This is a genomic window from Ectothiorhodospira sp. 9100 (assembly GCF_022227565.1).
Classification (GTDB): Bacteria; Pseudomonadota; Gammaproteobacteria; order Ectothiorhodospirales; family Ectothiorhodospiraceae; genus Ectothiorhodospira; species Ectothiorhodospira marina.
In genome coordinates this window covers 1-56,522 of the sequence record NZ_JAJNAN010000003.1, presented here as the reverse complement: position 1 = coordinate 56,522, position 56,522 = coordinate 1, and the positions used below count along the sequence as shown (strand labels likewise).

Sequence of the window (56,522 nt, the reverse complement as noted above, 5' to 3'; positions counted from 1 at the left end):
TCGGCGTCGCGCCTACCTCCCCCTCATCCCTGGCCCTTCTCCCCGCGGGGGAGAAGGGAGCAAAAAAGGGGGGGGGTGTCCCCGCTTTGAAGCCCCTCTCCCCCGTGGGGAGAGGGGTTGGGGTGAGGGGGCGCTCACACATACCGGACGGCGACGATCTCGTAGTGCTTTTCCCCCGCCGGGGCATTGAAGGTGATCTCGTCACCCTCCTCCTTACCGATCAGGGCGCGGGCAATGGGTGAATTCACGGAGATTCGGCCCGCCTTGATATCCGCCTCATCGTCCCCGACGATCTGGTATTTGACCTCCTGATCCGTATCCAGATCCAGCAGTTCCACCGTGGCACCAAAGACCACCTTGCCACCCGCGTTCAGCGTGGTCACATCGATGATCTGGGCATTGGAAAGCTTGCCCTCCAGTTCCTTGATGCGCCCCTCGATGAACCCCTGCTGCTCCCGGGCGGCATGATACTCGGCATTCTCCTTGAGATCGCCGTGCGCCCGAGCTTCGGAAATGGCGGCGATCACCCGGGGGCGATCCTCGCTCTTGAGCTTTTGCAGCTCTGCCTTGAGCAGTTCGGCCCCGCGGACCGTCAGCGGCGTCTTGCTCATGCCAGGTTCTCCTTATGCATGTCCTGCAGGCAGTACACATTCTCACTGTCCAGGAAGGACAAGGCCTCAACGGTGGCAAAGGCACCCGCCAGCGTGGTGGTGTAGCTCACCTTGTGTTGCAGCGCCTCGCGGCGAATCGTGTAGGAATCGGCAATGGCCTGCCTGCCCTCGGTGGTATTGATGATCAGACTGATCTCGTCGTTCTTGATCATGTCGACGATATGCGGCCGCCCTTCAGTTACCTTATTGATGCGCTTGCAGGCGATGCCGGCGTCCTCGAGAACCTGCGCCGTCCCCCGGGTGGCGATCAACTCGAAGCCCTTGTCGGCCAATTGACGCACCACATCGGCAATACCGTCCTTGTCAGCATCGCGCACGCTGATGAAGGCCTTGCCTGATGTGGGCAGGGTCACACCCGCGCCCAGCTGACTCTTGGCGAAGGCCTCGGGGAAGCTACGACCCACACCCATCACCTCACCAGTGGACTTCATTTCGGGGCCCAGGATGGGGTCCACGCCAGGGAACTTGATGAACGGGAACACCGCCTCCTTCACGGAGAAATACTTGGGCCGGATCACATCGGTCACGCCCTGTTCAGCCAGGCTACGACCCGCCATGCAGCGCGCGGCGATCTTGGCCAGGGGCATGCCGATGGCCTTGGAGACGAAGGGCACGGTGCGTGAGGCCCGCGGATTCACCTCCAGCACGAAGATCTTGTTGCCGCCCTGAACGGCGAACTGGGTGTTCATCAGCCCCACCACATTCAGGCCCACGGCCATCTTGCGCACCTGCTCGGCAATCTCGTCCTGCAACTCCATGCTCAGGCTGTACGGGGGCAAGGAGCAGGCGGAATCACCGGAGTGCACGCCGGCCTGTTCGATATGCTGCATGATGCCGCCGATGACCACTTCCTTGCCGTCGCTGATGGCGTCCACGTCCACCTCGACGGCATCATCCAGGAAGCGGTCCAGCAGCACCGGGGCATCATTGGACACCTGCACAGCATCGCGCATGTAGCGGCGCAGGTCAGTCTCGTTGTAGACAATCTCCATGGCCCGACCGCCCAGCACATACGAGGGGCGCACCACCACCGGGAAGCCGATGGCCTCGGCGTGGCGCACAGCCTCTTCCACGCTGCGGGCGGTGCGGTTGGGCGGCTGAATCAGATCCAGTTCATTGATCAGGTTCTGGAAACGCTCCCGGTCCTCGGCCAGGTCGATGGAGTCCGGAGTGGTGCCGATCACGGGCGCGCCGGCGGCCTCCAGATCCCGGGCCAGCTTCAGCGGGGTCTGGCCACCGAACTGGATGATGATCCCCTTGGGCTGCTCCAGATGCACGATCTCCAGCACATCCTCCAGGGTGAGGGGCTCGAAGAACAGGCGGTCGGAGGTATCGTAATCAGTGGACACGGTCTCCGGGTTGCAATTGACCATGATGGTCTCATAGCCATCCTCACGCATGGCCAGGGCCGCGTGCACACAGCAATAGTCGAACTCGATACCCTGGCCGATGCGGTTGGGGCCGCCCCCGAGCACCATGATCTTTTCCCGACCCGAGGGCTCGGCCTCGCATTCCTCCTCGTAGGTGGAATACATGTAGGCCGTGGTGGAGGCAAACTCGGCGGCACAGGTATCCACCCGCTTGTAGACCGGATGGACCTTGAGGCCGTGGCGGTACTCACGCACGGTGCGCTCGGTCTCGTTCAGCAGGGTGGCCAGACGGCGGTCAGAGAAGCCGTACTGCTTGAGGCGGAACATCTCCAGGGCATCGACGCTCTTGAGCGAGCGATCCTTGAGGGACTGCTCGATCGCCACCAGTTCCTGGATCTGCTCCAGGAACCAGGGGTCGATCCAGGTCATCTCCACCAACTGTTCCACGCTGTAGCCCAAACGGAAGGCGTCGGCGGCATACCAGATCCGTTCCGGGCCGGGATCGGCCAGGCGGGCGCGCACCTGAGCGTCAGCGTCCTCGCTACCCAGGTCCACCTTGCCATTGAGGCCATCGTTGCCCGTCTCCAGGCTGCGCAGCGCCTTCTGGAAGGACTCCTGAAAAGTCCGACCGATGGCCATGGCCTCACCCACCGACTTCATCTGCGTGGTCAGCCTGGCCTCGGCACTGGGGAATTTCTCGAAGGTGAACCGCGGGATCTTGGTGACCACGTAGTCGATGGAGGGCTCAAACGACGCCGGCGTGACACCACCGGTGATCTCGTTGCGCAACTCATCCAGGGTAAAGCCCACGGCCAGTTTGGCCGCCACCTTGGCGATGGGGAAACCCGTGGCCTTGGAGGCCAGGGCCGAGGAGCGGGATACCCGGGGGTTCATCTCGATGACCACCAGGCGGCCATTTTCCGGGTTCACGGCAAACTGCACGTTGGACCCACCGGTTTCCACACCGATCTTGCGCAGCACCGCCACGGAGGCGTCGCGCATGATCTGGTATTCCTTGTCGGTGAGGGTCTGGGCCGGCGCCACGGTGATGGAGTCACCGGTATGCACCCCCATGGGGTCCAGGTTTTCGATGGAGCAGATGATGATGCAGTTGTCCGCCTTGTCGCGGACCACCTCCATCTCGAACTCCTTCCACCCCAGAACGGACTCCTCCACCTGCACCTCGTTCACCGGAGAGAGATCCAGGCCGCGCTTGACGATGTCTTCGTATTCCTCGCGGTTGTAGGCGATGCCGCCACCGCTGCCCCCCATGGTGAACGAGGGCCGAATGATGATGGGATAGCCGATCTGGGGCTGAACCCTCTGGGCCTCCTCCCAACTGTTGACCATGTGGGCCACCGGACTGTCCAGCCCGATCTCGCTCATGGCCTCGCGGAAGCGTTGCCGGTCCTCGGCCATGTCGATGGCATCCTCGGAAGCCCCGATGAGTTTGACCCCATGCTTGTCCAGTACGCCATGTTTGGCCAGGTCCAGGGCACAGTTCAGGGCCGTCTGCCCCCCCATGGTGGGCAGGACCGCATCCGGCTTCTCGCGGGCAATGATGCGCGACACGGTCTTCCATTCCACCGGCTCGATGTACACCGCATCGGCCATCTCCGGGTCCGTCATGATGGTGGCCGGGTTGGAGTTCACCAGGATCACCCGGTAGCCCTCCTCGCGCAGGGCCTTGCAGGCCTGGGCACCGGAATAGTCGAACTCGCAGGCCTGGCCGATGACGATGGGGCCGGCACCGAGGATCAGGATGCTCTTCAGATCGGTTCTCTTGGGCATGGAATGTCTTACCGTGGGCAACGCGGCGCGCCAGGCGCGCCGGTGGGCGAATGGGGTCTGGCGGAGCCGGAGACCACCGGCGTCCTCAGGACGCGCGGGATCTCATCATGTCAATGAACCGGTCGAATTCCGGGGCCACGTCGGTGGGCCCCGGCGAGGCCTCCGGGTGTCCCTGAAAACTGCGTGCCGGACGATCGGTAAGCTCAATACCCTGCAGGGTGCCATCGAACAGGGAGCGGTGCGTGGGTCGCACGTTGTCCGGCAGGTTGGCATCGTCCAGGGCAAAACCGTGGTTCTGGCTGGAGATCATCACCCGTTGGCTGTCCAGATCCTGGACCGGATGATTGGCGCCATGGTGGCCGAATTTCATCTTCAGGGAGCGAGCGCCCGTGGCCAATCCCAGCAGCTGATGGCCCAGGCAGATGCCGAAGACAGGGACCTCCTTGTGGTCCAGCACCTCCCGGATGGCCGCAATGGCGTAATCGCACGGCTCCGGGTCACCGGGACCGTTGGAAAGCAGCACGCCATCAGGCTTGAGAGCCAGCACTTCGGCTGCCGGGGTCCTGGCGGGCACCACGGTGATGCGGCACCCGCGATCCACCAGCATGCGCAGAATGTTGCGCTTGGTACCAAAATCATAGGCCACCACGTGGTAGGGCTGATCCTCGGGGGCCTTGCGATGTCCCTCTCCCAGCACCCAGGTACCCTCGTCCCAGGTGTAGCTCTCCTGGGTGGTGACTTCCTTGGCCAGATCCATGCCCTTGAGCCCGGCAAAGCCCCGGGCAGCCTCGATGGCCTTCTGCGCATCCACCGCACCCGCCATGATGCATCCGTTCTGGGCACCCTTTTCACGCAGCAGACGGGTCAGACGCCGGGTATCCACGCCACTGATGGCCACGACACCGTGACGGGCCAGGTAATCCGGCAGACTCTCTGTGGCCCGCCAATTGGACATACGCGCAGGCACATGGCGCACGATCAACCCGGCTGCCTGGGGCGCGGCGGATTCCTCGTCCTCCGGGTTGACCCCGGTGTTGCCGATGTGCGGATAGGTGAGCGTGACCAACTGACGCGAATAGGAAGGATCGGTGAGGATCTCCTGATAGCCGGTCATGGCGGTGTTGAACACCACCTCGCCCACGGTGAGACCTTCAGCACCCACGGCATAACCGTGAAAGAGGCTGCCATCTTCCAATGCCAACAAGGCGGGTGTGGTTTTCAAGCTGACCTCCGACACGCATACAGACGGGGCGGGACGAGACCAGCCCGACCAGCCCGGATGGGATTAGACAGAAACGTAAGGATGACGAAATAGTAGCGGATCCGGCCTGGGGGTGTCCAATGCCACCCCGCGGCGCCAGGCCCTGACATCAGCGCAGACCCAGCACGTCCTGCATGTCGTAAAGCCCGGCCGGGCGCCCCGCCAGCCAAGTGGCGGCACGGGCAGCCCCCTTGGCGAAGGTCATGCGGCTGGAGGCCTTGTGGGTGATCTCCACCCGCTCCCCCAGGCCGGCAAACATGACCGTATGCTCGCCGACGATATCACCGGCTCGAATGGTCTCGAAGCCGATGGTTTGACAATCCCGCTCCCCGGTGACGCCTTCACGACCATAGACGGCGCAGTCCTTGAGATCACGCCCCAGGGCCGAGGCCACCACCTCCCCCATGCGCAGGGCCGTGCCGGAGGGGGCGTCCACCTTGTGGCGGTGATGGGCCTCCACCACTTCCACATCCACCTCATCCCCCAGCACCCGGGCGGCCATGTCCAGCAATTGCAGGCACAGGTTGACGCCCACGCTCATGTTGGGCGCGAAGACCACCGGGATGTCCCGGGCCGCCTCGCTGATCCGCGCCTTCTGCTCATCGGTGAAGCCGGTGGTACCAATGATGATCCCCCGTCCTGCCTGACGGCAGATCTCCAGATGGGCCAGGGTGCCTTCTGGCCGCGTGAAGTCGATGAGCAGGTCGAAATCTTCGGTCAGTGCAGCCAGATCCGACGCCAGGGCCACCCCCAGGCGCCCCTGACCCGCCAGTTCTCCGGCATCGCTCCCCAGCAGGCTGCTCTCAGGCTGTTCCGTGGCCACGGTCAGTTCCAGACCCGGCGCCTGGCCCACGGCCTCGATCAGGGTCCGGCCCATGCGACCACCGGCACCGACGATGGCGATACGTGCAGGGGTCATGACTTTCTCCAGAATTTCAGATCTTCAAAAAAGCCCTTCACGCCATCCAGCCAGCCCTCGTGTTGCGGGCTATGGCGCTCGCCGCCGGCCTTCATGCTGACCTCGAACTGCTGCAGCAGTTCCTTCTGCTCCTTGGTGAGATTGATGGGGGTTTCCAGCTTCACGCTGCAGATCATGTCGCCCTCGGCGCCGCCATGCACCGAACGCACCCCCTTGCCCCGCAGCCGGAACAGCCGCCCGGTCTGAGTTTCCGGTGGAACCTTCAGGGCGACCCGACCCTTGAGGGTGGGGATCTCCAGTTCGCCACCCAGGGTGGCGGTGGCAAAGCTGATGGGCACCTCGCAGTACAAGTCGCTGCCCTTACGGGTAAATATCTGGTGGGGCTTCACATGCACCTGCACATAAAGATCCCCGGACGGGCCGCCATTGATACCGGCCTCGCCCTCACCCGACAGGCGGATGCGGTCGCCACTGTCCACGCCGGGTGGCACGGTCACCGTCAGCGTGCGGCGCTCTTCCACACGACCCTGTCCACGACAGGTACCACAGGGCTTGGGAATGATCTTGCCGGTCCCCCGGCAACGGGGGCAGGTCTGCTGCACGGAGAAAAACCCCTGCTGCATGCGGACGCGGCCCATGCCGCCGCAGGTGTCACAGGTCTCCGGCGTGGTGCCGGGCGCGGCGCCACTGCCATTGCAGGCCTGACAGGTGGACAGGGTGGGCACGCGAATCTTCACGTCCGTACCGAACACCGCCTCCTCGAGGGTCATCTCCAGGTTGTACTGGAGATCGGATCCGCGGAAGGCGCCACTGCCACCACCGCCCCGGGCGCTGGTACCAAAGATATCGCCAAAGATGTCCTCGAAGATATCGCTGAAGCTGCCACCACCAGCCCCACCGCCACCTCCGCCACCTCCGCCACCGCGGACCCCATCCACGCCGGCGTGACCGAACTGGTCATAGGCAGCCCGCTTGCGGGCATCGGAGAGCACCTCGTAGGCCTCACGGGCCTCCTTGAAACGGTCCTCCGCCTGCTTGTCACCGGGATTGCGATCCGGGTGATATTTCATGGCCATCCGCCGGAAGGCCTTTTTGAGCGCGTCCTCGCTGGCGTTCTTCGCCACCCCCAGGACTTCGTAATAGTCGCGTTTTGCCATGATTACCGTGGGTCACTCAGAAACGGTAAAGCCCGCAGGCCGCCTTCCTCCCCGGGTGGAGACAAAGATGGCCAGCGGACCTTGATTGCCTGACACGGGACCGCCAAAGCGGCGGCCCCCTGCGCGGGTTTACTTCTTCTTGTCGTCCACTTCCTCGAACTCGGCGTCCACCACGTCATCCTGGGCGGACTGCTGTCCCTGGCCACCGGATGGCTCACCGGCACCGCCGGTGGCACCCTCAGCGCCCCCCTGGCCGGCCTGCTGAGCATACATGCGTTCAGCCAGTTTACCGGAGACCTCGGTCAACTTCTGCGTCTTGGCCTCGATATCCTCCTTGTTATCGCCCTTCATGGCCTCACGCAGCTCACCCAGGGCCGATTCGATACTGCTCTTCTCATCGGCCTCTACCTGCTCACCCATGTCGGAGAGGGTCTTCTCCACCGAGTGGATCAGGTTGTCGGCCTGGTTGCGCACGCCCACCAGTTCGTGGAAGCGCTTGTCCTCCTCGGCGTGGGCCTCTGCATCCTTGACCATCTTGTCAATCTCATCCTCACTCAGACCGGAAGAGGCCTTGATGACGATGGACTGCTCGCGGCCGGTGGCCTTGTCCTTGGCGGACACGTTGAGGATGCCGTTGGCATCGATGTCGAAGGTGACCTCGATCTGCGGCACACCGCGCGGCGCAGGCGGGATGTCCGTGAGATCGAAGCGTCCCAGGGACTTGTTGGCGCCAGCCTGCTCACGCTCACCCTGCAACACGTGCACGGTGACCGCTGTCTGGTTGTCCTCGGCGGTGGAAAACACCTGATTCGCCTTGGTGGGGATGGTGGTGTTCTTCTCGATGAGCTTGGTCATCACCCCGCCCAGGGTTTCGATGCCCAGGGACAATGGCGTCACGTCCAGCAGCAGCACGTCCTTGACGTCGCCACCCAGCACGCCCCCCTGGATGGCGGCGCCCACGGCCACGGCCTCGTCCGGGTTCACATCGCGACGCGGCTCCTTACCGAAGAAGTCCTTCACCGCCTCCTGGACCTTGGGCATGCGGGTCTGACCGCCCACGAGGATGACATCATCCACTTCGGATACCGACAGACCGGCATCCTTCAGCGCCACCTTGCAGGGCTCGATGGTGCGCTTGATGAGTTCTTCCACCAGGGATTCCATCTTCGCCCGGGACACCTTGATGTTGAGGTGCTTGGGCCCGGTGTTGTCCGCCGTGATATAGGGCAGGTTCACGTCGGTCTGCTGGCTGGAGGACAATTCGATCTTGGCCTTCTCGGCGGCTTCCTTGAGACGCTGCATGGCCAGCGGGTCGCCCTTGAGATCGATACCCTGCTCCTTCTTGAACTCGGAGGCCAGGTAATCGATCAGGCGGGTATCAAAGTCCTCACCGCCCAGGAAGGTGTCACCGTTGGTGGCCAGCACCTCGAACTGATGCTCACCGTCCACCTCGGCAATCTCGATAATGGAGATGTCAAAGGTGCCACCGCCCAGGTCGTACACGGCCACCTTGCTATCACCGCGACTCTTGTCCAGGCCATAGGCCAGGGCCGCCGCAGTGGGCTCATTGATGATGCGCTTCACTTCCAGACCGGCGATCTTGCCCGCATCCTTGGTGGCCTGGCGCTGGGAATCGTTGAAGTAGGCCGGCACCGTGATCACCGCCTCGGTGACCGGCTCGCCCAGATAGTCCTCGGCGGTCTTCTTCATCTTCTGCAGCACGCGTGCGGAGATCTCGGGCGGGGCCATCTTCTTGCCGCGCACTTCCACCCAGGCGTCATTGTTGTCCGCCTTCATGATCTTGTAGGGCACCATGTTGATGTCCTTTTGCACCTCGGGCTCCTCGAAACGCCGCCCGATCAGACGCTTGACCGCAAACAGGGTGTTGGTGGGGTTGGTCACCGCCTGGCGCTTGGCGGATTGTCCCACCAGCACCTCGCCGTCTTCGGCGAAGGCCACAATGGAGGGTGTGGTGCGCCCACCTTCAGAATTCTCAATGACCTTGGCTTTTCCACCTTCCATCAAGGCGACGCAGGAATTGGTGGTTCCCAGGTCGATACCAATTGTTTTACCCATGGTGATTCTCCAGATTTCAAATGACTTTCAAGACGGTATTCGTCAGGACTACCCGGAAGGTGGGGGCACTCCCGGGCTTTTCAACCCCTGACGCTTTCATTGTGCGATGGCTTCATTACCCGGCATTCGGATCCTGCGACGCGGGTGGCTCCGAGGCCGGGGCCCGGCTGACGATCACCATGGCGGGGCGCAGCAAACGGTCATTGAGGATGTAGCCTTTCTGCATCACCGTGATCACCGTATTGGGTTCCAGCTCGGCGTTCTCCTGCATGGACATGGCCTGATGCTGCTCCGGGTCGAAGCGCTCACCCTCGGGATTCAATTCCTGAACCCCGTGCTTGGACATGGCCTGCACGAGCATCTTCAAGGTCAACTCGGTGCCCTCGCGGATCTTGTTCACATCCGCCTCGCCCTGGGCCGCGTCCAGCCCCATTTCCAGGCTGTCGCGCACCGGCAGCAGTTCGCCAGCGAACTTCTCCAGGGCGTACTTGTGGGCCTGCTCCACATCGCGCTTCATGCGCTTGCGCAGGTTTTCCAGCTCCGCCTGGCTGCGCACCAGTTTGTCCCAGTACTCCCGGGCTTCGTTCTGGGATTCTTCCAACTGCTTGAGCAGCGTGGCTGGATTGAATTCCGTCTGCTGTTCCTGCGTGGGCGCAGTGTCCTCGGCGGCCTGCGCATCTTCTTTGTGTTCGTCGTTCGCCATGAAAACTCCGCTCGGCTATTACGTGACTGGTGTGTTGCCACCAATGTGGGATTCAATTCCGGGAATTCAAGGCCGCGCCCAATAACTTCGCGGTGATGTCCACCACCGGAATGATGCGCTCGTAGGCCATGCGGGTGGGACCGATCACGCCCAGCACCCCCACCACCTGCCCCCCCACGTTGTAGGGGGCCGTGACCACACTGCAGTCATCCAGCACCTTGTGGCCCGACTCCTGGCCAATGAAGATCTGCACTCCCTGGGCGCTGATACAGGTATCCAGCAGGGTGAGCAGGTCCCGTTTCTCGGTGAAGGCCTCGAACAGGCTGCGCAGCTTGTCCACGCTGGACAGTTCGGCGTAGTCCATCAGGTGAATCTGCCCCGTGAACACCACCTGGTCATCCTGTTCCTGGTCGCTGAAGACCTGCTCACCCAGCTCGATGGCGGCCAGCATCATCGTGTTCATGTGTTCACGCACCGCCTTCATCTCCCGCAGCACCTGCTCGCGGGCCTGGCGCAGATCCAGTCCCGCCAGATGTTCATTGAGATAGTTGGCCATCTGCTGCAACTCGCTGTGGGAATATTCCCGGTCCAGCTGCAGGATGCGGTTTTGCACCTCGTTCTTGTTCATCACCAGAATGGCAAGCACCTGGCGACCGGACAGCTTGAGAAACTCGATCTGCATGAGGGCAGCATGATCCCGCCGTGGCACCCGCACCATGCCGGCCATCTGCGTCACGGCGGAGAGCAGGTCCGAGGCGGACTCCACCAGCGATTTGGTGTCCAGCTCCGGATTCAGACGCTCCTTGAGGATGCGCACCTCATGACTATCCAGAGGCTTGACCTCCAGGAGAGAATCCACGAACAAGCGATATCCCTGGGCCGTGGGCACGCGACCGGCCGAGGTGTGCGGCGAACTGACCAGCCCCATTTCCTCCAGATCCGACATCACGTTGCGAATCGAGGCAGGACTCAGGTCCAGACCCGCAGTGCGCGCCAGGGTGCGCGACCCCACCGGCTGACCTTCGCGGACATAGCTCTCCACCAACGCCCGCAGCAGGCGGCGGGCGCGATCATTGAGAAGCTGCGAATTCGAAGTGTGGGACGTCTTCATGGGCCACCTTGGCACTCATCAGGGTAGAGTGCCAGGTCCGCATGTTACTCCTGCGCCCCCTGCTGTCAAGAAACCCCCGGCCCCCACTATTGATCGCGCATGGACCTGGGCCCATACCCTCCCGGCAGGATTTCCACCATAATCCGGCCATGAACCAGCATTTTCAAACCATTGGCATCATTGCCAAGACCGGCGACCAGCCACTCGCCGACATCCTCGATGCCCTGGTGTCACATCTTCGGCATCATCAGCGACATATCCTGCTCGACAGCAGCGCCATTCCCTGGCTGAGCGACACCGTTGGCTGCGAAACGGCCTCCCGGGAACAGATTGCTGCCCGTGCCGACCTGGCCATCATCGCCGGGGGAGATGGCACCTTTCTGGCAGCGGCCCGCACCCTGGTGGACACCGGCGTGCCCCTACTGGGCATCAACGCGGGGCGACTGGGCTTTTTGGTGGACGTCTCTCCCCACGAGATGCTGGGCCGACTGGACGAGATCCTCTCGGGGCTCTACGTGGAGGATGACCGTCACATGCTCACTGCCCGCGTCATGCGTGGCGATCAGGTGGTGGCGGAAGGGGACGCCCTGAATGACGTGGTGATGCATATCCGCGACGTGGTACGCATGATCGAATTCGACACCTGGATCAATGGACGCTTCGTGAATACCCAGCGGGCCGACGGCATGGTGGTGGCCACCCCCACCGGTTCCACCGCCTATGCACTTTCCGGAGGCGGCCCCATCCTTTCCCCTTGCCTGGAAGCCGTGGTGCTGGTCCCCATCTGCCCCCACGGCCTGAGCAACCGCCCCCTGGTGGTGCCGGCCGGCGCCCGCATCGAGATCGCCGTCAACGAGCACAGCCGCACCCGAGCCCAGGCCGCCCTGGATGGTCAGGACACCATCGACATGGAACCGCTGGACCGTATCATCATCGAGAGCAAACCGCGCAAGCTGCACCTGATCCACCCCACCGGTTACGACTATCTGCAGATCCTTCGGGTGAAGCTGGGCTGGGGTGAGCAACCCTGAGCCGGGTGCGCGGCACTACTGTATGTGATTACAATAGGACGAACCTGACAGCGGACACCCGAGGCCATGCTCACCCACATCCATATCCGTGACTTCGCCATCGTTGATGAACTCTCGCTGGACCTGTGCGATGGCATGACCGCCCTCACTGGCGAGACCGGTGCCGGTAAATCCATCCTGGTGGATGCCCTGGGCCTTGTCCTGGGGGACCGGGCCGACAGCGGCACGGTGCGACACGGGGCGCAGCGCGCCGAAGTGAGCGTCCAGATCGAGATCGGCAACGAGGCGGCAGCTTCCGCCTGGTTGGAGGAACAGGGCATGGAAAGCGGTGAATGCCTGCTGCGCCGGGTGGTCAACCGCGACGGCAAGAGCCGGGCCTGGATCAATGGCAGCCCCGCCACCCTGCAATCCCTCAAGACCCTGGGCGAGATGCTGGTGGATATCCACGGCCAGCACGCCCATCAGTCACTGCTGCGCAAGGAGGTGCAAAGACGCATCCTGGATGAATACGCCGACCATCCCAAGCGGCTGGCGGCCATGCGCCAGCACCACGCCCAGTGGCAAAAGCTGGCCCGGCGCCTGGCCGATCTGAGCGAGGACAGCCAGGCCCGGGATTCCCGCCGGGACCTGCTGCGGTTTCAGGTGGATGAACTTGAGGCACTGGCACTGGGCCCGGACGAATGGTCACAACTGGAGGAGGAACATGGCCGACTGGCGCATGCCGGGAAACTCATGGAATTGGCGGAATCCGCCTACCAGGCCCTGTATGAGCGCGATGGCAGCGCCGAGTCCCTCATCGGACACTTTACCGGAGAACTGGAACAGGGCCAGACACTGGACGCCCGCCTGGACGAACCCCGCGACCTGCTGGCCACCGCCCACATCCAGATCCGCGAAGCGGCAGACTGGCTCCGTCGCTATGCCGACGGCCTGGAGATGGACCCGGCGCGCCTGGAATTCGTGGAATCGCGCATGGCGGCCATCCAGGATCTCGCCCGCAAACACCGGGTGGAACCGCAGGCGCTTCCCCTGGTGCTGGAACAGATGCAGGCCGAATTGACCGATCTGGAAGAAGGGATGGGCAACCTGGATGAGTTGCGTCAGGCGGTCGATCAGGCCCTGGCGGAGTGCCGCAAGGTGGCCCAGGCCCTGCACCAGTCCCGTCGCAAGGCCGCCGACCGGCTTTCTCGTGCGGTCACTGAGGCGATGCAGGGTCTGGGGATGGAGGGCGGATGTTTCCAGTGCCATGTGGAGACACAGACCAAGGCCGAGCCCACCGCGCAGGGGACCGATCAGGTCAGCTTCCAGGTCAGTGCCAATCCCGGCCAGCCGGTTCAGCCCCTGGCCCGGGTGGCTTCCGGGGGAGAGCTTTCACGCATCAGTCTGGCCATCCAGATGATTGCTGCCCGCGCCCTACCCACGGCCACCCTCATCTTCGATGAGGTGGATACCGGCATCGGTGGCGCGGTGGCCGAGGTGGTGGGTCGGCAGTTGCGGGCCCTGGGGGAATACCGTCAGGTGCTGTGCGTGACCCACCTGCCCCAGGTGGCGGCACAGGCCCATCATCACCTGCAGGTCAGCAAGCACAAGGGCCGGGATCACACCGCAACGCACATCCAGCCCCTGGTGGACGACAACCGCATCAGGGAACTGGCCCGCATGCTCGGCGGCGTGGAGATCACCGATCAGACCCTGGCCCACGCAGCAGAGATGGTCGACCGGGTGGGGCCAACGAAACCGTCGTCCCATCCCTGATGCGCCCTACTCGTCTTCCCCGTCCTTGTCGCAGGGGCACGGGCTCTGGCTGCATTCACCATAAATGATCAGGGCGTGATCCTTGATGGTATAGCCCAGACGGTCGGCAATGGCCCGCTGGCGCTCCTCAATGATGGGATCCACGAATTCATCCACGCGCCCACATTTAACGCAGACGATGTGGTCATGATGACGACCACGCTCAAGTTCAAACACCGCCTGATTGCCTTCAAAGTGATGGCGAGTCACCAGACCGGCGGCCTCGAACTGGGTCAACACCCGGTACACGGTGGCCAGACCGATTTCCTCCCCGGCCTCCAGCAATTCCCGGTAGATGGCCTCCGCGCTCATGTGGTGATCTTCCTCCTTCTCCAGGATCTGCAGGATCTTGACCCTGGGCAACGTCACCTTGAGTCCGGCCTTTTTGAGGTTTTGGGTTTCCACGGGGGATTCTCCATGCGGGGCTACACCCTGGCTTGGTGTAGAATTCCGCGCTGTATGGTGTTCGGGACGGGACCCATCTTGCAATTCACGGCTTACTGGAAGCAATCATGGCAAGACTGATTCTCTATTCTATCCTCATCGCCGGCCTGCTGCAGGGTTGCGGCGGCGGGCTGTTCTCGGTTTTCGAGCCGGACGTGCAACAGGGCAATGCCCTCAACGAAGATCAGGTGGAACAACTCCAGGAGGGCATGACGCCACGCCAGGTGCGCTTCCTGCTGGGGGAACCCGTGCTCAAGGATCCCTTCCAGGGGGACCGGCGTTGGGACTACGTCTATTACCTCAACCCCGGGGATGGCCCTGTGGAACGCCGACGCCTGACAGTGTTCTTTGAACAGGGGCAAGTGAGCCAGATCAGCGATACCGGCATCTACCCATGATGCTGAAGCGGGCCGCTACTTGGCGGCCCGCTGCTTGCGTACGGCCTTGGGGTCGGCGATCAGTGGCCGATAGATTTCCACCCGGTCCCGGTCCCGCAGGGGCGCATTGAGCTTGGCCAGCTTGCCGTACACCCCCACCTTGTTGCTGGACAGGTCGATCTCCGGACACTGCTCCAGAATGCCTGATTCCCGAATGGCCTCTTCCACCGTGGCCTCTTTCGGCAGGGAGACCTCCAGCACCACCTGCTTCTCCGGCCGGGCATAGGCCACTTCCACGCGCAGACCCGATGCATTGTCAGCGGGCACCGTAGACCTCCCGAGCACGTTTCACAAAAGAATCCACCAGGCTGTTGGCCACCTGGTGGAACACCGGCCCGATCACGGTACTCATGATGCGGTTGGAGAACTCGAACTCCAGGTCCAGAGAGACCCGCGTGGCCCCCTCACTCAGGGCATCAAACCGCCAGAACCCCTCCAGGTGACGGAAGGGACCGTCCACCAGGCGCATTTCGATCATCTTGTTTCGCTGCAGACGATTGCGCGTGGTGAACGATTTGCGCACCGCCCCCTTGGCCAACTCGATGGACGCCTTGATCTCGTCCTCATCGGCTGAGAGCACCGCCGAGGAACGGCACCCGGGCAGGAAGGCCGGATACGCCTTGACGTCGTTCACCAGGTCGAACATCTCCTGAGGCGTGTGCGGCACGATGGCCTGACGACTGATGGAAGGCATGAGACTCCTCTGGCATTAGATAAGATTGACCGCTTTGAGGAACACCAGCAGGATACCGATGGGCGCCGCGAAGCGCAGCAAATAATACCACGCCCCAAAAATCACCCGGGAGCTGATGCCCAATTCATCCTCCACCGAGCGCCGGGTCATGCGCCAGCCCACGAACAGGGCGATCAGCAATCCTCCCAGGGGCAGCAGGATGTTCATGGTCAGGTATTCCAGGATCTCGAACAGCGTGCCACCAATGTAGATCATCTCCCCACCCCAGGAGACATGGAAGCCGATACCGGCGGACCACAGGTTGAAGGATAACAACGTCCCGACCCCCAGCAGCCAGGCCACGGCGCCGACGATCACCGCTGCCACCGGGCGGTCAATATCCCGGTTTTCCGAGAGCCAGGCCACCGCCGGTTCCATCAGGGAAATGGACGAGGTCCAGGCAGCCATCACCAGCAGCACGAAGAACAGGGTGCCGAAAAAGATGCCGAAGGGCATCTCCGCGAAGGCCAGGGGCAAAGTCATGAAGATCAGACCCGGCCCCGCATCGGCGGCCAGGCCACTGGCGAAGACGATGGGGAAGATGGCCAGGCCGGCCAGCAACGCGACCGCTGTGTCGGCAGCCACCACAGCGGTCGATGTCCGGGCAATGGAGGCCCGGGAACTCAGGTAGGAGCCGTAGATCATGATGGCTCCCATACCCAGGCTCAAGGTAAAGAATGACTGCCCCATGGCCAGCAGGATGGTATCCCCGGTCACCTTGCTGAAATCGGGCTGGAACAGGAAGCGCAGGGCCTCACCAAAGTGGCCCAGGGTGTAGGCATAGCCCACCATGACCAGCAATAAGACGAAGAGGGCCGGCATCAGGAGTTTCACCGCCTGCTCAAGGCCTGAACGCACCCCCCTGGCCACCACCAGCACATTCATTGCCATGAAAATGGTGTGCCAGGCCAGAAGACGCTCCGGATCGGCCACCAGGCCATCAAACAAGGCCTTTACGCCGTCCGTATCCAGCCCGGAGAAGGCGCCGCCCGCGGCACGAAACACATAAGACAGCGACCATCCGGCGATGACGCTGTAGAAGGACAGGATCATGAAACCAGCCGCCACGCCCAGCCAACCTACCATGCCCCAGAAACGACTCAATCCTTCTTCCCGCGCCAGGGTGGTCATGGTGTTGATGGGGCTTTGCCGACCCCTCCGCCCCAGGGCGATCTCCGCGACCATGATGGGCAGCCCGATGGCCAGAATGCATGCCAGGTAGATGAGCACAAAGGCCGCGCCGCCATTGTCCCCGGCAATGTACGGAAACCGCCAGATATTCCCCAGCCCCACTGCCGAGCCGGTGGCCGCCAGCACGAAGACCAGCTTGGACGACCACTGCCCGTGTATCGAGGTTTCTCTTCTCATTGTTGATCCTCCGGATTTGAGGCTCATTTTGATGAAATTCGGCTCTGGCCTCAACGTCTCACCCCGAGGAGGGCCCCCTCGTTTATAATCGCCCGCATGAGCAAGAAACAAAAAAACCAGGGGGGCGGCAGTACCATCGCCCTGAACAAGAAGGCCAGACACGACTATTTCATCGAGGATCGCCTGGAGGCGGGCCTGGTGCTTGAGGGCTGGGAGGTCAAGAGCATGCGTGCCGGACGGGCGCAGCTCAGTGAGAGCTACGTCCTGATCAAGCGCGGCGAGGCCTGGCTGTTCGGGGCCCATATCAGCCCACTCACCACGGCCTCCACCCACATCAACCCGGACCCGTCCCGCACCCGGAAGCTGCTGTTGCACGGCGCAGAACTGAGCAAGCTCATCGGTCTGGTGGAACGCCGTGGTTACACGGTCGTGCCGCTGGCCCTGTATTGGAAACGGGGTCGGGCAAAGCTGGAGATCGGCCTGGCCAAGGGCAAGAAGGCCCACGACAAGCGGGCCGTGGAAAAGGAGCGGGACTGGCAGCGGGAGAAGGCGCGGGTACTCAAGACCGGCTGAAGGCTTACCAGCGCGCTTCAACCCCCAGCTTGTCCAGCACGCGCTGGTGGGCCTCGAGCTCCTGTTCGCTGGCCCGCGGCACCGCGAGCCGGGGCCGGTCGGCGGACAGGCGGCGGATGGCCGCTTCGACAGGTCCCGTTGAAGTCGCCTCTTCCGACTCTCCCCCTAACAACAGGGTTTTCTGCCCGCCGGTCATGGCCAGGTAGACATCCGCCAGTATGCGGGCATCCAGCAGGGCCCCGTGGAGTTCGCGACCGGAATTATCGATCTGGTAACGCTTGCACAGGGCATCCAGGCTGTTGCGCTGGCCCGGGTGCATCTTCCTGGCCATCACCAGGGAGTCAGTGACCGTACAGTAATCCTCCACGCACCCCCGGTCTTTCCCCAGCAGCTTCAACTCGTGGTTGATGAACCCTACGTCGAAGGGGGCGTTGTGGATGATCAGTTCGGCGCCACGGATGAAGTCGAGGAAGTCTTCCACCACATCGGCGAAGCGAGGCTTGTCGGCCAGAAACGCATTGCTGATGCCATGGACCTCCTCGGCACCCGCATCCACCTCCCGATCCGGCTGCAGATACTGGTGATAGTGCTGCCGGGTCAGGCGGCGCTTGACCATCTCCACGCAACCGATCTCGATGATTCGGTGCCCCTGAGCCGGCTCCAGGCCGGTGGTTTCGGTGTCGAGGACGATCTGGCGTGCGGGGGTATCGTTCTGCATGGGTCTCTCGGTCAGGCTTGTACGGCGCGATGCCGCGTGCTTTACGGGCGCCGGTTCACCCGGCCAGCGCACCCGCCTTCATCTCGTCAATGGCCTGATTGGCCAATGTATCGGCCAACTCGTTTTCAGGGTGACCGGTGTGACCACGCACCCAGTGCCAGCTCACCTGATGCAACGCGCCGGCGGCATCCAGACGTTGCCAGAGATCCTGATTCTTCACCGGCTGGCCACCGGCCGTGCGCCACTGGCGTTTTTTCCAGTTGGGCATCCACTGGTTGACGCCGTTCTTCACATACTGTGAATCGGTGGTCAGGGCGACCTGGCAGGGGCGTTTGAGGGTTTCCAGGGCCTGGATGGCGGCCATCAACTCCATGCGGTTATTGGTGGTCATTGCCTCCGACCCCTTGAGATGCTTTTCCTTCCCCTTGAAGCGCAACACGGCCCCCCACCCCCCGGGACCGGGATTGCCTCGACAGGCGCCGTCGGTATAGATCTCCACCACTTCACTCACGATCACGTCTCCTGCACAAGGGTTTTGCCACACCACCGGGGACCATCCCCCGCACGGCACGCCAGCGGGGACGCATCGGGGTCATGGTGGACACCCGCTTGCGAGCCAGAATGACATAGGCGCCCCCAAGATAAGGCAGATTGCGCCCCCCCAGACCCTGGACAATGCTCAGCCGCTCCTTCAGCCCGGTGCCACCCGCGGGCGGCGTGAACCCCGCATAGGCCCGGGCAAGCACCTCGAATCCCAGCAAAGACAACCATTCCCGCGTGCGTCCGGTACTGTAACAGGGCCGGGCCCAGGGTGTGCTGCCACGACGACCGGGGAGCATCTCCCAGAGGCCCACCGGGCTCAGGGGGTTGAAGCCCACGATGATCACATTCCCCTCCGGCAACAGGGTACGCTCGACTTCCCGCATCACCTGGTGCGGGTCCTCACTCAGTTCAAGGGTGTGCATCAGCACCACCAGGTCCAGGGAATCAGCCTGCACCGGCCAGGCCTCCGGCAGGGCCGCCACATGCCCCTCACCCGAGCGATATTCCATGCAAAAGCGATGGTTGATACGGCTGCTGGCCAGCAGATCCTCACCCAGGGCCACCTGCCCCAGTTGCAGGGCATGGAAACCGAACAACTCCGGCAAAAAACGCTCCAGGTGCACCTGGAGCGCCGCCAGAAGTGCTCGCCCGGGGGGCGTCGAATACCAGCGACGCAGTGCATCCTGGCAATCGACGATGGGGATATGGGCGCGCGACATAGGGCGGAGGATAGAGACTTTCGCGGACAGTGGCCAGTCAGGGTTGAGAGGGGGAACCGGCCCCGCTATCCTAGCGCGCCTATGATAAAGATGAAAACGCTCGGTCACCGGGGGGTTGCCACCGGCATCTGCATCCTGCTCACGGGCTGTGCCGGCCTGTCCGAGCGGACGACCCCGGACCCCTCCGGGGAAGCGGCCGCGCAAGAGGCTCGCGCCACTCAGGCACCGGTCCAGCCCAGGTTTCAGCACCCCGCTGCCGAAGCGGAGGTGGAACTTCTGAAAAGCGATGCGGCGCGGGCCATCAGCGCGCAGCCGGTGACCGAAGTCGAGATTGAGGATGATCTGTGGGCCCGGGTGCGACGGGGCATGAACATGCCCGATGCCAGGGATGAGCCCCGGGTTTTGCGGTATATCGAATGGCACCAGGAACATGACCACTACCTGGAGCAGGTCACCGCCCGGGCCACCCCTTATCTGCACTACATCCTGGAGGAAATCGAGGCACGGGGACTGCCCACCGAGTTGTTGCTGCTGCCCATCGTCGAGAGCGCCTACATCCCCAGGGCCCAGTCCCCCAGTCAAGCGGCGGGCATCTGGCAATTCATCCCTTCCACTGGCCGCCACTTCGGCCTGCACAGCAACTGGTGGTATGACGGTCGCCGGGACGTCCATGCCTCCACCCAGGCAGCCCTGGACTATCTGACCCAGCTCCACGAGCGCTTCGATAATGACTGGCTGCTGGCCCTGGCCGCCTATAACGCGGGCCAGGGCACGGTGAGCCGGGCCATCGGCCGTAACGAACGGCAGGGAAAGCCCGCCGACTACTGGCATCTGGACCTGCCCCGGGAGACCCAGCACTACGTCCCTCGCCTGCTGGCCCTGCAGGCCATTGTGCGCGACCCCCAGGGCTATCAGGTGGGCCTCGCCCCAGTGCCTGATGAACCCCGCATCCAGGTGGTGGACACCCAGGGACAGATTGAGCTGGCGGTGGCAGCAGACCTGGCCGGGGTGGATCTGGAAACCCTGCAAACGCTCAACCCCGGATTCAACCGCTGGGCCACAGCCCCCGGTGGCCCGCATCACCTGTTATTGCCAGCGGACCGCGTGGCAGACTTTCACGATGGCCTGAGCCGGCTGGATGACAGTGCGCGCGTCACCTGGCAGCGCCATCGCATCCGTCCGGGCGAGAATCTAGGCCGCATCGCCGCGCGGTACAACGTCACCGTGGGCACGCTCAAGGAGGTCAACAGTCTGCAAGGCACCCTGATCCGCGCCGGTGATCACCTGCTGATTCCCTCCCCGGCCACACCGGATGCCCACCCACAGGCCACCGCCTCCGCCACCCGCGGCAACGAGCCGACCCGCCAGGTGGAATACACAGTGCAGCCCGGCGACACCCTCTGGCATGTGGCTCGACATCATGGTGTCACGGTCCGGGATCTGGCGCGCTGGAATGAATTGTCCACCGCCGACATCCTGCGCCCGGGTCAGACCCTGATCATCCGCACCGGCGGTGATACGGTCTCTGCCTGAAGGCCGACCATTCCACGGATTACCACCTTTTGCTCCATTCTCCGATGGCATCGGGAAACGGGCGGGGCTATCCTGAAGCCTCCCTGACCCAACTCACCGCGACCAGGCGGCGACAACCCGAATGACCCAGAAAGACACGCTGCAGATTGCCGGCTGTACCGACCCGGGTCGCACCCGGGCAAGAAACGAGGATGCCATCGGCGAGGACGCAGAACTGGGCCTGATGGTGCTTGCCGATGGCATGGGCGGTCATTCCGGGGGGGATGTGGCCAGCCGCATGGCCGTGGACACCATTCTTGGGGAATTGCGCCAGGCCCTGGGTCGGGTCGGGGGCAATGCCCAGGGGAAAGGCACCGACGAAACCAGCCTGCAGGTGCGCGAGGCCATCATCCAGGCCAACCGGGCCATTCATGAGGCCGCGGCCGATGATGTGCGCAACACCGGCATGGGCACCACCCTGGCGGTGGCCCTGCTGCGCCCCGGAACAATCATCCTCGCCCATGTGGGGGACTCGCGGATCTATCGCTTTCGCAACGGCCAACTGGAACAGATGACCGTTGATCACACCCTCATCCAGGAACTGGTGGATCGAGGCCTGTGCAACGCCGATCAGGCGCGAACCTCACTGAACCGTAATCTGGTCACCCGTGCCCTGGGCATCGACTCCACCGTCGCGGTGGACATTCGTCAGGAACCCGTCATGCCGGGTGACCTCTACCTGCTCTGTTCCGACGGCCTCAACGACATGCTGGAGGATGCCATCATCGAGGATATCCTGCGCCGGCATCAGACCCATCTCCAAGAGGCCACGCGAGAACTGGTGCGACACGCCAACGAGTCGGGAGGCCGAGACAATATCTCGGTCCTGATTGGGTGCATCCCGACGGCCTCGCGGCCGCAGGGTCGCTGGTATCACCGACTCCTGGGTCTGCGACGGTGAACTCATGGCCATGAAGTCACTTCCCCGACTGATCATCAGCACCGGCGACACCCTCAGGGGGACGGTGCCCCTGGGTAGCAAGCCCATCACCATCGGCCGCCGCCCGGACAATGACATCCGTCTGGACAATCTGGCCGTCAGTGGATACCACGCCCAGCTGATACCGCTGCTCAATGACATGATCCTGGAGGATCTGAACAGCACCAACGGCACCCTGGTCAATGACCTGCCCATCCGCAAGCGAGTGCTGCTCGAGGGTGACAGGATCGCCATTGGCAGCCACGAACTGCTGTTCACCCGCATCCCGCCGGAGGACATGACCGAGGAAGAGGCTGCCGACCCGCCGGACGAGACCCTGATCATCAGCACCCGCACCGACACCGCCGCATCGGGTGGAACCGGCGTCGGTGCGACCCGGACACCGGGGCGCACGCCGCCCACCCATGGCGCCTGCCTGCAGGTGCTCACGGGCGCCCAGGCCGGGCGGGAATGGCCGCTGAACAAGGCGCTGACCACCATTGGCAGTCCCGGCGTGCAGGTGGCTGCCATCAGTCGTCGTGGCGACCACTTTCATATTACCCGCATAGAGGGAGGCAGCCATCCCCACCCCCCTCGCCTCAATGGCGAGGATCTGGGTTCCCACGCCCGGGCACTGCAGCACCAGGACGTGATCGAAATCGCCGGCGTGAGCATGGAGTTCATCGACCGATCCACGCTGAGCCCACATCACTGACCGGCCCCCCCATGGCACGACTCCTGGCCTAGTGGTGGTCATCACCCTGGGCGGGCCTGGTCAGGCGGCCACCCTGACGAATCTGTTTTCGGAGATGGATCCCCCCAGGTCAACGCGCAAGCGCTGGCTCAGGGGGACAGCCATCCCCTGAATGACGGCGACCTGCTGGAGGTGGCCGGGGTGCGCATGGTTCTGGTCATGGACTGAGCCGGGGCACCGCGGCCAGCAGCTTGCGGGTATATTCGTGCTGCGGCTGATGACAGATCTGCCGCGCCGGCCCATATTCCACCACCCGCCCCTGATACATCACCGCCATGGTATCGGCCAGATATTCCACCACGCCGATGTTGTGGGTGATGAACAACAGGGTGAGCCCCCGCTCCCGGGTGAGCGCCATGAGGATCTCCAGGATCTGCGCCTGCACCGAGACATCCAGGGCACTGGTCACCTCGTCGCAGACGATGAACGCCGGATCCAGCACCAAGGCCCGGGCGATGCCGATGCGCTGGCGCTGCCCACCGGAGAATTCATGGGGATAGCGCCACAGGGCGTCGGCGGGCAGTTGCACCTGCTCCAGCACCTGGGCCGCCCGCACCAGGCGATCCTCCTTGTCGATGCCGATCCCGTGGACCGCCATGGGTTCGGTCAGCATGGCCGCCACGGTGAGGCGTGGGTTCAGGGACGACATGGGGTCCTGAAAGATGATCTGCATACGCCGCCGATAAGGCTGCAGGCGGGCCCGGGGCAAGCGGGTGATATCATCCCCGGCAAAGTGAATCTGTCCACCGGTGGGCTCCACCAGGCGGAGGATGGCCCGCCCCAGGGTGGTCTTGCCGCAACCGGACTCCCCCACCAGGGCCAGCACCTGCCCGCGAGGGATCGCAAGGCTCACGCCATCCACGGCCCGTACGTGGTCCACCACCCGACGCATCAGCCCCTTGCGCACCGGGAAATGGATCTGTAGATCATCCAGGCGGACCAGGGGTTCGCCGACGGGCGCGGGACGCCCCCCCTCCCCCGCGGCTTCCCGGCGGCGGGTGAGGTTTTCCGGCAGGGCGTCGATGAGCTGACGAGTATAAGGATGCTCCGGATGGTCCAGCACCTGGCGCACCGTGCCCTCCTCCACCAGCTTGCCCAGACGCATCACCCCCAGCCGATGCCCCATCTGCGCCACCACGCCGAAATCGTGGGTGATGAACAGGATGGACATGCCGTTACGCTCCTGCAGTTCCCGCATCAGCCGCAGGATCTCCGCCTGAACGGTCACATCCAGGGCAGTGGTAGGCTCATCGGCGATCAACAGGTCCGGCTCACAGGCCATGGCCATGGCGATCATCACCCGCTGGCGCTGTCCACCCGAGAGGCGGTGGGGGAACTCATTCGCCCGCTCGGCGGGGTTGGGGATCTGTACCTGGGCCAGCGCCTCCACGGCCCGCTCCCGGGCCTCGGCATCACTGAGGTGCGACTGGTGCAGCTTGAGCACCTCGACGATCTGGTCGCCCACCGAAAACACTGGATTCAGGGAGGTCATGGGCTCTTGAAAGATCATGCTCATGCGCATGCCGCGGATCTGTCGGCGCCGGGCCTCGTCCAGTTGCAGCATGTCCACCACCTCGCTGCGGCCCTGGACATCCCGGGCCCGGAACAGGATCTGGCCCCCCGGGTGCCGGCTGATATCCCGGGGCAGGAGCTGGATCACCGATAGGGCAGTCACTGACTTGCCGCTACCCGACTCCCCCACCAGGCAGAAGGTCTCGCCCGGCTGAATGCCAAAACTCACCCCGTCCACGGCGCGCACGGTCTCGCCGCCGGCCTCCAGATGGGTGTGCAGATCCTTCACTTCCAGCAGCACGGTCAGGCCTTCTTCTTCAGGTAGGGGTCCAGGGCGTCGCGCAGGGACTCGCCCACCAGGTTGTAGGCGAATACCGTCAGGAAGATGGCCCCGCCAGGGAAGGCGGCCATCCACCAGTTGAAGGAGGAGGACTGCACCGCCTGGTTGAGCATCTGCCCCCAGGAGGGATCATCCACCAGCCCCAGTCCCAGAAAGCTCAAGGTGGCCTCCGCCAGGATGGCCGAGGCCACGCCGAAACTGGCGGCCACCAGGATCGGCGCGACCCCATTGGGCAACATGTGCCTGAACAGCACCGAACGCAGTGGCAAGCCGCAGGCCACGGCCGCCTGCACATAGTCCTGCTCGCGCAGCTTGAGAAATTCGGCACGCACATAACGGGCGTACCCGGACCAGGAGGTGATGCCGATGATGATCATCATCATGTAAAGGCTACGTCCGAAGAAGGCCACGAAGGTCAGCAGCAGGAACAGGGTGGGAATGGCCTCGAAGATCTCCACGATGCGCATGCCGATGATGTCCACGATGCCCGAGAAATAGCCCATCAACCCACCCACGATGATGCCGATGCCCAGGGCAATGCCGGTGGCGATGAAACCGATACCCAGGGCGATGCGCGAGGCATGGATCATGCGCGAGAGTACATCGGCGCCATTCTCCTCGGTGCCCAGCCAGTGGCGGCGAATCTCCTCACTCAAGGGGGCTTCCAGGCCCGTGTCGCCAAAGTCACGCAGATAGTCCTTGGGGGAATACGGCACTGGCGCCCACATCACCCAGTCATACTGACCCGCCGCCTCGGCCTCGCGATGCTGCTCGTAGATCACCAGTTCCGGCGGCGATACCGTGAAGGCGCTGATGCTGCCGCTGATCACCAGCATGGCCAGCACCGCCAGCAACTTGTGCCAGAAGGGGCGAGGCAGGAACGACACCAGCACCGCTGTGAAAAACACGACCAGCAGGGTCACGTCTGCGGCGGTGAGATGCGCCAGCACCGGTGCCATCAGACCGCCCTCCCCCATGGCCAGCAACGGATGGCTGGTGGCCAGGAAAGGGGCGAACACCGCCACCATCACCAGCAGCAGGATCCAGGTCAGGCCGATGCGGGCCCCCCAGCGCAGCAGCACCTCCCGTGCCACCTGGGCAGCATAGCTTCGGCGATGGCGCGGCGGGGCAAGCGCTTCCTGGCTCGATTCAGTCATAACTCACCCGGGGATCGGCAATGGCGTAACACAGATCGGCAATCAGGTAACCGGCCAGGGTGAGCATGCCACTGATCAGGGTGACCGACAGCACCAGCTCCCGATCCCGGGTCTGTACCGCCTCCACGGCCAGCTTGCCCATGCCATCGATGGAGAAGATGGTCTCGACAATCACCGAGCCCGCCAGCAGGCTGGGCAACAGGGTGGCCGAGACAGTGATCAGGGGCAGCAGGGAATTGCGGAACACATGTCGCCAGAGCACGTCACGTTCACTCACCCCCTTGGCCCGAGCGGTGCGTGCATAGTCCGAGAGCAGGTTCTCCAGCACCGCCGAGCGGGTCAGCTTGGCCAGGAACGCAAATCCCCCATAGGCCAGGCACAGCACCGGCAGCACCAGATGCCAGAGCCGATCCAGCAGGAAACCGCGCACGAACGCCCCCTGCGCCAGTTCCGCTGCCAGACCGATGCCCATGGCCATGCCCACCAGGCCCAGCAGCCCGACACGCAGGGCCACGAAACCGTTCCCCGCCGCCAGGGCCAGGCTGCCGCCCACGCCGGCCATGAGCAGCAGATGCAGCAGACCGAAGGCCTGATCCGATACCTGGGCCGCCATCATGAAACCCAGGATTGCACCCGTGGCGCTGCCCACCAGCACCCGCCAGCGTTGCGCGGCCTTCAGGGCCAGCCAGACCATCAGCGCGGCCCCCAGGCCCACCAGCAGGAACAGCATGAGCAGATCGGTGGCCGTGCCCCAGTGGGGCAGGAAGGTCATGTCCAGGGCCTCGCGACGGTTGACGCCACCGGTGGGGAACCAGCGCCAGAACTGCTCCGAGGCGAAGAAACCGATCAGCAGCACGCCGGCCAGCATGGTGGGCACCGACCACAGGCCCAGCAGCAGCACGCCGGAGCCGGTGTCGAAACTGCCCCCGCGCCGGGTGGCGGCCTGCACCCCCACGGCGATGGCAATGATGTAGATGATGGGAATCGACAGCACGTTCAGAAGCAGTGTGATGGGCAGACGTTCCGCGATCAGATCCCCGACCGGTCGCCCGTAGCGGAAGCTGGTGCCCAGTTCCGACCCCTTCCAGAAGGAGAAGCCCTCGATGGCCCCGTCCCGGTCGAAGGTGAACCCGGCCGGAGAGATGTTGTTCACCCAGCGCAGATACTGCACTGGCGGCGGCTGATCCAGCCCGTACATGCGATTGTAATAGTCCTCCATGGCCTGCTTGGCCTGAGGCTCCAGGTTCATGCCATCCACCAGGGACTGGGCACTGATGCCCCCGGGGGCGGCGGCCATGACCACGAACACCACGATGGTGATCCCCATGAGGGTGGGAATCATCAACAACAGGCGCCGCAGGATATAGGTGAGCACGGAATCAGCGCGCGTGACGTTGCTGTTCGCTGGGCACGTAGATCTCCAGCGGTACGGTGCCCAGGTTCAGCCCCAGACGGGTGCGCTTGAGATTGGCCAGCCGATCATCCACGAAGGCCAGGGTCTGGCGACGCATCAGGAAGGTATAGGGCTGGTCCTCGTGCAGCACCCGCTCCACCTCATGCCAGATGGCCATGCGCTCCTCTTCGTCCACCGTGCCCCGGGCCTTTTCGATCAGGGCATCCAGCTCCGGATTTTCGTAACTGATGAAGTTGTCCCCGCCCGAGACCGTCTGGCTGGAGTGGAACATCTGGTAAACGTCGATCTCCACGCCGCTGGTCCAACCCAAGGTGATGGCATCGAAGTCCTTGCGGTTGAGCAGATCCAGCATCACCGACCACTCGGTGGGCCGAGGTTGCATGAGGATGCCGGCACGGGCATACAGATCCCGCAGGAACAGCACCATGCGGCGGGTGTCCTCGTTGTCCTGGAAGAACACCATGTCGAACTCGAAGCGCTCACCGTCAGGCCCCTGCAGGATGCCATCGCCACTGCGATCCGCAAACCCGGCCTCCTCAAGCAGGCTTCGGGCCTTGTCGACACTGAACCCATAGGGCTCGATCCCGCTGTCATGCTGGGGACTGCGCGGGTTGAAGGGGCTGATGGCCACCTCAGCGTAACCCAGCATGATCTCCTCGATCACCCGCTCCAGATCGGTGAGATGGGTCATGGCCTGGCGTACGCGCTTGTCCGCAAAGCGGGTGGGCTCGTCATCACGCCGCTGGTTCCAGCCGATATAGCTGTAGCCCCCGGTGGGACTCATGTACTCAAAATGCTCGGTGCGGTCCCGCAGCGACTCATCCTCGAGCAATTGCTGATATTCCCGGGGCCTGGCCGTGTACAGGTCAATATCCTGATTGCGGAAGGTGGTCAAACGGGCGCTGTCGTTTTCGATCACCCGCCACAGCAGGCGGTTGAAGGGCGGGTCCACCGGCCCCCAGTAGCGGGGGTTACGCCGCAATTCCACCATGCCGGCATCCGGCGTCCAGCCCTCGGGGTCCGCCAGGCGGTAAGGGCCCGACCCCAGCAACAGACCGCGGGACTCATTGAATCGGCGCGGTTCATCCAGATAGGGCTCATAGAAATGCCGCGGCATCACCTGCAGACCGCCGGCCAGGGACAGGCTGTTGAAATAGGGCTCGGAAAAGGTGAACGCCACCTCATGCTCCCCCAGGGCCTCCACCTTCTCCAGTTTTTCCAGATACGCCCGGGCCCGGGGAGCGGCGATGTCATCATTCATGATGAACTGGTAGGTGAAGACCACGTCATCGGCGGTGAGGGGCTCGCCGTCGGAGAACTCCAATCCCCGGCGCAATTGGAAGGTGATGGTGAGTCCATCGTCGCTGAAGTCCCAGTCCCGGGCCAGCAGGCCCTGCCATTCCAGGGTGTCCGGGTCGCGCACCAGCAGCGACTCCAGCACGTAGCTTTGTACCTCGCTGGCATAGGCGTCGCTGGACACCAGTGGCGTCAGGGTGGACAGACCCGTGGGAAAGGCGCGCACCAGCCAGTCACCGCTGGCAAAGTCTGGCTGGCGGGTGGCTTCAAAGGCCCGGGCAAAGGCCTCGGGTAACTCATCGGCGTCCACCGTCTCCTGCCCCGCACCCGGCGCCACCACCCCTGCCCGCAGTCGCGAATCCAGCACCTGCACCGCCCCACGGATACGGCGCAGATCGTCGCCCTGCTCCTGCAGGGTGCGCTGCATCTCGGCCATGCGGGACCACTGGCGGTCCACCTGATACATGAGCAGGATCAGCAACAGCCCCAGGCCCAGCAGCAGGCCCAGCATCACGAAGTCTTTCGAGGTGTAGCGTTTTTCCATGGGGACGGATCCATGACGGCTTGAAGGCCAAGTCTCCGGGTTCGGGGAGGGTGTGACAAGGGGTGGGGCGCGCGTCCCGCACCGTTAGTAGTATCATGTCCGCCGAATCAACCTGATACCACTGAAACGAAACAGACAGGAGATCACAGCATGGGTTTCATGACCGGCAAGCGGGTGCTTATCACAGGCGTGGCCAGCAACCGCTCCATCGCGTACGGCATTGCCAAGGCCATGGCGCGGGAGGGCGCGGAGCTGGCCTTCACCTACCAGAACGATCGTCTCAAGGATCGGGTGGTCAAGCTCGCCGGAGAATGCGGTTCCGACATCGTGCTGCCCTGTGATGTCTCCAGTGACGAGCAGATTGAGGCCACCTTCGAGCAGCTGGGTCAGCACTGGGACGGCCTGGAGGGTCTGGTGCATGCAGTCGCCTTTGCCCCCAAGGAGGCCCTGGAGGGCGACTTCCTGGACGGCATGTCCCGGGAGGCCTTCAACACCGCCCATGACATCAGCAGCTACAGCCTGGCGGCCCTGGCCAAGGCGGCCCGTCCGATGATGAAGGGTCGCGACGCGGCCATCCTGACCCTGTCCTATCTGGGCGCCGTGCGCTCCATGCCCAACTACAACCTCATGGGCTTGGCCAAGGCCAGTCTGGAGGCCAACGTGCGCTTCCTGGCCTACACCCTGGGCCCTGAAGGCGTGCGTGTGAACGGCATCTCCGCCGGCCCCATCCGCACCCTGGCCGCCGCCGGTATCGGTGACTTCCGCAAGATCCTGGATCACGTGGAGAACAATGCCCCGCTGCGGCGCAACGTGACCATCGAGCAGGTGGGGAATGCCGCCGCGTTCCTGTGCTCGGACCTGGCATCGGGCATCACGGGGGAGATCACTTACGTGGATTCCGGCTACAGCACCCTGGGACTGGGGCCGGCGGAGGTCTGAGGAAGGTACTTCTCCCCTCCCCCTTCTCCCCTCACCCCATCCCCTCTCCCCAAAGGGGAGAGGGGCTCAAGGCACGTCCCCCCTTGGGAAGAAGTGCCGGGGATGAGGCTAAGATAACGGGCTGAGTGCTACTTAACTCCCTTCTCCCCCTTGGGGGAGAAGGGCTGGGGATAAGGCTCAGGTAGCGGGCTGAGTGCTACCTAACTCCCTTCTCCCCCTTGGGGGAGAAGGGCTGGGGATGAGGGGCGCGGTGTCAGAGATTGTCCTGATGGATGGTGATATCGGCCTGAGCCTCCAGCGACTCCAGTACCGCCTCGAAATCCAGCGCCCCATAAAGACCGCGCAGGTGGCTGCGGGCACTCTCCAGCTCCCGCTGGTCCGGTTCCACATTCGTGACTGCCTGCAAGGTCACCAGTGCATAGTCCCCGCCATCCAGACTCACCCCACCCACTGTCTGCTCACCTTCCTGAGGAGCCGACAGGCTGAAGGCCATATCCAGGATCTCGCCGGGCACCTGGGTACCTTCACGGGTCACCGTCTGATTCTCTTCCAATTCCCCCGGCAGACCTTGTGTCACCCGTGACAACGCCTCGCCCTCGCGCAGCGCTTGCAGCAGCGTCTCACCGGCTTCCCGAGCCAATCGCGAGGACGCCTCGGCACGAATCAGTTCACGAATCCGGTCCTCCACCTCTTCCAGCGGGCGAGGTGTGGATGGCGCATGCTCACCGACACGAATCACCAGGGAACGGCCATCGGGCAACTCCAACAGATCACTGTTGCGCTCTTCCTGCAACACCGGCGCACTGAAGGCCGCCTGGCGCACCAGTTCATACTGGCCGATGCCCTCGCCTTCCTCCCGGGTCAACCAGTCCGTTTCACGGATCTCCAGGCCTGTGGCATCGGCCACGGCTGCCAGGCTGCGGGGGTTTTCATAGGCTTGAGTGATCATTTGTTCGATCAGCTCAATCTGCCTGGACTCGACCTGGCGAGCGCGAAGCTCCTGCTCCACCTCGTCACGCACCACCTCGAAGGGCTCCGATTCCGCAGGCTGAATGTCGGTCAGGCGCAGGATATGAAATCCCTCACGGGTTTGTACTGGTTGACTGATCTCCCCCTCGTCCATGGTGAACAGCACGCCGTCCAGGGCCGACCCCAGGTCGCCGCGTTGCAGATAACCCAGATCGCCCCCTTCCTCGGCGGTGAAATCATCCTCGGAGGCCTCCCGGGCCACCGTCTCGAAGTCCTCTCCGGCCTCGATGCGCGCGCGCAATTCCCGGGCCTTGGCGCGCAACGCCTCCACCTGGGCCTCGTCCGCATCTCCGGGCACGCGCACCAGAATATGCGCCGCGCGACGCTCCTCCGGCGAGGTATACCGGTCCAGCTGCTGCCGATACTGGCGCCGCAGTTCCGACTCGGAGACGTTCAAGTCCGACTCCAACCGATCCAGGTCCAGCTCAACGTAGCGCAACCGCACCCGCTCGGGCGTGCGGAAGCGCTCTTCATGCTGGGCATAATAGGCTTGCACCTGCGCGTCATCGATCTCTACATCCCGGGCATATTCCTCGGCCGGGACGACAAAGTAGCTCAGGGTGCGCTCCTGGTTGCTCAGACGCAGGTATTCCCGTACCTCGGCATCGGTCACCAGGGCGGAGTTGCGCACCCCTGCCTCGAACTGCTCCACACGCAGCCCCTGGGCCACATCCGCCTCGAAAGCAGCGCGACTGATCCGCTGGGCATCCAGCAGACGCTGGTAGCGCTCGGGATCAAACGCACCGTTCTCATGGAAGACCTCAATGCCCGCCAACTCCCGGGCCACCGCCTGCTGGCTGATGCTGATGCCACGCTCATCCACCATCTGTCTCACCAGTTCCCGCCGGATCACGGATTGCAGGGCGTGCTCGCGCAGGGCATCTTCGTCCAGAACGCCATCGGGCAGGCGTCCACCGAAGAATTGTGCCATCTGGTCACGCTGACGCTGCACCTCCCTTTGCAGGTCCCGGGTGGTGATTTCGACGCCATTGACCTCGGCGGCCACCAGGCGGGCGCCGCCGCCAAAATATTCCTGGACCCCCCACAGCGCAAAGGGGATGGCAATCATGATGATGATGGCATAGGCGAACCAGCCGGACGCCTTGTCGCGAATTTTCAGAAGCATGGGGTATCAGCTATCGGACAGCGGAAAGTGAGGCCCATGATACCCAAAAGCGCATCGGGTTTCGCGGGGGGTGCGAGAAGAACAACAGGGCGGGAGCAGAAAGCAAAAAGGGTGCCTGAGGCACCCTTTTTGCTTGAAGATGGCGGAGCGGACGGGACTCGAACCCGCGACCCCCGGCGTGACAGGCCGGTATTCTAACCAACTGAACTACCGCTCCAAATTGTAACTTTCAACAGTGCACCTTGGTGGGTGCTGAGGGGATCGAACCCCCGACATTCGCCTTGTAAGGGCGACGCTCTACCAGCTGAGCTAAGCACCCATTGAAAGCACGCTAGTTTACAGCATCTTTCAGTGCTTTACCAGCCTTAAAACTAGGAACTTTCGAGGCCGGAATCTGGATGGCGTCGCCGGTGCGCGGATTGCGGCCACTACGGGCATCGCGCTGACGAACCAGGAACGTACCAAAACCAACGATCGTCACCTGATCACCTTGGCGAAGTGTATCAGAAATCACATCAACAATGGAATCCACCGCACGGGCAGCCGCTGCCTTGGGGAGGTCGGCGGAGCTGGCGACGGCGTCAATGAGTTCGGATTTATTCATTCAGTTGTACCTTAGGTTAGGCAAGAGCGTGGACGGAGCGCGTGGCGTCGCGCCGAGTCAAAGGAAAAAGCCACCCTGAGCGCCTGATAAAACGGGCGGCACGGACTCGGGTCGTCAGAGGTTCCAGGAATTTATTGTTATGGGCGCTTGGACAAGAACGCCGACTTTATACCAAGCGGATTTCAAAGCTGTCAACAACGCGCAGGCGCCGCAAAGCCCCGCGCAGCGCCGTTTACAGCCATTTCAAGAACCTGCGCACACCGCCGGGGGGAGTCCTTTCGGACCCTCCCCGAGGATCAGCGGCAGGTAACTCCCGACAAAACGTCGGGAGACGACGTCAGTGATGCGGCACGCGACGCGTGGATCCCTTGCCCTCGGGCTTGGGTGCCACCTCCGGTTTTTCCGGCGCCTCGAGTTCCACTCCAGCCGGACGCTCCTTGAGGGCAATACCCAAGACCTCATCAATCCAGCGCACGGAACGAATATCCAGACGGCTCTTGATATTCTTGGGAATATCCGCCAGATCCTTCTCGTTCTCATGTGGGATCAGGACCGTTTCGATACCGCCCCGATGGGCCGCCAGCAACTTCTCCTTGAGGCCACCGATGGGCAGCACCTCGCCTCGCAAGGTGATCTCGCCGGTCATGGCCACATCAGAGCGCACGGGAATCCCCGTGAGCGACGAGACAATGGCCGTACACATACCAATCCCGGCGCTGGGACCATCCTTGGGCGTGGCTCCTTCGGGCACATGGATGTGGATGTCCTTTTTCTCGTGGAAGTCCTCAGCGATACCCAGCGTCTGGCAGCGACTGCGCACCACGGTCATGGCCGCCTGGATGGACTCCTGCATCACGTCCCCAAGCTTGCCAGTGTGGATGCACTTGCCCTTGCCGGGCACCACGGCCGCCTCGATGGTCAGCAACTCGCCACCCACCTCGGTCCAGGCCAGGCCAGTGACCTGCCCCACCTGATCGTACTCCTCGGCCACGCCATAACGGAAGCGCCGCACCCCCAGGTACTTGTCCAGGTTCTTGGGCGAGACCAGGGTCTTGCGATCCGAGGCCTTGATCAGATGGGTTTTCACCACCTTCCGGCAGACCTTGGAGATCTCACGCTCCAGGTTACGCACACCCGACTCGCGGGTGTAGTAACGCACAATGTCGCGTATGGCCGCCTCGCTGATGACCAGTTCATCCTCCTTGAGACCGTTATTCTTCACCTGCTTGGGCACCAGGTAGTTCTGGGCAATATTGGTCTTCTCGTCTTCGGTATAACCCGGCAGGCGAATCACCTCCATGCGATCCAGCAACGGCCCGGGGATGTTCATGCTGTTGGCCGTGGCCACGAACATGGTATCCGACAGATCGAAATCCACCTCCAGGTAGTGATCTGCGAAGGTACTGTTCTGTTCGGGATCCAGCACCTCCAACAGGGCCGAGGCCGGATCACCACGGAAATCCATGGCCATCTTGTCGATCTCGTCCAGCAGGAAGAGCGGGTTGCGGGTGCCCGCCTTGGCCAGATTCTGGACAATCTTGCCCGGCAGGGCACCAATGTAGGTGCGGCGGTGACCACGGATCTCGGCCTCGTCGCGCACCCCTCCCAGGGACATCCGGGTGAACTTGCGGTTGGTGGCTCGGGCAATGGAACGCCCCAGGGAGGTCTTACCCACCCCCGGCGGCCCCACCAGACACAGGATCGGGCCCTTGAGCTTGCGCACCCGCTGCTGCACGGCCAGATATTCGAGGATGCGTTCCTTGACCTTCTCAAGGCCGTAGTGGTCCTCGTCCAGAACCCGCTGGGCCTCCTCGATATCGTTGCGTACCTTGGAACGCTTCTTCCACGGTACGCTGGTCAGCCATTCCACGTAGTTGCGCACCACTGTCGCTTCGGCCGACATGGGTGACATCATCTTGAGCTTGTTGAGCTCGTTCTGGGCCTTCTGCTTGGCCTCCTTGGGCATGCCGGCCTTCTCCACTCGGCGCTGCAGTTCCTCGAACTCGTTGGGGGCATCCTCCAGGTCGCCCAGTTCCTTCTGGATCGCCTTCATCTGCTCGTTGAGGTAGTACTCCCGCTGGCTCTTCTCCATCTGCTGCTTCACGCGTCCACGGATGCGCTTCTCGATCTGCAGGATGTCGATTTCCCCTTCAATCAGGGACATCAGATGCTCCAGGCGGGCGCGCACATCATCCACCTCAAGGATCTTCTGCTTCTCCTCGATCTTCAGCGACATGTGCGCGGCAATGGTGTCAGCCAGACGTGCGGCGTCCTCAATGCCTGCCAGAGAGGTGAGGATCTCCGGCGGAATCTTCTTGTTGAGCTTCACATACTGGTCAAAGAGGTTGAGCACCGAACGGGTCAGCACCTCCATCTCCCGCTCGTCAACGCTGGTCTCCTGGGGGATCATCGAGATCTGTGCCGAGAAATGCTCCTCGCCATCGGTGAGTTCCATCACCCGTGCCCGCTCGGAGCCCTCCACCAGCACCTTGATGGTGCCATCAGGCAGCTTGAGCAGTTGCAGGATGGTGGACAGGGTGCCCACGCGATGAATCTCCTTCGCCGACGGCTCGTCCACCTCGGCACTCTTCTGGGCCACCAGCAGGATCTGCTTGTTGTTCTCCATGGCGGTGTCCAGCGCACGGATGGACTTTTCGCGGCCCACGAAGAGCGGGATCACCATATGGGGATAGACCACCACATCGCGCAGCGGCAGGACGGGCACCGTCTGAATGGGCTCGTTGGTGGCTGCCTGGGTCTTCTGTTCGTTATCCATGGTGCTTGGCTCTCATCTGGATTCGGTATGGGCCCCCGCCGATCCACGGCGCGCGGGGGGTGGCACGCGCCAATACCTTATTTGATGGGTATGTGAACGACGAATTCAAGGATCAAGGGTAAAAAAGCCGGAAATTTCGGCCTGGGAGGGTCAAAACGAGAGAAAAGAGGGGTGATTTTTTGAGGGAAAGGGTACGGCTACCCAGTAAGGGGGGACAGATAACCAACAATAGGGGACAGATTTCAATCTGTCCCCTATTGTTGGTTATCTGTCCCCACACGCCGCCAAAGGCAGCGATCAGTCCGACGCGGCCTTCTGGTAATCGGAGTTCTCGTAGATCAGGTAGGGCTTGGCATCCCCCATGATCACCGCATCATCGATCACCACCTTGGAGACGTTCTCCGTGGAGGGGATCTCATACATGCTGTCCAGAAGCACCTGTTCCAGAATGGTGCGCAGACCGCGGGCACCCGTCTTGCGCTCCATGGCCTTTTTGGCTACGGCCCGCAGGGCATCCTCGCGGAATTCGATTTCCACCCCTTCCATCTCGAACAACTTGCGATACTGCTTGGTCAGGGCATTCTTGGGCTCGGTGAGGATACGAATCAGCGCGTCGGAATCCAGTTCCTCCAGCGTGGCCACCAAGGGCAGACGTCCCACAAACTCGGGGATCAGACCAAACTTGACCAGATCCTCCGGCTCCACACCAAACAGCACCTGAGAGCTGGACTGGGACTCGTCCTTGGCCTTCACCTCGGCGGAGAAGCCGATCCCCCCCTTCTCGGTGCGGTCCCGGATCACCTTTTCCAGACCGGAGAATGCGCCCCCCACGATGAACAGGATGTTCCGCGTGTCCACCTGCAGGAATTCCTGCTGGGGGTGCTTGCGCCCCCCCTGCGGCGGCACGGACGCCACGGTGCCCTCAATCAGTTTCAAAAGGGCCTGCTGCACTCCCTCGCCGGAAACGTCCCGGGTAATGGAGGGGTTGTCGGACTTGCGGGAGATCTTGTCGATCTCGTCAATGTAGACAATGCCCGTCTGGGCCTTTTCCACATCGTAATCGCACTTTTGCAGCAGTTTCTGAATGATGTTCTCCACATCCTCGCCCACATATCCCGCCTCGGTGAGAGTGGTGGCATCGGCGATGGTGAAGGGAACATTCAACAGGCGGGCCAGGGTTTCGGCCAGCAGTGTCTTGCCCGAGCCGGTGGGACCGACGAGCAGGATGTTGCTCTTGGCCAGTTCCACGTCGTCCTTGCCGCTCTTGGCTTCCAGGCGCTTGTAATGATTATAGACGGCCACGGAGAGGATTTTTTTCGCCCGCTCCTGGCCAATCACGTATTCGTCGAGGATCTGATTGATCTCGTGGGGTGTGGGCAGTTTGCTGCCGGATGCGGCCGCCTGCTCCTGCATCTCCTCACGGATGATGTCGTTGCACAGTTCCACGCACTCGTCGCAGATGAACACGGACGGACCCGCGATCAGCTTACGCACCTCATGCTGGCTTTTGCCGCAAAAGGAGCAGTAAAGCAGCTTCCCGCTGTCCGAATCCTTGCCTTTGTTGTCGCTCATCGCCGACCTCAATTCGTACCATTCGGTTACACCTTGCCCCTTTTAACAGCAAGATGCAAGCCGCCCACGGGCAGGGTTAATGGGTGCCAGGGAGCGTGCCCTGGCACCCGGCTATCAGGACTTGACGGGCGGCGTGCGGACGTCGAGCACCTTATCCACGATACCGTAATCCTGGCTCTCGGGGCCGCTCAGGAAACGGTCGCGCTCGGTATCCTCGGCGATACGCTCGATGGACTGCCCCGTGTGATGGGCCAGGATGCCATTGAGCTGGTCCCGTACTTTCAGGATTTCCCGGGCGTGGATGTCGATATCCGTTGCCTGACCCTGGAACCCCCCCAGAGGCTGGTGAATCATCACCCGTGAATGGGGCAGACAATACCGCTTGCCCTTGGCACCACCCGCCAAGAGCACGGCCCCCATGCTGGCGGCCTGACCGATGCACAGGGTGCTCACATCGGGCTTGATGAACTGCATGGTGTCGTAAATCGCCAGGCCTGCCGTAACCACGCCGCCGGGCGAGTTGATGTAGAGGCTGATGTCCTTGTCGGGATTCTCCGACTCCAGAAACAGCATCTGGGCCACAATGACATTGGCCATGTAGTCTTCCACCGGACCCACGGCGAAGATCACCCGCTCCTTGAGCAGGCGGGAATAGATATCGTAAGCGCGTTCGCCCCGGGCGGTCTGTTCGACCACCATGGGCACGAGGTTCAGAGCCTGGGTGTCCTGGGCCCCACCACTTGTCAAACCGTTATCACGCATCAGGCCTGATTCTCCTGGGAAGGATTCATGAGGGCGTCGAAACTCATGGGCTCATCGCTGACCTCGCACTGGGACAGCACCCATTCGACCACCTGCTGCTCAAGCACCATGGCTTCCAATCCGCTCATGGCCTGCTTGTTACCACGATAGTAGCTGATCACTTGCTGCGGATCTTCATAACCGGCGGCCATGGCCTCCAGCTCGGCAGTGACCTTGTCCTGATCCACCTTGATCTCATGCTGACGGACAATCTCGCGGATCACCAGCCCCAGACCCACGCGCCGTTCTGCATCGGCCTTGAACTGCTCGTCGGGCAGCTGCGGGCCACCCTCCTGGTTCATGCCGTAGCGAGACTGTGTCTGTTCACGCAGTCGATTGATTTCCTCCTGCACGATCGCCGCCGGCAGATCCACGGAATTGCGCTCCAGCAGGGCATCCATGACCTGATCCTTGACCCGGGCCTTGACCGCCTGTTCCATCTCGCGCGTCATGTTGTTCTTTACTTCCTCGCGCAGCTTTTCCATGCCGCCCTCTTCCACACCGAACGCCTTGGCGAACTCTTCGTTCAGCTCCGGCAGGGACGCTTCCTGGACCTTTTTCACGGTGAGCGCGAACTCGGCCTTACGGCCCGCCAGATGTTCGGCGGGGTAATCCTCGGGGAAGTTCACCTCAATGGTCTTTTCTTCACCGGGGGTCACGCCGGGCAACTGGTCTTCAAAGTCTTTGATCATCCGACCCTGGCCCAGTTCAATCGGCACATCCTCGGCCTGCCCTCCCTCAAAGGCCTCACCGTCCAGGGTGCCCTTGAAGTCCACGACCACCTGATCGCCCTCGGCGGCGGGGCGTTCCACATCCACCCAGTCGCGGCGCTGCTTGCGCAGGGATTCGATCACCTTGTCCACGTCGGCCTCGCCAATCTCCACCTGGGGACGCTTGACCTGGGCACCGGACATGTCGGCGGGCTGCACCTCGGGGAAGACCTCGAAGGTTGCCACGTACTCAAGAGGCTGACCGGCCTCCATGGACTGGGGCTCGATATCGGGGGTTCCGGCAGGGATGATGCTTTCCTGAGCCAGGGCCTCCTGGTAGGAAGACTGCAACACCTCGCCCAGCACTTCCTGGTAGACACCTTCGCCGTAGCGCTTCTGCACGACCTTGAGGGGCACCTTGCCGGGACGGAAACCATCGATGCGCACGCGCTTGACCAGCGACTTGAGGCGACGATCCACCTCTTCCTGAATGCGCTCGGCAGGCACCTGCACCGTCATCCGCCGCTCCAGGTTGCTCAGGGACTCCACTGATACTTGCATGGAATGAAAACCTCTTCGCCTCTAAATTTTCGAATCTTGAGTCGTGGCAAATTCGGCATCCCTTAGGGCACCTTGGGGCCACTGCAGGGCTACACTTGCCAAACGCGTGAAATTGGTGCGAAAGGAGAGACTCGAACTCTCACGGGTTTCCCCACTGGAACCTAAATCCAGCGCGTCTACCAGTTCCGCCACTTTCGCATGCATCCATTACCAACCGTGCAAACCCGGGATTATACAAGCACGCCACACGCACTATAACCCATTGCGCCGTCCGTGCCGCGGATACGAAAAGGCCCGGCATGCGCCGGGCCTTTTCGTGACACGCAAAATGGTGGGCCGTGAAGGACTTGAACCTTCAACCAATGGATTAAGAGTCCACTGCTCTACCAATTGAGCTAACGGCCCGTCTGACTGGCTCCCGTTTCCGGGTTGCTGCCAGGGTCGTCAGATACCCTGCCAGGAGATGGGGTGGCCGACGGGGCTCGAACCCGCGACAACCGGAATCACAATCCGGGACTCTACCATCTGAGCTACGGCCACCATCATTTTCAACACTGCCACCGGTCACCCGGCAAATGGCGCGCCCGGCAGGACTCGAACCTGCAACCCTCGGCTTAGAAGGCCGATGCTCTATCCAGTTGAGCTACGGGCGCGGAGTCCACGCATTCTCCGGGTCTTTCTGGTCGGGGTAGAGGGATTCGAACCCCCGACATCCTGCTCCCAAAGCAGGCGCGCTACCAGACTGCGCTATACCCCGGATTTCCCGAGCCTCGCTACCAGCCAAGGCGACGCGGAAGCCGTGGATATTAAACCCATATTTACACCGCGTCAATGCGCGGAACGGGTCAATTCCCTCCGGCGCGCAGCTGGCGCTTGCGCCGCCAGCGCAATAACACCAGCCCTGGCCCGGACAAGGCATACAACAGGAACCCGGTCCACAATACCTTGGCGGGATCCAGGGCGGTCAACATCACGGCAAACAGCATTCCCAGCACCACGAAGAACGGCACGCGATGGCGAAAATCCATGTCCTTGAAACTGAAGTAAGTAAGGTTGCTCACCATGGCAGCCCCCGCAAACACGGTCATCAGTAGCGCCAGCAGAACCAGATCCTCGCCCGCAAAGCCCAACTCGTTCCACACCCAGACCATCCCCATCAGGACAGCTGCTGCTGAAGGACTGGGCAGACCCTGGAAAAAACGCTTGTCAGAGCTGCCCGCCTTGACGTTAAACCTGGCCAGACGCAGGGCGGTGGCGGCGGCATAGAAAAAGGCGACCACCCAGCCCAACTGCCCCAGCCCCGACAGCGCCCATAGATAGACGATGATGGCCGGCGCCAAGCCAAAGGAGGCCATATCCGCCAGGGAATCATATTCTGCCCCGAAGGCCGTCTGGGTCTGGGTCATGCGGGCCACGCGCCCGTCCAGGCCATCCAGGACCATGGCCACAAAAATTGCCACCGCTGCAGCAGTGAACTGACCTTCAAAGGCGGCGATGATGCCGTAGAAACCGGCAAACAGCGCCCCCGTGGTGAATAGATTGGGGAGCAGATAGATGCCACGCCGCCCCCGCGGAGAGCGTATTTGATGACCGTTATTCACGCGTCGGCATCCTGCTTCTTGTGTACCAGTGTGGCGATCACATCAGTGGCCGCGCTGATACGCTGCCCGGGTCTTACTTCGGCACGGGCCGTTGGCGGCAGATAGACCTGCGCCCATCGGGCGAACCCCAGAAAACCGCAACGACGGCTCTGGCCCAGACGGTCACCGGCGCCGGCCATGCAGTGGAACACATGCGGCCAGGAGCGGCACTGCATGGCCACCACCACATCTTCCGCCTCGTCAGTCTTCAGCCAGACGGCCAGATACCCGCTCGCATCCACGGCGGTATCCGTCTTGCGCCGGAAGAATTGCTGCACCCGGCACTCCACCGGGCTGTACATATTGAACTCCCCTCGCCAACTCTGGCGCAGGGTGACACACAGCGCCGGACGCTCCAGGAAGGGGTCGTGGCATTCGTCCACGGCCATCACCCGAGCATCCAATGGGCTGACAACGGCCAGCGGGCGGGAAGGTGTCTCCCGCCCCCAATTCCGAAAAATGAAGAAACCACCCAGCAACAACAGCCACGTGGGCAGGGCCCAGACGCCCAGAAACAAATGCGCCACGGCCACCAACACGGCCAGCAGCGCAAGATAGAGGCGTCCTTCCGGAGCGATGGGTAACATGATGATCCCGGCCCCGGGCACGCGTGGCGCACCCGGGGCATTGCGGCTTTAGTTCTTGGACTTATCGACGATCTTGTTGTCCTTGATCCAGGGCATCATGTCCCGCAGGCGACTGCCCACCACTTCCAGATCATGCTCGCGGGCCAGACGACGGCTGGCCTTGAGGCGCGGCGCACCGGCCTTGTTTTCCAGGATGAACTCACGCGCGAACTCGCCTGTCTGGATCTCACGCAGGATCTTGCGCATCTCATCCTTGGTCTGCTCGTTCACCACGCGCGGGCCACGGGTGATGTCACCGTACTCGGCGGTGTTGGAAATGGAGTAGCGCATGTCGGCCACGCCACCTTCGTACATCAGGTCAACGATCAGCTTGAGTTCGTGCAAGCACTCGAAGTAGGCCATCTCCGGCGGGTAACCCGCCTCGACCAGGGTTTCAAAACCGGCCTGCACCAGGGCGGAGGCGCCGCCACACAGCACGGCCTGCTCGCCGAACAGGTCGGTCTCGGTCTCGTCCTTGAAGGTGGTCTCGATGATGCCGGCACGACCACCGCCATTGGCGGAGGCATAGGACAGGGCGATATCGCGACCCCGACCAGAGGCATCCTGGTAGACGGCGATCAGGCTGGGCACGCCGCCACCCTGAGTGTAGGTGGAGCGCACCAGGTGACCAGGGCCCTTGGGGGCGATCATCAGCACGTCCAGATCCGCGCGGGGCTGGATCTGTTCGAAATGCACATTGAACCCATGGGCGAAGGCCAGGGCACCGCCCTCCTTCAGGTTGGGCTCGATCTGCTGAGCATACAGGTCGGCCTGATGCTCATCCGGGGCCAGCACCATCACCAGGTCGGCACCCTTCACGGCCACTTCGATGTTCTTCACATTCAGGCCAGCGTCCTCGGCCTTCTTGGCGGAGGACGAACCCGGGCGCAAGCCCACGGTCACGTCGACGCCGGAATCCTTCAGGTTGTTGGCATGGGCATGACCCTGGGAGCCATAACCGATGATGGCCACCTTCATCCCCTGGATGATGGAAAGATCGGCGTCTTTGTCGTAATAGACCTGCATTTGGTAAATCCCCGGAAAATGAACGTTGGGTTGAAGGGAAAGAGTAATCAGAGTTTCAGGGCCACGTCGCCACGGGCAATGCCCATGACGCCGGAGCGCACCACCTCGATCACCTCGAAGTGGCCCATGGATTCCACGAAGGCGTCCAGTTTTTCGCTGTCGCCGGTAAGCTCCACCACGTAGGTGGCGGCGCTCACATCGATGATGTGGCCGCGGAAGATCTCGGCCATACGCATGACCTCGGCCCGCTGGTCGGCATCCTGCACCTTGAGCTTGATGAGCATCATCTCGCGCTCGATGTGGCGATGCTCGGTCAGATCCAGCAGCTTGACCACGTCCACCAGCTTGTTGAGCTGCTTGGTGATCTGCTCGATCACCTGGTCCGACCCCCGGGTCACCAGGGTGAGCCGGGACAGGGTGGGATCCTCAGTGGGCGCCACGGTCAGCGATTCAATATTGTAGCCGCGAGCCGAGAACAGGCCGGCCACCCGGGAGAGGGCGCCGGACTCGTTTTCCATCAGTATCGAGATAATATGTCGCATGATTACAGGAGGATCATTTCGTTCTGGCCCGCACCGGCCGGGATCATGGGATAGACGTTCTCACTCTGGTCAGTGATGAAGTCCATGAAGACCAGACGATCCTTCATGTCCAGGGCCTCCTTGAGCGCCCCTTCCACGTCGCCCGGCGACTCAATGCGCATGCCCACATGCCCGTAGGCCTCGGCCAGCTGCACGAAGTCCGGCAGGGCATCCATGTAGGACATGGCATAACGCCCCTGATAGAAGAACTCCTGCCACTGGCGCACCATGCCCATGTAGCGGTTGTTCAGGGCCACCACCTTGATGGGCAGATGATACTGCAGGGCCGTGGACAACTCCTGGATGCACATCTGGATGCTGGCCTCGCCGGTCACGCAGACCACGGTCTCGTCCCGATGGGCCAGCTGGGTGCCGATGGCTGCCGGCAGGCCGAAGCCCATGGTGCCCAGCCCCCCAGAGTTGATCCAGCGATTGGGCTTGTCGAAACCATAGAACTGCGCCGCCCACATCTGGTGCTGGCCCACATCGGAGGTGACGAAGGCATCCCCCTTGGTGAGACGATGCAGGGTCTCCAGCACGTACTGGGGCTTGATCAACTCGCTGTCGCGATCGTATTTCAGGCAGTCCATGGAGCGCCATTCGTCGATCTGCTTCCACCAGTTTTCCAGGGGTTCGGGATCGGGGCGGCGCTCTCCGGCCTTGATCTCCTTGATCATGGCCTTGAGCACGCTGTCCACCTGACCCACGATGGGCACATCCACCTTCACATTCTTGGAGATGGAGGCCGGGTCCACGTCCACGTGGACGATGCGAGCATTGGGGCAGAACTTCTCGATATTGCCTGTCACCCGGTCATCGAAGCGGGCGCCGATGGCAATCAGCACATCCGCGTGATGCATGGCCATATTGGCTTCGTAGGTGCCGTGCATCCCCAGCATGCCCATGAACTGCTTGTCCGACGAGGGGTAAGCGCCCAGGCCCATCAGCGTATTGGTGATGGGGTAGCCCAGCAACCGGGTGAGTTCAGTCAGGGACTTGGAGGCATTGCTCAGGATCACGCCACCGCCACTGTAGATCACCGGCTGGTGGGCGGAGAGCATCAGATCCACGGCACGACGGATCTGCCCCGGGTGACCCTTCACCGTGGGGTTGTACGAGCGCATCTTGATGGAGCGCGGATAATGAAACTCGCACTTGTCGGCGGTGATGTCCTTGGGGATGTCCACCACCACCGGCCCCGGGCGCCCGGTGGTGGCCACATAGAAGGCCTTCTTGATGGTGGTGGCCAGATCCTTCACGTCCTTGACCAGGAAGTTGTGCTTCACGCAGGGCCGGGTGATGCCCACGGTGTCCACCTCCTGGAAGGCATCGTTACCGATCAGACTGGTGGGCACCTGGCCGCTGAAGACCACCAGAGGCACGGAGTCCATGTAAGCATCGGCGATACCGGTAACGGCATTGGTGGCTCCGGGACCGGAGGTGACCAGCACCACACCGGGCCGCCCGGTGGACTTGGCATAGCCCTCGGCAGCATGCACGGCGGCCTGTTCGTGGCGCACCAGGATGTGCTCCACCTTATCCTGGCGGTACAGGGCATCGTAGATATGCAGTACCGAACCGCCGGGATAACCGAACAACGTGTCGACATTTTCTTCTTGCAGACATCGGACAAATATCTCGGCGCCGGTCAATTCCACGGTCTTGGTCTCCTGCTGTGCACTGTGCGGGCCTGGTCTTGGGATCGCCCCCGGGCGCGTGATGGCCGCGCCGCACGGAAACGATGGGGAAAAGGTTCGATCATAATATGATCCGGGGTGAATTTCACTACCATCGACCAGACGCTGGCCAGCCCGTGACAAACCTCGGCCGGTCATCCAGCTTCAGGGCAAGGCCGGTCCCGTCGAGGGCCCCACCCATGAACGGCATATGCAAAACGCCCGACAGTGAGCAACTGGCCTTACGAACTCACCATGCTGCATGCCTCTGGACCCAGCGCAACCGTCAACCTAACAAATCCTGGGCAGTTGATCCCCCTGCAACCAGTCGATGATCCTTTGTCCACCCAAACGGGTTTGCATCTGTACCAGGTTTTGCGGATCCCGGGTGACCTGCCCGATGATCGCTGCCTCTTCACCCTGAGGATGACCGCGCATCGCCTGCAACAAGGCGGTGGCCTCTTTAGCCGGGCAGATGGCCACCAGCTTGCCTTCATTGGCACTGTAGAGAGGATCCAGACCCAGAAACTCGCAGGCGGCCCTGACGGTTTCCCGAACAGGCAACTGCCTTTCATCGATCTGCATCCCCACGCCGGATTGCTGAGCCAGTTCATTCAGACAGGTGGCCAGCCCGCCCCGGGTGGGATCACGTAGCCCTCGCAGGCCGGGGGACACCTCCAGCATGACCGCCACCAGGCGGTGCAAGGCCTGGGAGTCGGAGCAGATTTCGGTTTCAAAACCCAGGCTCTCACGCAGGGACAGCAGCGTCACCCCATGATCCCCGATGCTCCCGGAGACCAGGATGGCATCCCCTGGCCGAGCCTGATCACCAGACAACCTGCACCCCTCAGGAACCACACCGACACCGCTGGTGGTGATGAAGACACCATCCCCCTTGCCCTTCTCCACCACCTTGGTGTCTCCGGTGACGATGGGGGTGCCCGCCTTCCTGGCGGCTTCCGCCATGGAGGCCACCAGCTTTTGGAGATCGGCCAGGGGAAAGCCTTCTTCCAGGATAAAACCCGCCGACAGATAACAGGGACGGGCACCGGCCATGGCCAGATCATTGAGCGTGCCATGCACTGCCAGACTGCCGATGTCCCCGCCAGGGAAAAACAGCGGGGACACCACATGCCCATCCGTTGCCATCACCACCCTGCCGGGGGGCAGATCAAATACCGCCTGGTCATTTCTTTGATTGAGCCAGGGGTTATCCAACAGCGGCAGAAAAAGCTGCTCCAGCAGATCCTGACTGGCCCTGCCGCCACTGCCATGGATCATCTCGACACGGCCCTTCTTGATATCCAGTGTTGCCATGCCCGATCAACCCCTTGCCAAACGTTGCTCTTGCGTACGATTACGTCCATAGCTGTAGTAGGCAGCACAGGCACCCTCGGAGGAAACCATACAGGACCCCAGGGGGTTTTCCGGACTACAGGGATTACCAAACAGTGGGCATTCGCTGGGCCTTTTCAGGCCACGCAGGATTGCAGGACACTCACAGGCCTTGTTTTCCCTGGACTGCCCAGCGCTGAAGGTAAAACGCTCTTCAGCATCCAGATGCGCCAGTTCAGGTCGCACACGAAGGGCACTTCGGGGCAGACTGCCCAGGCCACGCCACTCAAAGCTGTCTCTCAGGGTGAACACCTCTTCCATCAGCTGTCTGGCCTTGAGGTTGCCTTGGGGGGTGACCGCACGGGTGAATTCGTTTTCCACCTCCGCCCGTCCCGCATTGAGCTGCCTGACCAGCAACAGGATGGCCTGAAGGACATCCAGCGGCTCAAAGCCGGCTATCACCACCGGTTTCTTGTACTGCTCGGGGAAGACCTGATAGGCCTGGCTGCCAATCACCGTGCTGACATGCGCCGGGCCGATAAAGCCATCCAGGTGCCGGGGGCCATCATCGCTCAAGATGGCGTGCATGGCCGCCAGAGTGAGCACATGGTTGCAAAAGATGGAGAGGTTGGTGAACCCCAGCTGATCGGCCTGGCGCAGGACCAGGGCGGTCGGTGGGGTGGTGGTCTCAAACCCGATGGCAAAAAACACCACCTGACGCTCAGGATTGTCGCGGGCAAGGGCCAGGACATCCAGTGGGGAATAGACCATGCGCACATCGCCCCCTTCGGCCTTGACCTTCAGTAGAGAGGTTCCACCCGAAGCAGGCACCCTCAACATATCGCCATAGGTGCAGAGGATCACCTGCGGGTTTTGGGCCAGTTCGATGGCCATATCCAGGCGGGCCATGGGCAACACACACACCGGGCAGCCCGGCCCATGAATCAGTTCGATTTCCCGGGGCAAGAGATCCACCAGGCCATCACGAAAAATCGCATGGGTATGGCCACCACAAAACTCCATCAAGCGGTAGCTTCGGCCTCCCCTGACCTGCTGATGGATCAGCCGGGCGATGTGTTCGGCCTTGTCTCCATCGCGAAATTCATCGATATACTTCATGGTGTGCTCTCGTGGCCCTGGGCGTGCGCCAAGGCCTCCAGCTCACCAAACAGCGCCAGGGTCTTGTCCGCCTCCTCCTGGTCCAGCTTTTTCAAGGCCACCCCCACATGCAGGATCACGTAGTCACCCACCTGAAGATCATCAACCAGGGCAATGTTGATGTTCTTCCTGATCCCACCCAGATTCGCCGTGGCGGTCTGGTCATCCACCAACGCATCAATTCGGACCGGTACGGCCAGGCACATAGGACAACCTCTCCAAGAACTGTGACTCATCGGCCTTCCTTGCCATGGATGCAACCCAGGCCTGGCCCAGGGCCAGCCCGGTATCATTCACCGAAACCCGTTGCGGAAAATACACCTCCAGCCCCCTGGCTTGCAGGCGGGCCAACAATGCCTGGCGCAACACGCCATTCAAGAAACAGCCCCCGGACAGCACCACCTTCCTGAGGCCCGTGTCTTCACTGGCCCTCTCCAGCCATGCTTCCAGCCCCCCGACCAAACCGGCATGGAAGACTTCTGCTCCCTCCCGCGGATCGGTCAAGGTGGACACCGCCGACAGCAAGGGCCAGAAACTCAGTTGCCCATCCTTCAGGGTCCAGAGTCTTTCGGCAAGCGTTGGCAGGCCCCTCACCAGGGCTTCCAGTTGCATGGCGGCCTGGGCTTCATGGCTTTGGTGGCTGCACACCCCCAGAAGGCCGGCCGCAGCATCAAAAAGTCGCCCTGCGCTCGTGGTGGGCCTGCATAGATGCGGCCTTGCCAGGAGTTTTTGCAACAGGGCATGACCCGGCTGATCACCAGGATCAAAGGCCGCAGAGGCCTTGAGCCCTAGCTGGTGCAACACCCCGGCCGCCAGACGCCAGGGTTCCCTGGCGGCCTGATCGCCACCGGGTAATAACAGCGGAGCCAGTTCCCCCAGACGGATGAATCCCAGGGGATTGACCTCCAGAAGCTCACCCCCGCGGGCCTGACCCTCTTCTCCCAGGCCCTGACCATCCAGGACCAGGCCCAGCACCCTCTCCTGTAATCCGAACTCCGCCATCACGGCGGCCACATGGGCATGATGATGCTGGACCTGCAGCCACGGCAGCTGCCATTGCCTTGCCAGTTCCTCAGCCAGGCGCGAAGAGTAAACATCCGGGTGCAGGTCACTGCAGATCACCTCCGGCTGAAAATCCAGCAGTTGGCAGAGGTGTTCAGCCGTTGCCCGCAGGCGTCGACAGGTCGTGGCCTGATCCAGATCCCCTACGTATTGGGAGAGGCATGCCTGGTCTTCACCCAGCAGGCAGACACTGGTTTTCAGGTAAGCCCCCAGGGCCAATACCCGCACCGGCGACGCCTCAGACAGCGTCAGGTGCACAGGGGCCAGTCCCCGGCCTGGTCTCACCAGGGCCCGGGGTGAACGACTGGCTTGAAACACGCTGTCATCGCAACCGGTGATCATCTCCCGGTCGTGCAACAACCAAAGGTCGGCAATATCGGCCAGTTGTTCCAGTGCCTGGTGATTGTCCGTGATCAAGGGCTGGCCACTCCGGTTGGCACTGGTGGCCACCCAGGCGATGGATAAGGGGTGTTGCAACCAACCACTGCCTTTCGGCTGACCCAACAGAGTATGGAACAGTAGCCAGTGCAAGGGGGTGGAAGGCAGAAGCACCCCCAAATCCTTTAACCCTGGTGCCAGGGCTTCCACCATCAACTGGCTTGCCGCTCCCTCCTTATAGGGCACAATCAGCAGGGGCGCCGCCGCAGACTCCAGCAGCGCCCGGTCCTCACGACTCAACTGCACCCAGGGTTCCAGCGACGCCCCATTCAGGGCCATGATCGCCAGAGGCTTGTGTGGCCGACATTTTCTATGACGCAGCTGCGCGATGGCCGCCGGATCATCGGCGGCACACATCAAGTGAAAGCCCCCCATGCCCCGAATCGCCAGGATCTTCCCGGCTTGCAGGCCAGCAACGGCCCGTTCCAGGGGGTCCCCCGAAAGGGGTTCGCCATCGGCTGTCGAACACCAGAGACGGGGGCCACACTGGGCACACGCATTGGGCTGGGCGTGGAAGCGCCGGTCGGCCGGGTTCTGGTATTCATCCAGGCAGGCGGGACACTGCTCAAAGGCCTGCATGCTGGTATGCGGGCGGTCATAGGGCCTTTGCCGCATCAGGGTGTAGCGTGGACCACACTGGGTGCAATTAATAAAGGCATAGCGCCAGCGACGATCCCGGGGGTTAAACATCTCCTCCAGACAAGCCGGGCACGGGCGGGTATCCAAAGGCACCTGCAAGCTCAGGGTCTCTTGGCTATTGAGGCTGGGCGCAATCGTAAAGGCCTGATAGGCAGACGTATCCAACCACTCCTCCTGGCAGGCAGATATCCGGGCTTGGATCGGTGCCTGCATCAGCAAGCGGTGTTTGAAATCCTCAAGTGCAGGCAGCGCCCCTTGCAAATGGATACTCACCCCGCCCCGGGTATTGCTCACCTGTCCCGCCAGGTTCAAATCCCGGGCCAGACGATACACAAAGGGACGAAAGCCCACGCCCTGAACCCGTCCGCTGACCCTGATTTGCAGGGTTTTCATCATTTTGCGCGAGAAACCCCGTCCCTGCCCTGCTCGCGTCCTCCTGCATGGGTTTGGGTTGAAAGGTATCGCCATAGCCATCACCCCGTTGCAGCAGGCGGCAGTGAAGGTGTGAAATGCCTGGACGACGCCTTGGTCGGTTCAGGCTGAACATAGCCCGATTCCATGCTCAGCTTCAATGTTTCAGCCGCAGTGGAAACCGCCCTATGCCAAGGTATCGGACAAATATCTCGGCACCGGTCAATCCGCGGCCCGGGTCTCCTGCCGCGCGCTCTGCGGCCCTGGCCTCAGGGTCGCTCCCGGGCGCGTCATGAGCGCGCCGCACGGAAGCGAGGGGAAAAGGCTCGGTCATAATATGATCCGGTGGGAATTTCACTACCGTCGGCCAGACACGGGGCAGCCCGTGACAAACCTTGGCCGGTCATCTAGCTTCAGGGTAAAGCCGATCCCGTCGAGGGCCCGCTCATGAACGGCATACGTGAAAACCCCGACAGTGCGCAACTGGCCTACGGCGGCGCCCTGGGCCTGCTGACCGACCTCTATGAACTCACCATGCTGCAGGCCTATCGGGAGGAAGGCCTGGAGGATGAGGCGGTTTTTTCCCTCTTCGTGCGACGCCTGCCCGCTGGGCGCAACACCCTGCTGGCCTGCGGCCTGGATACGGTGCTGGGACAGCTGGAAAACCTGTCGTTCGAGCCGGCGGACCTGGACTACCTGGCCTCCCTGGGCCCCTTCAAGGACCGATTCCTCCAGTGGCTGGCGGATTTTCGCTTCACCGGGGACGTGTTCGCCGTGGCCGAGGGCACCCCCGTCTTTGCCAACGAGCCCATCCTGGAAATCCAGGCACCGCTGCCGCAGGCACAACTGGTGGAAACCCTGGTGATGAACCAGATCCACCTGCAGACCGTGCTGGCCTCCAAGGCCGTGCGCATGGTGCATGCCGCCGACGGACGCCCCGTGATCGACTTCGGCGCCCGCCGCACCCACGGCGTGGAGGCCTCGCTCAAGGGGGCCCGGGCCTTTCATGTGGCGGGCATTGCCGGCACCTCCAATTGCCTGGCCGGACGCCTGTACGGCGTGCCGGTCAGGGGCACCATGGCCCACAGCTACATCCAGGCCCACGACAGCGAGGCCCAGGCGTTCGAGGCCTTCTCCCGCCTCTATCCCGACACCGTCCTGCTGGTGGACACCTACGACACTCTGACCGGCATCGACCGCGTGATCGAACTGGCTCGGCAACGCGGCGATGCCTTCCGGATACGCGCGGTGCGATTGGACTCCGGCGATCTGGGCAAACTGGCCCGGGCGAGCCGCGCCCGTCTGGACGCGGCCGGGCTGAACGCCGTGGAAATCTTTGCCAGCGGCAGCCTGGACGAACATGCCATCGCCGGACTGATTGCCGACGGCGCCCCCATCGACGGCTTCGGCGTGGGCACCAGCCTAGGCGTGTCCCGGGATGCCCCGGACCTGGACATCGCCTACAAGCTGGCCGAATACGCGGGACAGGGTCGCCTCAAGCTCTCCAGCGGCAAGCCCATCCTGCCCGGACGCAAACAGGTCTTTCGGGAGCAGCACGGCGGTGAATTCAGCGCCGACACCATCGGCCGCGCCCACGAAGACCTGCCCGGCACCCCCCTGCTCCAGCCGGTGATGCGCGACGGCCAACGCCTGGCGGACCACATGCGGGACCTGAATGCCATCCGCGAGCACGCCCGACATCAGGTGAGTCTCCTGCCCGCATCCATCCAGGGCCTGATGCCCCCGGACATCCCTTACACGGTCCACACCAGCCCGGCCCTGCAGCAGCATCAGGCCGAGGTGACCCGCCGGGTCAGCCAGGGCCGCTGATCCCCGGCCCTTTCGAGCCCCGCGCCCCGGAGGTATGCCCACCATGACCGACCCCCATGCCACCCCCCGCGTCGGCGACGCCCTGATCATCGTCGATGTGCAGAATGATTTTTGCGCGGGCGGACAGCTGGCCCTGAATGACGCGGACGCGGTGGTGCCGGTGCTCAATCGATGGATCGCCCATGCCCGATTCCTTGAACTGCCGATCTTCGCCTCCCGGGACTGGCACCCCACCGGACATTTGAGCTTTGAGGAACGCGGCGGCCCCTGGCCACCCCATTGCGTGCAGGACACACGGGGCGCTGCCTTCCACCCGGACCTGGAACTCCCCGCCGACACCATCAAGGTCACCAAGGGGGTGCGCTTTGATCAGGATCAGAACTCGGCCTTCGATCAGACCGGCCTGGCCGAGGAACTGCGGCACCGATGCATCCAGCGCCTGTGGCTGGGTGGCCTGGCCCAGGATGTCTGCGTGGCCGCCACCGCCCTGGACGCTCGACAGACAGGCTTCCAGGTGTTCCTCATCCAGGAGGCCACCCGCCCCGTCACGGCGCAAGGGGGCGAAGAGGCCATGGCGAAGATGCGGGACGCGGGGGTGAAGATCATCGAGTGATAACGCTTCTGGAACCCGAGGAAGACCGACATGCCAAGTGGCGGGTGGCTGGTTACGCATTCTCATGCCGTCGATTGCCAAGGCACTCACTGTGCAGCATTCTGCACCGATACAAGATCCTGTACAGGAGCAGCCCGATGGATGCCATCAGCCACACAGCCGCCAGAGCCAATCTCGCAAAAACCATGGAGCAGGTCTGTGAGGACCATTCTCCCGTGATCATCACTTCGATAACCTCGCATGTACGGATATCCACCGTGGCCTTGTATTCGCCATAGTAGACATGGAAGTGTGGCGGCGGATGCTCCTTCGGCGCGAAATACATTCACACAATAATCCCGTAGAAAATCGACATTGTTGGCACTTTGGATCCCCCCACGGTTACAGTGTTCGCCCTCCAAGCACAACACCGAAGGAAGCGCGGCGCGCGTTAGCGTGTCCGCTGGCCTGACTTGCTAGCAGCAATGTCCTTCAGACCACCAGAGACATACTTATGCAGGACACTGGACACGAGAGACTGATAAGGAAGCCCTTCCTCCAGAGCCCGACGCTGAAGTGCCTCCAGATCCCGGCTAGAGATACGTATATTGATCCTTTTGTCTTTCTTGAATGTTTCTTCGGCCATCTTGGCTAGGTACTCGCGACGACCAGCATCCAAGTCCGACTCAAACTTTCCGGATTCGTATGCCTCAAGCAATTCTTGCTCTTCAGGATCCAATTTGGTTTTCGCCATGTTACCCTCCTAAAAATTTCTTGGTGGCCTTGCGACTGGGAACAATCGTCTTGAGAAAGAACTCCCTATCATTTTCAACGTACGGCACCAGCCAGGCATAATCATCTATCCGAACCACGAATATACGCTGGTTTGGATACTTCTCCCTGTTGGAATGAGGTCCATCATCAAGCAAACCACCAGACTGGAGAGCAAACAGAACATCTTCGAAGGAGACTCCGCGTTCGCTCATCAGCTGCTGGTTCTTTTCGGCATTCCAGTTTATTTGCTTCATACGGCTAGTCTAGCAGACTGTGTGCCTAATGGCGTCTTGCTAACGCCAGCGCTCAGCCGCACGGCTTCATGCGTCGGCTGGAGCGCCTTGTTGTGCCCCATTTCGCCTGCATTTTTCGTAAACAAACTCCGGATCAAGATCTATTCCAGAGTCCCACTCAACCGTATCAAAAGATACCCGGACACGCTCAAAAGCATTTCGGTCCTTCAGCCGCTGAAAAACACCGAAGTCGAGATACGGCTTCATATCTAGTATCCCGCGCTCGCCATTGTCAAAATCGACTTGCAGCGTATAGTCGTCAGAAGGAGTAACGTTTGTGACTGATGGATGCATTTTGTTCACCTTACTGAAGTGGCTGAATCTTGAATGGTTCCTCACCATTCATGACCAACTCCCAATCGGCCATCAACTCGTCTTGGCGAAGCTCCGCCCATGCCAAGGCAAGTTGCGTTTGTTTCTTTGGAAGATTGCCTTCGATAATCTCGCACGTACGGATATCCACTATCGCCTTGTATTCGCCGTAGTAGACATGAAAGTGTGGCGGCCGATGCTCCTTCGGCGCGAAGTACATTCGCACAATAATCCCGTAGAACATCGATATTGTTGGCACTTTGGATCTCCCCTCGGTTACAGTGTCGGCCCTTCAAGCACAACACCCCGATCACGCGCCGGTTTGGAGCCGCGAAGCGGCGGAAAATCGGTCGCTGTGCAGCCGATTGTTAAACCCTTTGGCGTACGGTATCCTGACCATGATCAATATCCTGTACAGGAGCAACCCTATGGATGCCATTAGCTACACAGCCGCTAGAACCAATCTAGCAAAAACCATGGAGCAGGTCTGTGAAGACCATTCCCCTGTGATCATCACCCGGAGCAAGTCGCAGTCAGTGGTAATGATCTCCCTCGAGGACTACGAGGCGCTGCAAGAAACTGCATACCTTCTGCGCGCACCAAAAAACGCACGGCGTTTGCTGGAATCCGTTGCCGAGCTGGAGCAAGGCGGTGGTCAAGAAAAGGAACTTCTTGAATGAAACTCATCTTCTCCGAGAACGCCTGGGAAGACTATCTGTACTGGCAGAAAACCGACAAAAAGATTCTTAACCGAATCAACAAGCTGATCAAAGAGACCAAGCGAGAACCGTTCGAAGGTGTTGGCAAACCAGAGCCCCTAAAACACAGCCTCGCCGGGTACTGGTCCCGCCGGATCAACGAAGAACACCGAATAGTTTACAAAGTCACGGATGACGCTTTGCTTATCGCCCAGCTCCGGTATCACTACTGATTTAACGCCCGCCATCACCGGTGACAAAACCAGAGCGAAGCGGAGGTTTTGGCATCCGGTGCATGGTAAGCGCCCGAGAATCAGCACCTACCCTGCCGACCTGAGATTGACCACACTGATCCCCCACAGCATCAAGAGGAATCAGTATGGCCCGCGAACGAGCTGAACTTTGGCAGGAGCATATCACGCAGTGGCGGTCGTCCGGATTGTCCGGGATGGCCTACTGCAAGCAGGAGTCGCTGGCCTATGGCCGGTTTGTCTATTGGCGCAAGAAGCTGGCCGGTGGTTCCGCTGAGCTGGATGGGGTGGCGCCCTCCGGATTTGCCCGGGTGGCTTCAGTCACCGGGTTGGAAGCTGCGGACGGCCTGACGGTCTCCTTGCCCGGCGGTGTGTCGATCACCGGCCTGCATGCCGGTAACGTGGATCTGCTGGGTGCGATTCTGAGGCAGCTGTGATGCGCAAGCGGTACCTGCGCCCATCGTATGACCTGCCGGAGATCTACCTGTATCGGACGCCGATCGACTTTCGCAAGCAGGCCAACGGCCTGGCACTGCTGGTGGAGCAGGAGTTGGGGCACAGCCCGTTCTCGGGTGCCCTCTATGCCTTCACGAACCGGCGGCGGAACAAGATCAAGTGTTTGATGTGGGAGGACAACGGTTTCGTGCTGTATTACAAGGCCCTGGCCGAGGAGCGATTCAAGTGGCCGGGTCCGTCCGATGAGCTGATGATGTTGAGCGGCGAGCAGATCAATTGGCTGCTGGATGGGTACGACATCAGCCTGTTGCGGGGGCATAAAACGCTGCATTACGAGAGCGTTGGATAGCACTTTTTCCGTGCGTCAGGCCGTTGTTTTTGCTATAATTTCGCCATGAAAACAGCGCCTGATAACACCTCTTCAAGCCCTGATTTCAGCGGTCTGCGCACCGCTGAAATGATGGCGGTTATCAGCGATCTCCAACAGCAATTGGCCTCCCAAGAGGAAGCCATCAGGCAACGCGATGTCCGCATCGCGGTCCTTGAGGAACTGCTGCGCCTCAAGAAGATCCAGCAGTTCGGGGCCAGCAGTGAGAAGCAGACCGGCCAGATCAGTCTGTTTAATGAGGCCGAGCTGGAAGCCGAGATCGATGCGCTGCGTGACCAGCTCCCCGACGACGATACTGAAGAAGACGACGCACCACGCGCCCCCCGCAAGCGTCGCCAGCGCAGCTTTTCCGACGAGCTGCTGCGCGAGCGCATTGAGCTGACCCTCAGTGATGAAGAGAAGGCCGGCGCCACCAAGACCTTCTTCACCAAGGTGAAAGAGGAACTGCACTTTATTCCCGCCCAACTGAAGGTGCTGGAGTACTGGCAGGAAAAGGCCGTCTTCGAGCAGGACGGTGAAGAACGTCTCGTCGCCGCATCCCGTCCGGTTCATCCGCTGGGCAAGTGCATCGCCACCCCCTCCCTGCTGGCTTATCTCATCACCTCCAAGTATGCCGACGGCCTGCCACTGTACTGGCAGGAGCAGATGTTCAAGCGCCTGGGGCATGAAGTCAGCCGCACGAGCATGGCCCACTGGATCATCCAGCTGGGGGACGTGTTCAAGCCGCTGATCAACCTGATGCGGGAAGAGCAAAACAGCGGTGATTACCTCCAGGCCGATGAAACCCGCATCCAGGTGCTCAAGGAAGACGGCAAGAGCGCCCAATCCGACAAATGGATGTGGGTCACCCGGGGTGGCCCACCGGATCGACCCTCGGTCCTGTTCGAGTATGACCCTTCCCGCGGGGGCACGGTACCGGTCCGATTACTGGATGACTTCAAGGGCATCCTGCAGGCCGATGGCTATTCCGGCTACGGGCAGGTGTGTGCGCTCAACCAGCTGACCCGGATCGGCTGTTGGGATCACGCCCGCCGCAAGTTCGTGGAAGCATCGCGAGCCGCGCCAGGCATGGACAAAAAGCGCCAGCCCTCAAAAGCCGACGTGGCCCTGAGCTATATCCGGAAACTGTACCGGATCGAGAAGGCCGCCCAGGATCTGACGGATGCCGAGCGCTACCAGGTTCGTCAGGAAAAGAGCCTGCCAGTGCTCCAGGCGTTCAAAGCCTGGCTGGAGGCCAACGTGGGTAAGGTCATGAAGGGCTCGCTCACCCGCACCGCCATGGACTACACCC

The 56,522-nt window shown here is 62.1% G+C and carries 53 protein-coding genes, 7 tRNA genes and 2 pseudogenes; 16 read left to right on the top strand and 46 right to left on the bottom strand.

The features are described 5' to 3' along the window. Positions 1 to 134 precede the first annotated feature (134 nt). From greA to hrcA, 8 genes are all read right to left on the bottom strand, one after another. Complete coding sequence (greA, locus tag LPW29_RS01850) at positions 135 to 611, bottom strand: transcription elongation factor GreA (RefSeq protein ID WP_090249427.1); 477 nt, start codon at positions 609 to 611, stop codon at positions 135 to 137. Next, entirely contained in the window at positions 608 to 3,832 is a 3,225-nt protein-coding gene (gene carB, locus LPW29_RS01845) for a carbamoyl-phosphate synthase large subunit (RefSeq protein WP_238626566.1), read from the bottom strand. Before carB ends, greA begins: the two co-directional genes overlap by 4 nt. Before the next feature lie 85 nt (positions 3,833 to 3,917). Then, on the bottom strand, positions 3,918 to 5,054 hold the full coding sequence (carA, locus tag LPW29_RS01840; RefSeq protein ID WP_090249421.1) for a glutamine-hydrolyzing carbamoyl-phosphate synthase small subunit: 1,137 nt from the start codon (positions 5,052 to 5,054) through the stop codon (positions 3,918 to 3,920). 148 nt (positions 5,055 to 5,202) lie between these two features. After that, on the bottom strand, positions 5,203 to 6,012 hold the full coding sequence (gene dapB, locus LPW29_RS01835) for a 4-hydroxy-tetrahydrodipicolinate reductase (RefSeq protein ID WP_238626565.1): 810 nt from the start codon (positions 6,010 to 6,012) through the stop codon (positions 5,203 to 5,205). Next, positions 6,009 to 7,169, bottom strand: a complete 1,161-nt coding sequence (gene dnaJ, locus LPW29_RS01830) for a molecular chaperone DnaJ (protein ID WP_238626564.1) — start codon at positions 7,167 to 7,169, stop codon at positions 6,009 to 6,011. The genes dapB and dnaJ overlap by 4 nt, the downstream gene beginning before the upstream one ends. A gap of 129 nt (positions 7,170 to 7,298) precedes the next feature. Continuing rightward, positions 7,299 to 9,245, bottom strand: coding sequence for a molecular chaperone DnaK (gene dnaK / locus LPW29_RS01825; protein WP_238626563.1), 1,947 nt, complete (start codon positions 9,243 to 9,245; stop codon positions 7,299 to 7,301). A 115-nt stretch (positions 9,246 to 9,360) separates the two neighbouring features. Continuing rightward, on the bottom strand, positions 9,361 to 9,948 hold the full coding sequence (gene grpE, locus LPW29_RS01820; RefSeq protein WP_090249411.1) for a nucleotide exchange factor GrpE: 588 nt from the start codon (positions 9,946 to 9,948) through the stop codon (positions 9,361 to 9,363). Between the two features lie 52 nt (positions 9,949 to 10,000). Further along, entirely contained in the window at positions 10,001 to 11,059 is a 1,059-nt protein-coding gene (gene hrcA / locus LPW29_RS01815; protein ID WP_090249408.1) for a heat-inducible transcriptional repressor HrcA, read from the bottom strand. A 149-nt stretch (positions 11,060 to 11,208) separates the two neighbouring features. On the opposite strand from hrcA, the gene LPW29_RS01810 reads away from it, so the two are divergent. Both LPW29_RS01810 and recN read left to right on the top strand, forming a co-directional pair. Beyond that, positions 11,209 to 12,090, top strand: a complete 882-nt coding sequence (locus LPW29_RS01810) for an NAD(+) kinase (protein ID WP_090249405.1) — start codon at positions 11,209 to 11,211, stop codon at positions 12,088 to 12,090. Positions 12,091 to 12,156: 66 nt separating this feature from the next. Beyond that, a complete protein-coding gene (gene recN / locus LPW29_RS01805) occupies positions 12,157 to 13,845 on the top strand; it encodes a DNA repair protein RecN (protein ID WP_238626562.1) in 1,689 nt (562 codons plus the stop codon). Between the two features lie 6 nt (positions 13,846 to 13,851). Here the strand turns inward: recN and fur are convergent, their stop codons facing one another. Beyond that, positions 13,852 to 14,289 (bottom strand): ferric iron uptake transcriptional regulator, encoded by a 438-nt coding sequence (gene fur, locus LPW29_RS01800; protein ID WP_090249399.1) that lies wholly within the window; start codon positions 14,287 to 14,289, stop codon positions 13,852 to 13,854. A 107-nt stretch (positions 14,290 to 14,396) separates the two neighbouring features. Between fur and LPW29_RS01795 the strand changes: the two genes are divergently transcribed. Then, the gene (locus LPW29_RS01795; RefSeq protein WP_090249396.1) at positions 14,397 to 14,726 is read left to right on the top strand and encodes an outer membrane protein assembly factor BamE; all 330 of its coding nucleotides are present in this window, start codon (positions 14,397 to 14,399) and stop codon (positions 14,724 to 14,726) included. A 15-nt stretch (positions 14,727 to 14,741) separates the two neighbouring features. Here the strand turns inward: LPW29_RS01795 and LPW29_RS01790 are convergent, their stop codons facing one another. The 3 genes from LPW29_RS01790 to LPW29_RS01780 are packed head-to-tail and all read right to left on the bottom strand — an operon-like array spanning position 14,742 to position 16,866. Further along, on the bottom strand, positions 14,742 to 15,032 hold the full coding sequence (locus tag LPW29_RS01790; RefSeq protein ID WP_177169785.1) for an RnfH family protein: 291 nt from the start codon (positions 15,030 to 15,032) through the stop codon (positions 14,742 to 14,744). Beyond that, positions 15,022 to 15,459 carry a type II toxin-antitoxin system RatA family toxin gene (locus LPW29_RS01785; RefSeq protein WP_090249393.1) on the bottom strand — a complete coding sequence of 146 codons (438 nt, stop codon included), beginning with the start codon at positions 15,457 to 15,459 and terminating at the stop codon, positions 15,022 to 15,024. The genes LPW29_RS01790 and LPW29_RS01785 overlap by 11 nt, the downstream gene beginning before the upstream one ends. Before the next feature lie 15 nt (positions 15,460 to 15,474). Next, entirely contained in the window at positions 15,475 to 16,866 is a 1,392-nt protein-coding gene (locus tag LPW29_RS01780; RefSeq protein WP_090249389.1) for a sodium-dependent transporter, read from the bottom strand. Positions 16,867 to 16,962: 96 nt separating this feature from the next. On the opposite strand from LPW29_RS01780, the gene smpB reads away from it, so the two are divergent. Then, complete coding sequence (gene smpB, locus LPW29_RS01775; protein WP_238626561.1) at positions 16,963 to 17,439, top strand: SsrA-binding protein SmpB; 477 nt, start codon at positions 16,963 to 16,965, stop codon at positions 17,437 to 17,439. Between the two features lie 4 nt (positions 17,440 to 17,443). Here the strand turns inward: smpB and dnaQ are convergent, their stop codons facing one another. Genes dnaQ through LPW29_RS01760 form a run of 3 tightly spaced genes read right to left on the bottom strand, consistent with a single transcriptional unit; the run spans position 17,444 to position 19,419 of the window. Beyond that, positions 17,444 to 18,157, bottom strand: coding sequence for a DNA polymerase III subunit epsilon (gene dnaQ, locus LPW29_RS01770; RefSeq protein WP_238626560.1), 714 nt, complete (start codon positions 18,155 to 18,157; stop codon positions 17,444 to 17,446). Between the two features lie 55 nt (positions 18,158 to 18,212). Beyond that, positions 18,213 to 18,668 carry a ribonuclease HI gene (gene rnhA, locus LPW29_RS01765; protein WP_238626559.1) on the bottom strand — a complete coding sequence of 152 codons (456 nt, stop codon included), beginning with the start codon at positions 18,666 to 18,668 and terminating at the stop codon, positions 18,213 to 18,215. Next, positions 18,661 to 19,419: a class I SAM-dependent methyltransferase gene (locus tag LPW29_RS01760; protein ID WP_090249377.1), complete on the bottom strand. Its 759-nt coding sequence runs from the start codon at positions 19,417 to 19,419 to the stop codon at positions 18,661 to 18,663. Before LPW29_RS01760 ends, rnhA begins: the two co-directional genes overlap by 8 nt. A gap of 90 nt (positions 19,420 to 19,509) precedes the next feature. On the opposite strand from LPW29_RS01760, the gene LPW29_RS01755 reads away from it, so the two are divergent. The 3 genes from LPW29_RS01755 to LPW29_RS01745 all read left to right on the top strand — a co-directional run bounded on the left by LPW29_RS01755 (position 19,510) and on the right by LPW29_RS01745 (position 22,625). Continuing rightward, complete coding sequence (locus LPW29_RS01755; RefSeq protein ID WP_238626558.1) at positions 19,510 to 20,952, top strand: LysM peptidoglycan-binding domain-containing protein; 1,443 nt, start codon at positions 19,510 to 19,512, stop codon at positions 20,950 to 20,952. A gap of 121 nt (positions 20,953 to 21,073) precedes the next feature. After that, positions 21,074 to 21,892, top strand: a complete 819-nt coding sequence (locus LPW29_RS01750; RefSeq protein WP_238626557.1) for a Stp1/IreP family PP2C-type Ser/Thr phosphatase — start codon at positions 21,074 to 21,076, stop codon at positions 21,890 to 21,892. 10 nt (positions 21,893 to 21,902) lie between these two features. Continuing rightward, entirely contained in the window at positions 21,903 to 22,625 is a 723-nt protein-coding gene (locus LPW29_RS01745; protein WP_238626556.1) for an FHA domain-containing protein, read from the top strand. 196 nt (positions 22,626 to 22,821) lie between these two features. On the opposite strand, the gene LPW29_RS01740 is transcribed toward LPW29_RS01745, so the two are convergent. Genes LPW29_RS01740 through LPW29_RS01725 form a run of 4 tightly spaced genes read right to left on the bottom strand, consistent with a single transcriptional unit; the run spans position 22,822 to position 28,927 of the window. Continuing rightward, positions 22,822 to 24,474 carry an ABC transporter ATP-binding protein gene (locus LPW29_RS01740; protein WP_238626617.1) on the bottom strand — a complete coding sequence of 551 codons (1,653 nt, stop codon included), beginning with the start codon at positions 24,472 to 24,474 and terminating at the stop codon, positions 22,822 to 22,824. 5 nt (positions 24,475 to 24,479) lie between these two features. Continuing rightward, positions 24,480 to 25,673 (bottom strand): ABC transporter permease, encoded by a 1,194-nt coding sequence (locus tag LPW29_RS01735; RefSeq protein WP_238626555.1) that lies wholly within the window; start codon positions 25,671 to 25,673, stop codon positions 24,480 to 24,482. Next, positions 25,666 to 27,048, bottom strand: coding sequence for an ABC transporter permease (locus tag LPW29_RS01730; RefSeq protein WP_090249362.1), 1,383 nt, complete (start codon positions 27,046 to 27,048; stop codon positions 25,666 to 25,668). Before LPW29_RS01730 ends, LPW29_RS01735 begins: the two co-directional genes overlap by 8 nt. A 4-nt stretch (positions 27,049 to 27,052) precedes the next feature. Further along, positions 27,053 to 28,927 (bottom strand): peptide-binding protein, encoded by a 1,875-nt coding sequence (locus LPW29_RS01725; protein WP_238626554.1) that lies wholly within the window; start codon positions 28,925 to 28,927, stop codon positions 27,053 to 27,055. Positions 28,928 to 29,077: 150 nt separating this feature from the next. On the opposite strand from LPW29_RS01725, the gene fabI reads away from it, so the two are divergent. Beyond that, positions 29,078 to 29,866, top strand: coding sequence for an enoyl-ACP reductase FabI (gene fabI / locus LPW29_RS01720; RefSeq protein ID WP_090249353.1), 789 nt, complete (start codon positions 29,078 to 29,080; stop codon positions 29,864 to 29,866). A gap of 253 nt (positions 29,867 to 30,119) precedes the next feature. Here fabI and LPW29_RS01715 read toward each other — a convergent pair whose 3' ends face one another. The 22 genes from LPW29_RS01715 to hypF form a co-directional block, all read right to left on the bottom strand. Then, the gene (locus tag LPW29_RS01715) at positions 30,120 to 32,021 is read right to left on the bottom strand and encodes a SurA N-terminal domain-containing protein (RefSeq protein ID WP_238626553.1); all 1,902 of its coding nucleotides are present in this window, start codon (positions 32,019 to 32,021) and stop codon (positions 30,120 to 30,122) included. 140 nt (positions 32,022 to 32,161) lie between these two features. Then, positions 32,162 to 32,238 (bottom strand) — tRNA-Asp (locus LPW29_RS01710). Between the two features lie 26 nt (positions 32,239 to 32,264). Then, positions 32,265 to 32,340: transfer RNA gene (locus LPW29_RS01705), tRNA-Val, on the bottom strand. A 12-nt stretch (positions 32,341 to 32,352) separates the two neighbouring features. Then, on the bottom strand, positions 32,353 to 32,625 hold the full coding sequence (locus tag LPW29_RS01700; RefSeq protein WP_238626552.1) for an HU family DNA-binding protein: 273 nt from the start codon (positions 32,623 to 32,625) through the stop codon (positions 32,353 to 32,355). Between the two features lie 337 nt (positions 32,626 to 32,962). After that, entirely contained in the window at positions 32,963 to 35,401 is a 2,439-nt protein-coding gene (gene lon / locus LPW29_RS01695) for an endopeptidase La (protein ID WP_238626551.1), read from the bottom strand. 297 nt (positions 35,402 to 35,698) lie between these two features. Then, positions 35,699 to 36,973 (bottom strand): ATP-dependent Clp protease ATP-binding subunit ClpX, encoded by a 1,275-nt coding sequence (clpX, locus tag LPW29_RS01690; protein WP_090249341.1) that lies wholly within the window; start codon positions 36,971 to 36,973, stop codon positions 35,699 to 35,701. Positions 36,974 to 37,087: 114 nt separating this feature from the next. Next, positions 37,088 to 37,735: an ATP-dependent Clp endopeptidase proteolytic subunit ClpP gene (gene clpP / locus LPW29_RS01685; RefSeq protein ID WP_090249339.1), complete on the bottom strand. Its 648-nt coding sequence runs from the start codon at positions 37,733 to 37,735 to the stop codon at positions 37,088 to 37,090. Beyond that, positions 37,735 to 39,045, bottom strand: coding sequence for a trigger factor (tig, locus tag LPW29_RS01680; protein WP_238626550.1), 1,311 nt, complete (start codon positions 39,043 to 39,045; stop codon positions 37,735 to 37,737). The genes clpP and tig overlap by 1 nt, the downstream gene beginning before the upstream one ends. Positions 39,046 to 39,158: 113 nt before the next feature. Further along, positions 39,159 to 39,243, bottom strand: a tRNA-Leu gene (locus LPW29_RS01675). A 131-nt stretch (positions 39,244 to 39,374) separates the two neighbouring features. Beyond that, positions 39,375 to 39,450: transfer RNA gene (locus tag LPW29_RS01670), tRNA-Lys, on the bottom strand. Positions 39,451 to 39,509: 59 nt separating this feature from the next. Then, positions 39,510 to 39,585 (bottom strand) — tRNA-His (locus LPW29_RS01665). Positions 39,586 to 39,621: 36 nt separating this feature from the next. Further along, positions 39,622 to 39,698: transfer RNA gene (locus tag LPW29_RS01660), tRNA-Arg, on the bottom strand. 27 nt (positions 39,699 to 39,725) lie between these two features. After that, positions 39,726 to 39,802 (bottom strand) — tRNA-Pro (locus tag LPW29_RS01655). 88 nt (positions 39,803 to 39,890) lie between these two features. After that, on the bottom strand, positions 39,891 to 40,646 hold the full coding sequence (gene pssA / locus LPW29_RS01650) for a CDP-diacylglycerol--serine O-phosphatidyltransferase (protein WP_090249333.1): 756 nt from the start codon (positions 40,644 to 40,646) through the stop codon (positions 39,891 to 39,893). After that, positions 40,643 to 41,272, bottom strand: a complete 630-nt coding sequence (locus tag LPW29_RS01645) for a phosphatidylserine decarboxylase (protein WP_143050387.1) — start codon at positions 41,270 to 41,272, stop codon at positions 40,643 to 40,645. Before LPW29_RS01645 ends, pssA begins: the two co-directional genes overlap by 4 nt. 48 nt (positions 41,273 to 41,320) lie before the next feature. Further along, positions 41,321 to 42,337, bottom strand: coding sequence for a ketol-acid reductoisomerase (gene ilvC, locus LPW29_RS01640; protein ID WP_090249327.1), 1,017 nt, complete (start codon positions 42,335 to 42,337; stop codon positions 41,321 to 41,323). 47 nt (positions 42,338 to 42,384) lie between these two features. Further along, on the bottom strand, positions 42,385 to 42,879 hold the full coding sequence (gene ilvN / locus LPW29_RS01635) for an acetolactate synthase small subunit (protein ID WP_090249324.1): 495 nt from the start codon (positions 42,877 to 42,879) through the stop codon (positions 42,385 to 42,387). Between the two features lie 2 nt (positions 42,880 to 42,881). After that, complete coding sequence (locus LPW29_RS01630) at positions 42,882 to 44,576, bottom strand: acetolactate synthase 3 large subunit (RefSeq protein ID WP_238626549.1); 1,695 nt, start codon at positions 44,574 to 44,576, stop codon at positions 42,882 to 42,884. A 309-nt stretch (positions 44,577 to 44,885) separates the two neighbouring features. Then, complete coding sequence (gene hypE / locus LPW29_RS01625; protein ID WP_238626548.1) at positions 44,886 to 45,911, bottom strand: hydrogenase expression/formation protein HypE; 1,026 nt, start codon at positions 45,909 to 45,911, stop codon at positions 44,886 to 44,888. A gap of 6 nt (positions 45,912 to 45,917) precedes the next feature. Further along, a complete protein-coding gene (gene hypD / locus LPW29_RS01620; RefSeq protein WP_238626547.1) occupies positions 45,918 to 47,048 on the bottom strand; it encodes a hydrogenase formation protein HypD in 1,131 nt (376 codons plus the stop codon). Further along, positions 47,045 to 47,293, bottom strand: a complete 249-nt coding sequence (locus tag LPW29_RS01615) for a HypC/HybG/HupF family hydrogenase formation chaperone (protein WP_238626546.1) — start codon at positions 47,291 to 47,293, stop codon at positions 47,045 to 47,047. Before LPW29_RS01615 ends, hypD begins: the two co-directional genes overlap by 4 nt. Beyond that, entirely contained in the window at positions 47,265 to 49,622 is a 2,358-nt protein-coding gene (hypF, locus tag LPW29_RS01610; RefSeq protein WP_238626545.1) for a carbamoyltransferase HypF, read from the bottom strand. Before hypF ends, LPW29_RS01615 begins: the two co-directional genes overlap by 29 nt. Before the next feature lie 462 nt (positions 49,623 to 50,084). On the opposite strand from hypF, the gene LPW29_RS01605 reads away from it, so the two are divergent. From LPW29_RS01605 to LPW29_RS01595, 3 genes and pseudogenes are all read left to right on the top strand, one after another. Beyond that, complete coding sequence (locus LPW29_RS01605) at positions 50,085 to 51,467, top strand: nicotinate phosphoribosyltransferase (RefSeq protein WP_238626544.1); 1,383 nt, start codon at positions 50,085 to 50,087, stop codon at positions 51,465 to 51,467. Positions 51,468 to 51,510: 43 nt separating this feature from the next. Further along, entirely contained in the window at positions 51,511 to 52,080 is a 570-nt protein-coding gene (locus tag LPW29_RS01600; RefSeq protein WP_238626543.1) for an isochorismatase family protein, read from the top strand. A gap of 137 nt (positions 52,081 to 52,217) precedes the next feature. Beyond that, a pseudogene (locus LPW29_RS01595) lies at positions 52,218 to 52,307 on the top strand (type II toxin-antitoxin system Phd/YefM family antitoxin); the annotation flags it as partial. 44 nt (positions 52,308 to 52,351) lie between these two features. Here LPW29_RS01595 and LPW29_RS01590 read toward each other — a convergent pair. The 5 genes and pseudogenes from LPW29_RS01590 to LPW29_RS01570 all read right to left on the bottom strand — a co-directional run. Beyond that, positions 52,352 to 52,405 (bottom strand): annotated as a pseudogene (locus LPW29_RS01590) (hypothetical protein); the annotation flags it as partial. A gap of 105 nt (positions 52,406 to 52,510) precedes the next feature. Beyond that, positions 52,511 to 52,813, bottom strand: a complete 303-nt coding sequence (locus LPW29_RS01585; RefSeq protein ID WP_238626542.1) for a CopG family antitoxin — start codon at positions 52,811 to 52,813, stop codon at positions 52,511 to 52,513. 1 nt (position 52,814) lies between these two features. Further along, on the bottom strand, positions 52,815 to 53,087 hold the full coding sequence (locus tag LPW29_RS01580; protein ID WP_238626541.1) for a DUF4258 domain-containing protein: 273 nt from the start codon (positions 53,085 to 53,087) through the stop codon (positions 52,815 to 52,817). A gap of 66 nt (positions 53,088 to 53,153) precedes the next feature. After that, positions 53,154 to 53,420 (bottom strand): DUF2442 domain-containing protein, encoded by a 267-nt coding sequence (locus LPW29_RS01575; protein WP_238626540.1) that lies wholly within the window; start codon positions 53,418 to 53,420, stop codon positions 53,154 to 53,156. A gap of 10 nt (positions 53,421 to 53,430) precedes the next feature. Next, positions 53,431 to 53,697 carry a DUF4160 domain-containing protein gene (locus LPW29_RS01570; protein WP_238626539.1) on the bottom strand — a complete coding sequence of 89 codons (267 nt, stop codon included), beginning with the start codon at positions 53,695 to 53,697 and terminating at the stop codon, positions 53,431 to 53,433. Between the two features lie 169 nt (positions 53,698 to 53,866). Here LPW29_RS01570 and LPW29_RS01565 point away from each other — a divergent pair, with 169 nt between their 5' ends. The 5 genes from LPW29_RS01565 to tnpC all read left to right on the top strand — a co-directional run. Beyond that, positions 53,867 to 54,118: a type II toxin-antitoxin system Phd/YefM family antitoxin gene (locus LPW29_RS01565; RefSeq protein WP_012137510.1), complete on the top strand. Its 252-nt coding sequence runs from the start codon at positions 53,867 to 53,869 to the stop codon at positions 54,116 to 54,118. Beyond that, entirely contained in the window at positions 54,115 to 54,369 is a 255-nt protein-coding gene (locus LPW29_RS01560; protein ID WP_008938367.1) for a Txe/YoeB family addiction module toxin, read from the top strand. The genes LPW29_RS01565 and LPW29_RS01560 overlap by 4 nt, the downstream gene beginning before the upstream one ends. A gap of 146 nt (positions 54,370 to 54,515) precedes the next feature. Continuing rightward, positions 54,516 to 54,824 carry an IS66 family insertion sequence element accessory protein TnpA gene (gene tnpA / locus LPW29_RS01555; RefSeq protein ID WP_238626538.1) on the top strand — a complete coding sequence of 103 codons (309 nt, stop codon included), beginning with the start codon at positions 54,516 to 54,518 and terminating at the stop codon, positions 54,822 to 54,824. Further along, a complete protein-coding gene (gene tnpB / locus LPW29_RS01550; RefSeq protein ID WP_238626537.1) occupies positions 54,824 to 55,192 on the top strand; it encodes an IS66 family insertion sequence element accessory protein TnpB in 369 nt (122 codons plus the stop codon). Before tnpA ends, tnpB begins: the two co-directional genes overlap by 1 nt. Positions 55,193 to 55,237: 45 nt before the next feature. Then, a partial coding sequence (tnpC, locus tag LPW29_RS01545) for an IS66 family transposase (RefSeq protein ID WP_238626536.1) occupies positions 55,238 to 56,522 on the top strand: 1,285 nt, incomplete at its 3' end.

Excerpts from the sequence above, each read along its gene's own strand:
- LPW29_RS01735 (WP_238626555.1), bottom strand. The coding sequence starts at position 25,673 with ATGACTGAATCGAGCCAGGAAGCGCTTGCCCCGCCGCGCCATCGCCGA.
- ilvC (WP_090249327.1), bottom strand. The coding sequence starts at position 42,337 with ATGCAGGTCTATTACGACAAAGACGCCGATCTTTCCATCATCCAGGGG.
- greA (WP_090249427.1), bottom strand. The coding sequence starts at position 611 with ATGAGCAAGACGCCGCTGACGGTCCGCGGGGCCGAACTGCTCAAGGCA.
- clpP (WP_090249339.1), bottom strand. The coding sequence starts at position 37,735 with ATGCGTGATAACGGTTTGACAAGTGGTGGGGCCCAGGACACCCAGGCT.
- LPW29_RS01565 (WP_012137510.1), top strand. The coding sequence starts at position 53,867 with ATGGATGCCATTAGCTACACAGCCGCTAGAACCAATCTAGCAAAAACC.
- lon (WP_238626551.1), bottom strand. The coding sequence starts at position 35,401 with ATGGATAACGAACAGAAGACCCAGGCAGCCACCAACGAGCCCATTCAG.
- LPW29_RS01745 (WP_238626556.1), top strand. The coding sequence starts at position 21,903 with ATGAAGTCACTTCCCCGACTGATCATCAGCACCGGCGACACCCTCAGG.
- grpE (WP_090249411.1), bottom strand. The coding sequence starts at position 9,948 with ATGGCGAACGACGAACACAAAGAAGATGCGCAGGCCGCCGAGGACACT.
- LPW29_RS01575 (WP_238626540.1), bottom strand. The coding sequence starts at position 53,420 with ATGCATCCATCAGTCACAAACGTTACTCCTTCTGACGACTATACGCTG.
- LPW29_RS01755 (WP_238626558.1), top strand. The coding sequence starts at position 19,510 with ATGAAAACGCTCGGTCACCGGGGGGTTGCCACCGGCATCTGCATCCTG.
- dapB (WP_238626565.1), bottom strand. The coding sequence starts at position 6,012 with ATGACCCCTGCACGTATCGCCATCGTCGGTGCCGGTGGTCGCATGGGC.
- tnpB (WP_238626537.1), top strand. The coding sequence starts at position 54,824 with ATGCGCAAGCGGTACCTGCGCCCATCGTATGACCTGCCGGAGATCTAC.
- LPW29_RS01585 (WP_238626542.1), bottom strand. The coding sequence starts at position 52,813 with ATGGCGAAAACCAAATTGGATCCTGAAGAGCAAGAATTGCTTGAGGCA.
- tig (WP_238626550.1), bottom strand. The coding sequence starts at position 39,045 with ATGCAAGTATCAGTGGAGTCCCTGAGCAACCTGGAGCGGCGGATGACG.
- hypF (WP_238626545.1), bottom strand. The coding sequence starts at position 49,622 with ATGATGAAAACCCTGCAAATCAGGGTCAGCGGACGGGTTCAGGGCGTG.
- hypD (WP_238626547.1), bottom strand. The coding sequence starts at position 47,048 with ATGAAGTATATCGATGAATTTCGCGATGGAGACAAGGCCGAACACATC.
- smpB (WP_238626561.1), top strand. The coding sequence starts at position 16,963 with ATGAGCAAGAAACAAAAAAACCAGGGGGGCGGCAGTACCATCGCCCTG.
- fabI (WP_090249353.1), top strand. The coding sequence starts at position 29,078 with ATGGGTTTCATGACCGGCAAGCGGGTGCTTATCACAGGCGTGGCCAGC.
- dnaK (WP_238626563.1), bottom strand. The coding sequence starts at position 9,245 with ATGGGTAAAACAATTGGTATCGACCTGGGAACCACCAATTCCTGCGTC.
- LPW29_RS01645 (WP_143050387.1), bottom strand. The coding sequence starts at position 41,272 with ATGTTACCCATCGCTCCGGAAGGACGCCTCTATCTTGCGCTGCTGGCC.
- LPW29_RS01750 (WP_238626557.1), top strand. The coding sequence starts at position 21,074 with ATGACCCAGAAAGACACGCTGCAGATTGCCGGCTGTACCGACCCGGGT.
- LPW29_RS01605 (WP_238626544.1), top strand. The coding sequence starts at position 50,085 with ATGAACGGCATACGTGAAAACCCCGACAGTGCGCAACTGGCCTACGGC.
- LPW29_RS01785 (WP_090249393.1), bottom strand. The coding sequence starts at position 15,459 with ATGCCTTCCATCAGTCGTCAGGCCATCGTGCCGCACACGCCTCAGGAG.
- recN (WP_238626562.1), top strand. The coding sequence starts at position 12,157 with ATGCTCACCCACATCCATATCCGTGACTTCGCCATCGTTGATGAACTC.
- LPW29_RS01615 (WP_238626546.1), bottom strand. The coding sequence starts at position 47,293 with ATGTGCCTGGCCGTACCGGTCCGAATTGATGCGTTGGTGGATGACCAG.
- LPW29_RS01810 (WP_090249405.1), top strand. The coding sequence starts at position 11,209 with ATGAACCAGCATTTTCAAACCATTGGCATCATTGCCAAGACCGGCGAC.
- LPW29_RS01725 (WP_238626554.1), bottom strand. The coding sequence starts at position 28,927 with ATGGAAAAACGCTACACCTCGAAAGACTTCGTGATGCTGGGCCTGCTG.
- hrcA (WP_090249408.1), bottom strand. The coding sequence starts at position 11,059 with ATGAAGACGTCCCACACTTCGAATTCGCAGCTTCTCAATGATCGCGCC.
- dnaQ (WP_238626560.1), bottom strand. The coding sequence starts at position 18,157 with ATGCAGAACGATACCCCCGCACGCCAGATCGTCCTCGACACCGAAACC.
- carB (WP_238626566.1), bottom strand. The coding sequence starts at position 3,832 with ATGCCCAAGAGAACCGATCTGAAGAGCATCCTGATCCTCGGTGCCGGC.
- LPW29_RS01580 (WP_238626541.1), bottom strand. The coding sequence starts at position 53,087 with ATGAAGCAAATAAACTGGAATGCCGAAAAGAACCAGCAGCTGATGAGC.
- ilvN (WP_090249324.1), bottom strand. The coding sequence starts at position 42,879 with ATGCGACATATTATCTCGATACTGATGGAAAACGAGTCCGGCGCCCTC.
- LPW29_RS01560 (WP_008938367.1), top strand. The coding sequence starts at position 54,115 with ATGAAACTCATCTTCTCCGAGAACGCCTGGGAAGACTATCTGTACTGG.
- hypE (WP_238626548.1), bottom strand. The coding sequence starts at position 45,911 with ATGGCAACACTGGATATCAAGAAGGGCCGTGTCGAGATGATCCATGGC.
- LPW29_RS01795 (WP_090249396.1), top strand. The coding sequence starts at position 14,397 with ATGGCAAGACTGATTCTCTATTCTATCCTCATCGCCGGCCTGCTGCAG.
- clpX (WP_090249341.1), bottom strand. The coding sequence starts at position 36,973 with ATGAGCGACAACAAAGGCAAGGATTCGGACAGCGGGAAGCTGCTTTAC.
- LPW29_RS01780 (WP_090249389.1), bottom strand. The coding sequence starts at position 16,866 with ATGAGAAGAGAAACCTCGATACACGGGCAGTGGTCGTCCAAGCTGGTC.
- LPW29_RS01715 (WP_238626553.1), bottom strand. The coding sequence starts at position 32,021 with ATGCTTCTGAAAATTCGCGACAAGGCGTCCGGCTGGTTCGCCTATGCC.
- tnpA (WP_238626538.1), top strand. The coding sequence starts at position 54,516 with ATGGCCCGCGAACGAGCTGAACTTTGGCAGGAGCATATCACGCAGTGG.
- dnaJ (WP_238626564.1), bottom strand. The coding sequence starts at position 7,169 with ATGGCAAAACGCGACTATTACGAAGTCCTGGGGGTGGCGAAGAACGCC.
- LPW29_RS01700 (WP_238626552.1), bottom strand. The coding sequence starts at position 32,625 with ATGAATAAATCCGAACTCATTGACGCCGTCGCCAGCTCCGCCGACCTC.
- LPW29_RS01760 (WP_090249377.1), bottom strand. The coding sequence starts at position 19,419 with ATGTCGCGCGCCCATATCCCCATCGTCGATTGCCAGGATGCACTGCGT.
- LPW29_RS01600 (WP_238626543.1), top strand. The coding sequence starts at position 51,511 with ATGACCGACCCCCATGCCACCCCCCGCGTCGGCGACGCCCTGATCATC.